Consider the following 48,200-nt stretch of genomic DNA (forward strand, 5'->3'; position numbering starts at 1 on the left):
TGCCGCGCAGCCCTTCGAACGGGGCTATATCTTTAAACGCAATCATAATGCCGTACAACGGTATATAGTGAAAAATAAGGAAGTACAGCAGACCGGGCAGAATTAATAAATAGTACAGCTTGTTCTTTTTCATCAATGTTAGTTTGGCGTTTCTCGCCGTATTGCGCAGTTGCACGGGAACTGCTAGCGGTTCGGCTGTTTTCAAGCGATTTCTCCTTCTTCCCGTAAGGCTTGCCGGTCACAACTTGCTCAAAGGCAGACCGCAATGACCGGCAGCGTGCCTGTTATTTGGATTTCGCCGTATTATACTGATTCGTATACACTTCGATCCATTTATCCATGCCGGCTTTGTTCAGTTCCTTCATGAAATTGTCATAGTCCGACATCGGCCGAGCGCCCATAATAAACTTGGTGATTCCTTCGCTAATCAGCCGCTCCAGATCCGCTTTCATCGGCAATTGAGAGGAGATCTCTTTCGTGTCATACTTGTAACTGACCTCCGCATCCGCTGCGGTCTTGGTCCACGAAGCGTTTGTTATATATTTCTCGATGTAATCAAGATGTTTGCTTAATGTGGGGTCATCCACGCGGAACTGAATCGTATAAGCGAAGTTCAACGCCGTCATCAGATCCCCGTTATAATCGTGATTCATTAGTTCAATAACGCGGTTTTTCTCGTCTTTGTACTTCCAATGCTTTCCTTTGATTCCGTAAAAGGCTGTCAAATAGTTTTCAATATCGCTGTCCAGCCAATTTACGTACTTAATCGCAGCTTCGGGGTTCTGTGAATTTTTGCTGAGCATGAAGCTTTGGTTGGAGACGCCGCCCATCGTTGAAACAAATCCTTTCGGTCCTCTCAGTTCCGCCGCCACATCGTAATTGGCTGCCGGATCGATTTGCTGCGTCGCATATTGATTCGCGTTGACCGCCGAATTCCAGAGCGCAGCCGCTGCCACACGATTTTGTTTGACTAATTCGATTTGCTTGTCTCCTTTGGTGGTGAAAGCCTCTTTGTAGATATATCCTTTCTGGTACCAGTCGGCCATCTTGGCAACGAAATCCTTGTAGCCCGGGTTCAAAACATACGGCTTCAATTTGCCGTCGGCATCTTGCCAATTTCCGTATCCGATATCCATAAAGCCTGCCGCCAAAGCATTGTTCATCGTACCGAGATCGGTCAACAGAGGGATCGTTTTCCCTTCTCCAGCCGGGTCTTTTTCTTTAAATGCCTTCAGGACTTGCTCCAATTCGTCGATCGTTTTGGGCATCGGCAAATTTACCTTTTGCAACCAGTCCGTGCGGATATATACCGGGTAACCGGCCGTTGGAGGCACCTGAGGGAGTCCCCATACTTTTCCGTCAGGCGTAGAGGCCGCTTTCCAGGCGCTGTCCCATTCCGGATGCCATAGCTTTCGAATATTGGCGCCGTATTTATCCAGTAGTCCATTGATCGGCTGTATAGCCCCCTTGTTGCGAAAATCCGACGTCGTGCCGGAGAACAAGTCCAGCGGCTCCCCCGATGCAAGCAGAATGTTCAGCTTCTCCGCTTCGTTCCCCTTCGGCGGGATAATCCCGATGACTTCAATGCCCGATTTCTCCAAAATATATTGTCTTACTTCTTCCACCGATTCCGGCTTGCTCGGTTGGCGAACGCCGGTATAGACGTATACTTTTTCCGGTTTTTTCACATTGGAAGCGGATACATTCGGTGACTGACTGTTTCCCGTCGAATTCGGGTCGGTATTATTGCCTGACGAACAACCGTATAAAGAAATAKAAGTAATGCAAACGGCCGAGAGCAAAGACAAGCTGGAACGAAATCTTTTTTTCATGAACGACAACCCTCCTCATGGTTTCAGAGCGATGATCCGGCGCCGGATCGCTAACTTACGCTTTCATCCTACATGGCCCTTCAGGCAAACAAAATGGCGCAAATACGTGATGCATGCATACTTTTTCGATAATCTAGAAAATTCATCATTCCGAAAATTTCGTATCATTATGCCAAATAAACAAAATACCCCGAAGAGTAACGTCAAGCTTTACAGCTCAATCCGCTACCTTTCGGGGATATGTATTTTCCGGTACTCTCCCGGGGTAAGCCCCGTCGTTTCCCTGAACAGCTTAATAAAATAATTAACCTGGCTGTAGCCCAGCATGTTGCAAATTTCTTTGACCTTCATATCGGTTTGCAGCAGCATGCGTTTGCTTTTCTCCATGCGGACAGCGGTCAAATATTCCACGAAAGTGTGCCCGGTGCAATCCTTGAAAATTTTTCCGAGATAAGAGGGGTTCAAATTCAGTTTGTCGGCCACCATGGCGAGCGAAATCTGGTCACCGCTTTCATTCTCGATCATGTCGATCATTGTTTTCACATGCTTGTTGTTTTTTTCTTGAAAGGCGACGCTGACGTATCCCGATAGCGCCGTAATCATCTTTTCGAACCAGGCTACGATTTCCCCCAGGTCGTTCTTTTCCAGCAAAACGGCATACACATTATGTTTTTCATGCATGAGCTTTTCCAAGTCCGCATGCAGCTCGCTTGCCGTTTCGGCGAGACTTACCAGCAGTTGTATGTAGGCTTTCTGTATATGCCGGAAATGAACCAATCCTTCCTGCGATGTCAGCTGCCCTGTCATTTCCGAGAAAATCCGCAAGGCATCGCCGGTCTCGCCGTTCTTGATGTAGTTGTTCATGGCGACTTCTCTTTCTTTCGGGTAACGATAAGCCGGCGTGCTTTCCAATCGAACGTCTTCTATGTAAATAACCTCACTGTCGCCGGCAATGCTCCGGTACCGCAAAGCATCCTCCGCCTCTTCATAGGCCCGCTTCAACTCGTATACCGTTCTGCAATACGCGCCGATACCGATAACGGACTTTACGTTCAAGTGAAGCTTCAAGTCGCGTCCCGTTTCCGCCGCCCAAGCGAGCATGCTCACGAATTGAGATTCCGGACAGTTGATCATCACGGTTATCCGGTCTTCGGATATCTCTGCGATTATGCTGTTGTACGGGCCGGGAATGCGGGATTGGATTCTATCGCAAACGTTCAGCTTATACAGCTTCTCGTTCTCAATATCGCCGATCACTTCCGTAGAATCATCCAAAGCGACGATCAGCAGCATGATCCCTTCCAAATCGAAATCGATGCCAAGGAAAGCCATTCGATCCTTGATCTCGTCCTCGCTGTAACCATTCGTTCGAACGAGCGAAGCAATGAACTTCTCTTTATAAGCGGGAAGGCTTTCCTTCAAGCGGGTTTGCAGCGTACGCTGCTGCTCGAATGCTTTGACCAACGTGCTCTGAATGACGCCGATTTCACCGTTTGTTTTGCGGCCGCGTTCATTCGCTTCCTGATCGGGATGTTTAATAAACTGCAGAAGCCTAAGGATGGGACGGTACAGCTGCCGACAGGCCAAATAGGCAAGTACGAATGTGGCGGCAATAATCGGCACGGATAACGTGAGCATGACTTGTCTTGCATTAATCACGCTCGCATACAAACGGTCGAGATTCGCCGCACTGACGAAAGTCCAGCCGAGAGCTTCCGACTTTTTATAGGTAATTAACGTTTTCACACCGTCTAGGGAGGAGACGAACGGTCTAGCGGAGCCGGCGCTTGTTCGAGCGATCTCATCGGCAATCTGGCCATAGTTGGTATGAGCATCTTCGTGTAGGAGAAGGCTGTTGTTTTGCGACAGGACAAAGAAAGAGCTTTGTCCTTTGCCGTCCAGTTTTTGAATGAAATGTTTATAGATCAAATTCACGTCGAGGTTGATCGCGACGAAATTGCCGTTCGCCGATTTGTAAACGATCGGGATGATCTGCTTCGTGGCCCCGTCCATTTGCCGTGCATTGCGGATATCCATGATGTACGGGAAGAAGATGCCGGTTCCATACAGCGGCTTATCCCAGCCGGCATCGTAGAACTCGTTTACTGGGTAAGTCGATCCGTCTTCGGCCAATACGACTTCTTTAGCCCTATCCAAATAATAGACGGAAAGGATAAAATCGTTCGACATTTTTAAGTTGCTCATGTTTCCAAGCACACTTGCTTTTTTCTGCAGGTAGGCTTCCAAGACGGGAAGATCTTCTTTCTTGTAGGCTCCATTGATCCGTTCGTAATAGCTGCCTTGAGGAAAGCTTTCAAATTCCTTAAAAGCGCTATCCGATACGAATTGGCGGAAGCCTGTACCGATTTGGTTAAAGACGATTTCCATCGCATTAACCGTCTGACTTAAATAGCGGGTATTCGCTTCCTCCAGCTCTCGTTTCATCGACTTGTTCGTATTGTGATAGAAGAGAGTGCCAAGTGCGAGCATGGGTAACAGTGAGACGAGCAAGGTAACCGCAATGAGCTGCACGTAAAAATATCGGTTTTGCGACGACATCATCAATTTCGCAAACATAGTAACCCTCCCGTTGACGAATACCACTTCATTCCATTAACCCTAGTTTAACAAAAAGTCACTATTTATGTAAGCGCAAACATGATCGTGTAGGAAGCCAGGTGGGACGTGCGCTTCACCTGCAAAGTTGAAGCTGTTTCACTACCCCAGGAAATTAGCCGTTTAGAGGGAGCTCAATGAAGAATAAGCATTACAAACATCCGGTGAACCGAAGCCGAGTCTGGTGTTATCGGATATTCAGGTGTCGTCCTTAAAGACCGCAAGAAAGGCTGCCGAACATGCCTGCAGCCTTGAATACCTATCGTAAAAATCACTTATAACAGCCCGGCCAACAAGACGAGAACTCCGACCCGCTAATTCCCCCTCTGCTCTGAGCGATACCACTTGGTTCATGTAATAAGCCGAATCCGAATAGCGCTGTGTACCTTGACATAACGCGCGTTCGCAGACATGCCACCTAGCGTAATGGCGTCGGACAGACGCCTAGAACACCAGCGGATCTTTCATCTCGGACCATTGCAAATGGGGCTCATCCTGCTCCGTTCTTGTAATCGTTCCAACATATAAGAGTTCAGCCGTGCGATGGCTCCAATAGTGTTCCAACATGCCTCTAATGATCGTAGAGAGTTTCAGATTCATCACCTGATCTTCTGCGATCCAATGGGGCTCCCCTTCTTCCGAAGCTACCAATTCCGACTTTTGCGTCGTGCCGAAGAACACGTACTGGATACGAATCTCATCCTCCTTGTTCCTCAATAACACGTATCTCAGCTTGAGCTCATCCAGATCCTCTTCACGCAAGCCAGACTCCTCGAAAATCTCACGCAAGCAAGCTGCTCTCGGGCTGCTGATCTCTTCCGGCTCCATATGTCCGCCAAGCGCAGTCCAGAATTCAAAGTCAAACAGCTTACTCTGCTCCTTCTTGATCATCGCTATGTTGCCATTGTTGCTAATAAAGGCGGTCGACATCTGTCGGAGCTTCATGTGTCATTCCCTTCTAATTCGGATGCTTCAATCCCTAGCTACCTAGTAGAGACAGCCATGAGGAGAAACCCGTCGCGATTCGAGAAAAATATTTGTGCCGTACGATTAACTGCAGTAAGGAATTCGCAGCTCAGGTGTCTCCAGCTGTTGGTTCAGGTAAAGCGACTCCATCGCATAGTTGATCATTCCGCTCGAATAGAGTAGGCGTTCCACTGGAAACGGTTCGATGCCGGTGATGATGAAATTTTCGATCATGTGGGTCAATGTCTCGAAATGAGCGAATGGGCGCTCCTTATCGCTTGCACACAAGGCCGAAACAATCTCGCCCCCGCTGCCGCGAACGGCATAGCGCCAGTCATCGGCTAGATGACTTTGCTGAATGACGTAACCTCGGGTACCGTCCATATAGTCCACGATAAACAAGACCGTCAGATCATCTGATTCCCTGGGGTGGGCAGACTCGTCGCTGCGGACACCTACAAGTGCACTCAGCATGAGATCTTCCGGCCATACCTGGCTATCCATGGCTTCCCAGACAGCAGGTCCTTGCAAGGCGCGGATCGCCCGAATACCGGTCTCCCCCCCAGACCGCCTCTCGGCAAGCGACTGCAGCACCTCCAAGGCATGATAACCGTAAGCTTCGATCGCAGTCGAAAAGCTGACCACCAGCAGTTCCTCGGCAGACTCTAGCAGTTTCGAATCATATGCAGGAACGTGCGGCGTGTGCGGGATCGACGAGCCTCCCATAAACGGAATGCCTCGACTCTTTATCTGCTCGTACATCCATACGGTATCCTCGATTTGATAGGAGAAATGCTTATCCGAGAAGATAGGGATTCGAAGCGACAATTGATCGAATACCGCAAGTGTTTCTTCCAGTAGACGCCGACGCGGATATTGCTTTCTCCCCCGTTCGTCATCCGGGTAATCACCGTGTTCGCCGATGATGACAACCCCGTCCAACCCTCCATTCGCATATGGAACTTGGAGCGTTTCCTCGATCGTCGAATAGATCGGTACACCGGTTCTTGCCGCTTCCTCCCGGCTCATATCATTCTCAGGCACTTGGTCCGTATATAGCGATACGACTTCGACCTGCGGCCGATAGTCGAGATCCCCCAGCAATCTCCCCAGAATGACGTCGGCATGGGAGTTGAATCGGTACTCCGTGACAATAACGGCCACCCGCTTGGCGTTCCCCTTCGGGATCGGATGTTTGCCGGACATCAGCACTCACCTCCATGCTGCATCGCCTGAATGGTCGAGATCAACCAACCCGACACAGACGTTACAATGACATCCAGATAGCGTTGTCCGGCCTCTGCTGTAGCAAGATGAGGAGCGTCGGTGTACCCGTTGAACCCAGTCAATTCTCCATGCTTCCCGATGAAAGCGCCGGCCGGGCCAGAATTGATCCACTCCCGCATCGTATGCGTCTTAGCGAGCAGGTCGGTCCGCACCAACTCGGGTTTCAGCGCCATTACGGCAGCGGTCTCGAAACCGCCCGCATGGCCCGGCACCATCCCGAGCCCGGCTGCATCTGTTTCGTTCAGAGCTGCTCGCGCTACGCTCCAATAGGCGGCGGAAGCCGTCCAAATGGGGAAGCGTACGGCAAGATCATTAGCGGTTTGGGCCATAATGGGATCGTTGCCGCCGTGAGCGTTCAGGAAAATGATCTTTCGGAAGCCGTCCGTGACTAGACTTTCCCCAAGATCCTTAAGCAGTTGCAAATAGGTTAGGGACGTGTAGGAGAGAGTACCTCCGAACGACAGGTGATGCTGGGAGCAGCCGACCGTTAGTACAGGTGCCATCAGAACCGGCACATGCTCCGAAGCTTTCCGAACCGATTCAGCCGCAATGTGCTCGCAAATCAAGCTGTCCGTAAATACGGGCAGATGGGGACCGTGCTGTTCGGTCGCCGCAAGCGGAATGACGACCGCCGCCCCGGCCTGGGCCAGTTCGTTTAGTTCATCCCGCGTATGGTAATGCATGAAGATTGATTTCATTGCCATATTCCTCCTGTTACTGGATAGAGTGACCCGGTTACATACGAGGCGGCGTCTGACAACAGGAAAGCAGCCACTTCATTGATTTCCACAGTCCTCCCGCTTCTGCCAATCAACGAGATCGCCTTCATAGTATCCTTGTGTTCTTGCGACATAGCAGCCAATACTTGATCCGACTTGAAATCTCCGGGGACGACCACATTTGCCCTGATCCCGTACTGCGCGTATTCGACAGCGATAATCCGTGTCAATTGCTCCAATCCAGCTTTCCCTGCGCCGTACCCTGCATTGTACGCTCTCGGGGTGGTTCCTAGCACAGAGGACGTATTCACGATCGAACCACCCCCGGACCTGATCATAAGCTGTGCCGCATATTTGCAGACGAGGAAGGTGCTTGTGAGCGTACCGCGGATCGATTCCTCCCAGTCTTGCAGCGACAGCTCTGCAATCAAATGGTAGTTGTTCACATAAGCGTTATGATAGGAGCCATCCAATCTTCCGTATACGCGCTCGATTTCCTCAATTGCCTTCCTAACCTGATCTTCATGGGTCACATCGGCTTGAATGTACATCAATCGCCGATCCCCGAATTGCTTAACAAGCGAATCCCTCTTAATAAAATCTTCCGAAGATTTGATATCGCAAGCGACTACGCGTGCCCCTCTCTCGAGAAACATCTGGATCGCCGAACTTCCCGCTGCACCCAAAGCGCCAGTAATTAGGATGACTTTGTCCTGTAATTGCATTTGGCTCATACTTCAACACTCCTCTTCCTATCGAATTCTCTATTTTATCCCTTAACTGCACCAAGCGTTGCCCCCTCCGATATTTGCCGTTGAAACAAGATGTACAGAATAACGGTTGGAATCATCGCTATGGTTACGCCGGCGAACAGAGTGACCCAATCCGCCTTGTACTGCATAATCTGGTTGGCATGATACATCTTCACGCCAATTGTATGTTTCTGCGGATCGTTCAAATAAATAAACGGCCCGAGGAAGCTGTTGTAAAGTCCCAGAAACTTGAAGATCGCAACCGTCACGATTCCAGGAGTCGATAAGGGAACAATAATGCGCCAGAACACTTGAAACAACGATGCGCCATCCATAAACGCGCTTTCTTCCAGCTCCTTCGGCAGCGACTGCATGAAGCCGCCAAGCAGCATGAGAAAAAATACCGTCTCGCCGAAGCTATCCAGGATAATAAGTCCAGTTAGGCTGTTAACCAGGTGCAGCTCCCGCATCAGCACATATTGAGGAACGAGGGCGTTAATGCCGGGCAAAAATAAAGACAGCATGATGGCCGCCCAGATAAACTTGCGGCCGCGGAATTGTATACGGGTAAGGGCATAAGCGTTCAGGGTGGTCAGAAACGTTCCGAGAACGAGACTGACGCCTACAAAATACAGCGTGTTCAGCATCGTCGATCCAAGCTCGTATGAAACCCAAGCGTTATGGTAGTTTTTCCAGCTCCAATGCTTCGGCAGCGCCCAGACGTCCGCATAAAACTCCTGATTCGTCTTCAAGGATTCGAACACGATCCATAGTAGCGGAAAGATAATGGTGAGAGCCCAAAGGGCCAGGCAAATACGCCAGATTATATCGATAATCGAGTGCTTGGTTTTGTCCATCTGCTTCACCTCCGTACCGTCTTCCCCAGAATTTAATATTCGATTTTGTCATTGGATCCAAATTTGTCGATCAGTATCTTGGCAATAATCAGAATGACGAACAGGAACATGCCGATCGAGGAGGCATAACCGTAATTATGCGACTCTTTTCCGAAAGCCATGTTGAACATATACAATCCTATGACTTCCGTTGAACCAGCTGGTCCGCCGTTGGTCAATATTAGCATCATCTCAAAGCCCTTGAATACACCAAGTGTCAGGAATAAGACACTGATCCGGATAATCGGATTGATGAGCGGAATCGTAATTTTGAACAGACGGGTCATATGGCCGGCGCCTTCCAGAATCGCCGATTCATAGAGCGAATTCGGGATCGACTTCATGGCATTCATAAATATAATGATGTAAAAGCCGACACCGCCCCAAATCGCCGGCGGCAGGAGCGCCCACAGCGCCGTCTTCTTATCGCCCAGCCAGTAATATTCGTGATTGTCGATACCGAACAGCTTGAGAATCGCATTCAGCATGCCATAGCTTCCGTCGTAAATAAACGACCATAAGAGTGCGACGACAATAACGGCAAGCACATTTGGCAGGAAGAATAGCACCTTATAGAACTTCGACTCCGCATACCCTTTCGTGTTGAGCAAATAGGCCAGAAACAAAGAAATATACACGGTCAAGATAGGAATGGCGATCATTAACAGCAAGTTATGATAGAGCGCCCGCCACACGTAATGATCTTTGATCATGTAGACATAATTGAAGAAGCCGACGAATTTGGGGTCGGAGACCCCGTTCCATTCCAGAAATGAGTAATAGACGGAAACGATGTTAGGATACAGAGTGAACAGCAGGTAGCCCAAAAAACTGGGCCCGACTGCGAGAAGGATAAAGATTCGTTTCTGAACTTTGTTTTTGCTCATCAGAGCGGTCTTCTTCAGGGTCGTCGCTGCAGCTGCTTCAGGTTGCGTCATTCGCGATGCTCCTTTCGTTCCCTATACATCAAGGGGAAGGAATTCCTTCCTTCCCCTATTCGCTCGGTCTTAATCGATTACAGCCTATTTCTTCTCCGCGTCAATCGCTTCTTTCATCAGCTTATCCGCTTCTTCGAGCACTGGGATCGGGTCTTTCTTGCCTACCGCGACCTCAACGATCATTTCCGTGATCATTTTAGTCGCTTTGGCTGCGGAAGGATGCGCGAACGTTACTTCTTTATCAATGGTGCCGAAGCGGACCTTATTGTTCTTAGCATAGTCCATGACCGCTTTCGGTGCTTCCTGCATTTCTGCCATATTCTTCGGATCTTCGAGGAAGTCTTTGCGGATCGGGTAAATGCCGGCAAATTTGTTATTGAACGCTTGAATCTCATTCGTCATCAGGAACATGTTAAATTCCTTTGCCCACTTCTTGGTCAGTTCCGGTTTGTTTTTCCAGATCATGACACTTCCGGAGCCGACCCCGTTCTGCACCCAAATCGTATCGGTCGGCTTACTRCCGAACGGAATGTCCATAAAGCCCCATTTGAAGCCGTCGGGAGTTGCCGTTTTCATTTCATTTTGAACCCAGTCGCCGGTCGAGGCCAACGCCGCTTTATGCTGAAGCAGTTGCATTTGCGATTGTGTATGGGTCAGTGCTGCGGCACCTTCAGGGAAATATCCCTTCTTACCCATTTCGTACATGCGCGTCCAGACTTCTTTACTCTCCGGAGAGGCGTAGATAGGCAGCTTGGCGCCCCGGTAATTTTTGACAAACTGGTCGAGCGTGCCTTTTCTCTCGGCCAATTCGAACTGTTTGATCGTGAAGCCGTAATTGATGTAGGTCGGATAGACGCCTGGATACGTAATCGGGATAATGCCTTTTGCTTTAATGTCATCTAACAATTTGATGAATTCGTCCCATGTTTTTGGGTTTTGGTTCCATCCATTTTTCTCGAAAAACACTTTATCGTAAAACAAACCGGTTGTGTAGCCACCCATCGGAATTTCATAATATTTGCCGTCCACCTTGGCGGCAAATTCCATCGTGCCGTCGAGGACCAGATCTTTCAGCTTTTTGCCTTTTGCATCTGGCACTTCGCGGTTCCACAAATCGCTCAAATCTTCGAACAATCCTGCTTTTTGAACTTGGATTTTCTCATCTGCCGAAGCTAGTATCGGAGAAATGATATCGAACATGTCGTTGTCGTTTTTAGCTGCGATTTTGGTGCTGATCATTTCGCCGATCTTGGGTGAATAGGTGACCTTGAAATCCACATTCGGATACTTGGTCGTAAACTTCTTGATCGCGTTGTCAATCCAATCACGGCCATAACCGTTTTCCCAAAAGCCAAACGTAATCGTCACCTTCTGGTTTTTTGGCAATCCGTTATCCGGATACGAATCCTGCGCGGTTGAGGGCGATGAACTACCAGGCGTCGGTGTAGATACCTGTCCCCCTTGTCCACTGGTACATCCTACGATAATTGCGAGAAGGAACACGATGCTGAGAGAGCCGGAGAGCCATTTCCTGAAACTTAGTTTCATTCTGAATCCTCCCTTAAATCTTCTCGTACACCCCATATCAAGCAAGTTTGTCCGATGCGGAGAGAATGAAGGCGTTATCATTGTCGTAGACAACGCTCCCAAACAATCCAGTGCAGCCTTATGCGAGGCGTCAAGAAAATCTTATATCTGCTGCCAGGGATAGTCAATATTTTTTTCATAAATGTAAACTATTTTTTTGTTTGTGAAAATTTATTCCCGGGCGGAAAATAAAAATAACTTTTCACCCATATGAAAAGTTACTGAGAAGTGTATTCAATTTTGCCGATATACTTTGTTGCTTATTTCATTGCAGGCTCTTCTGATCCAGACATGCGTGTTCGCCCATACTTCGTCCGTAATCCGGAGCACCGGAATCGAGATACTGACGGAAGCCACCACATTCCCCTCCATATCGTACACGGGACCGGCAATGCAGTGAACGCCTTCAATCGACTCACCCAAATTATAAGCAATTTGTTCCTCTTTGACCTTGACCAATTCCGCCTTTAGAGCACTTAATGTAGAAAGGGTTTTACTCGTGTACGTTTTCAACTTATTTTTTGGATAAAGGGCGCGAAGCTCATCTTCAGAAATACCGGAAAGCAGAATTTTACCAGAAGCTGATGCATGCAGGGGCAGAACCGAACCCAGATTAGTTGAATAGCGAAACGGCTTCGAGATTTGTTTTTCCCCGATATAGATTACTTTATCTTCGCTGCGTACGCCCAGAAACACGGCCTCATTCAGATCGTCGACGATTTTCCCAGCTATATGAAAAAATTCCGCAGTCAAGCTAGTGCTCTTCCGATGTTGAACCCGGATCTCAAACAGCTTGTGGCCGAGGCGAAATTGTTTGCCTGTGCTATCCGACTCCAGGTACCCTCGGTTCAGCATATTTTGCAGAATCTGATAAGTGCTGCTGGAGGGCATGCTCAATGCTTTGGCGATCTCCGTCAAATTATACGAATCCTTCTCTCCGGTAAACAGCTCGAATATGTCAAGCACGCGATCGGCAGATTTGACTTTTGGCGATTGCTGTTCCATGACCACCCTTCCTTTTTTTGAAACCGCATTCATTACCTTGAAGCCATTGTATCTGACTTCTTATGCAGTGTCCATCTTGAAGTTATGCTGCATCTTACGAATAGGACAATGATGACTGTGTATACAATGAATAGTTGGCATTTGGAAAGCAGCAGGAGGTAGGATCTGGATGACTAGAAAACGATACGTATTCGTGACCATTCGGCTATCCGAGGTCAAGAAATTCGTCATGATCGATCTCATTGGAGGAACCGCTCTATACTACGCCTTGAAATTCCCGCTTCACTCCGTGATCCTCGCATCCGCGGGAAGCATGGTCGGACCCATGATCTTCCGCCGGACATACAAGCGCAATCGTTCGCAGATCTCCTCCGTGCGACAGCGTTCCGCCTTCAAGCTTGTCCCTAATTTTCTACTTCGTAATTAGAACTCCGTCCCGCGTACTTTGGCGAATACCATCGCGTCTACTAGTGAGCCTTCTGCATTGCATCTTTCATTTCGCAGAACGCCTTCCAATGTGAACCCTAACCGTTCCKCAACTCTAGCACTCCGAATATTCTTGGCATCGCATCGAATCTCAATCCGGTTCGCCGACAATTTATCGATAGCATAGTCCGTGATCGCCTCAACGGCTTCAGTCATATAACCTTGACCGCTGCAGGATGTACGAAGCCAGTAGCCGATCTCGAACTTTCGTGCCTGCCAATTGATCCGGTGAAGACCGCTGCTTCCTATGAATTGCCCCGTTTCTTTGGAAACTAGCAACAGCCTCAAGTCGGAACGCTCTAGGAAATTCAGCCGCGCCTTCCGAATCCCCGCTTCCGATTCTTCAAGCTCAGGAACCTGTTGTGCCCAGGGCATCCACGGTCTGAGCTCCTCAAAGCTTTCTCGGATGGCTTCGTTGATCATCGCACCGTCTCCCCACAAGGGCGCACGGATCAGCAGCCGCTTACTCTCGAATTGTTCGGGTATGGATAGTAGGATCGGGTTAGTCTGGTCAAGCCTCATACGACAACATCTCCTCGGCGTATAATTCCAGCCAGATTACCACATACAGCCTTACTTGTTCAAGAGTAATATTTCGAGAAACCTATCTATTGAATGTTCCGTGTGTAATTCTGTATAGTGAGATGAGATTAAGAAAAGGAGGGTTAACGTGAACAATACGATTCGATCTATGTCCGCCAACAAGGGCATCGCCACCGTCTACGATGGACAAGTACAAACGGATTATGTCCGCCTTCTGAGGGAGCATAACGAAATCCCTGACTCCTTATACGCCAAGGTGACGGGGGACCGCTTCGTGGAGGTTCTCGTGCCATTCAAAGGAAGGCGCTGCGCCCACTACGGCTTCGGCAAAAATCAAAATGACGATTTCATCTTATTCCGGGACGGGGGCGTCTCCGATCTGGAGCAGGTTGCTCTTTCCTTCGGCGGACATGGCATCGCCGCCGTCAAACGGTTCGATGTGCTCCAGCCGTGGAGCAACAAGGAATATGCCATATCCGTCTCACCCGCGGAATCCGGATACAAGCATTATTGGCTGCCCGAACACAACCAAGTCGGAACCGTATTCGCCGTGAAGCAGCACGTCCTCTTCGATGATGTGGAAATTACGAATTGGACTGCAGACGAAGCTTTTCGTCCCGTACAATCAATCCGGATCGAACAGCGCATGCTCGGCATACATCCCGATGATCCTTCGGCTCCAGTCGCAGAAATCAATTGCTCGCATACCGTCGATCGTAATGGGGTATTCGTCCATTCCGCGATCAAATGGCTGCGCCCCGTATCCATTTCTGCTGGCTATGGGATGATGTTTCCGGCTATCGGCTCGTTCGTCGACAAGCTCGCTACTGGCCTTGGCCACCTCTACGAGGCGACCGCTACGGATCGCAGCCATACGAATTTGATCGATGACGATCGTTCGCAAAGCTATGCGTTCCTGCATACGCCGGAAGGGCCCGACGGCCAGCATGACACCGTTGCAGCGATGACCGTACATAACATTACTTCAACGTTCCGATACGGACAAGACGGGCGACGCCGAAATAACTCCGTCGTGTGGCTCGAGCACCGGAACGAGTTAATTCAGAAGCTGTATCCGCAAGTATACGACAATTACACGGTACAACCGGGAGAAACATACGAAGCGGCTGGGACCTACTTCATAGGAGAACTGCCGGCGGCAATGCGAACACGCCGGGAGCCGTGAAGGGGTTCGAACGGAAGATGAATCTCTCAGGCAACCATAAAGCCCATCATCCTCGCCTAGAGAATGATGGGCTTTCTTTCTGCTGCGTTTCTAGTAAAGGCTGCTTATGAACGCAATATCGTCCAGCAACAGGTTTGCAAATCGGCTCAAGGCGTTACGTCTTCCTGGGCATCTTCTTCTACATCCGAAATGCTGTAGAAGTGCATGATTTTCTCCCCCTTCCTGTCCAAACGGATCAAAAATCATATACTTTTGCAGGATTCGTGCCAATGAGCTCCAAATCAATCGCTTTCTGGCTAAACGTCCGGAAGATCACCGGACGATTCTTGGTGGTTGTGTGCTATGGGCGCGTGGGGCGGGCATCCTCGCTCCATGTCTTACGTCTTTAAAAAAGAAAGAGCTGCGCGTATGCGCAACTCCATTACACCTGTTGAATCTTGATCAAGTTCGTAGCACCCGTCTTGCCCATCGGAACTCCCGCAGTGATGACCGCGTAATCCCCTGCTTGGATCGTCCCTGTTCTCAACCCGTTGTGAACGGCTGAACGGAACAATTCATCTGTGGAATCTGAAGTACTACCCTTGACCGGATACACGCCCCACACCAGACACAATCGGCTAAGAACGTTGTCGTTCGGTGTGATCGCGATGATCGGGGCTTTCGGTCTGTGCTTGGACACCATTCTTGCCGTGAACCCGCTCTCCGTCGGAATCAGGATCGCTTTGGCTTCCAAAGCAGAAGAAGCGTTCACAGCAGCTTGGCTGATCACCTCAGTTATGGTCTGTGCCGTTGTGTTTTTCACATGCGGACTTTGCAAGTACAACGACTCTGCCTTGACCGCGATAGTAGCCATCGTGCGTACCGATTCAACCGGATACTTACCTGCAGCTGTCTCGCCCGATAGCATGATCGCGTCAGTCCCCTGCAGTACGGAATTCGCAACATCGCTCGCTTCCGCCCGAGTTGGTCGCGGGTTGACCTGCATCGATTCCAGCATGTGGGTAGCGACGATGACTGGCTTGCCAGCACGGTTGCATTGTTCGATCATCGTTTTCTGGATAATCGGTACGTCTTCGACAGGTACTTCCACCCCAAGATCACCCCGAGCTACCATGATACCGTCCGACGCTGCGATGATCGATTCCAGGTTGTCGACGCCTTCCATATTCTCGATCTTCGAGATAATCTGAACGTGCCCGCACCCTTGCTCGTCCAGCAGATGCTTGACCGTCAGCACATCCTCCGCGCACCGAACGAATGACAGCGCAATGATGTCGACACGATGCTCGACACCGAAGCCGATATGGCGAATATCCCGCTCTGTCACACCTGGTAATGTAGTGCGAACGCCCGGCAAATTCACGCCTTTCCTCGACTTAATCGTACCTCCGTTTACAATGCGACAGCATACTTCCTTGTCCGTAACGGACTCCACACATAATTCAATCAATCCATCGTCAATCAATATCCGATTGCCTGGCTTCATGACAAGCGGCAGCTCTGCGTAATTGACGGATATACGCTCCGTATTACCTAGCATTTCCTCAACCGTCAAGATAAGTAGGTCGCCTGCTCTTAACAGGTAGCTGGCTTCTAATAATTTGCCAATCCGTATCTCTGGTCCTTTGATATCCATCATGATGGGGACGATTGTTCCTGTCTCATGCGCAGCCTGCCGCACGCGGTTCATGCGCCCCAAGTGATCCTCCAGTTCGCCGTGCGCCATGTTGATTCTGGCAATATTCATGCCGCAGTCTATCATTTCTTTCAGAGTATGTACGGAATCGCAAGCAGGTCCCACCGTGCACACAATTTTCGTTTTACGCATCGTATCGCTCATCGTCCTTCCGAATCTAGTTGACCCTATTGTAAATCGTCCGGATTCGCGAGAAAATGAACTATAGTACGGATCATGCACTATAGTATTGTAATAACCGATAGGAGCGACATAAGTTGAACCTCATCAATATTCGGATGGATCAAGGCATGGAGTGGTATGAACAAGTCGATTCCAACCCTTCACCAGCGGCGCTAATTCTAGTCAATTATGGAAGGTGCGTGTATTGGATTGACAACGAGAAAGTGATCGCAGAAAAGGGAGATCTGCTGCTGATCCCCCCGAATACTTATTACTATGGCAAAAGTATCCCCACCGTCGTGCACGAGAAATACGTGATGACATTTCATATATCCGCTCTGGCAGACCACCTTCCCCTGCTTCAACGGCAGCGATGGGTGAAAGCCAAAACAGGCTTGTACGAGTTCGTGCTGGAGCGCATTCGACGGGGATATGGAGAATGGATAGAGAACGAGATGTACTCGACCATTAGAGGTCAAGCGATCCTGCTGGACGTGCTTGCCTTGTGGAATCGGGAGCTCGATCAGGCACCTGTCTCTCCAGAAATACTCAAGCATGGCGAGCGCATGAAGACCTATATTCAAGACCATTACCGGGAGAAGGTGACGAAGGAGGAGCTAGGCGACTGTATCGGCAAAACGCCCAATTATGCAGCAGCGGTATTCCGCCGGACCACCGGTCAGACGATCAGTGAATACGTCCATGCTATTCGCATGAAATCCGCGATCTATCTGCTGCGGGATTCCTTGCTGACTGTGAGTGAAATCTCCCAACTACTGGGCTATCGCGACGTCTCCTACTTCCAACGGACGTTCAAGCGCATTCATGCGACGACGCCGTCTGATTATATGAAGGAACGGTCTTCCACGAGTTGAAATTACAACATTACATTCTTTAACTTGTGCTACTTTAAATATAAAGGACTCATCGTAGAAGTCCGGTTTTAAACGAAATGCAACGGGCCTGAATGGATGATAATAATTATCATTCTTGGTAATTCTATTGGATAATGACAGGAGAAAAGGGGAGATTGCAGCTCCCCTCTTCCGTGCTCCAACGCAATAGGATGAATTACGGCTTCTTGTATTCCGCAATTTTCTTCACGGCCTCTTCCTCCGCATTGCGGAAAGCCGTATTCAGATCCAGCTTGCCCTGCATCACCTGCGTCCCGTAGTTAGCGTATATGGCGGCCACTTGAACTTCATAAGGACCTTTGTACGGTATCGGCGCGAATTTGTTGTAATACGCAGCCTTCCAGTTTTTGTCCTTCAGTTCGGCTTCCTGACCGAGCAGCTTCCGGATATCGCCGTTTTTCAAAACCGTCATACTGCCTTGCTTGGCGAATCCGCTCTGAATTTCGTCGGACAACATATAATTCAGCACTTCCATCGCGGCATCCTTGTCTTTGGCCATCTTCGTGATTCCATAATAAGAGGAGTACGCCTGTCCCCCGACCCCTGGCTGGTCTTTGAACGACGGCATCGAAACGACATCGAAATTCATCGTTTTCATTGTATCCTTCATCGACAGCATGAGGCCTGGCACGTACAAGAGCATGGCGGCCTTCTGGTCTTTGATGAACTGATCGGCGGCATTTCCTTTCGCCTGCTGTAAATATTCCTTGTACCCGGGCAACTCGGAAGGAGTGACAAACAGCGTCTGGAATAGCGTCTTCCATCTCTCGTTCGTGTTAATGGTCGGTTTTTCCGTCTGTTGGTCTACGGTCGGAATCGAGAGCGGGTTCATGAACATCGAATAGACGGGGAACTGAAGGAATCCGGCATACGCAACTCCGTCCTCGGTTCGTGTGAGTTTGCGGGACATTTCGAAAACTTCGTCCCAGGTAACGCCATCTTTCGGGTACGGGACGGCGAATTTATCGAACAGCGACTTGTTGTAATACAACACCAACGTATTCGTCTCGATGGGCAATCCGTACATTTTGCCGCCTGACGATTTCTGAGCCCCTTCCAGAATGGTCGGGTCCAGCCTGTTTAAGTCTACTTTATGCTTTTTGATAAGCTCGGTCATATCGTACTGGAATTCATGGGGAAACACATTGTTCTCAAAGTTGCCGATCGTCGCGAAATAAATGTCGAAGCGCTGTTTCGTTGCGATCATCTCGGGTAAGTCATTGCTCTTATCGACGCGCCCGATAAATTTGATCGTGTAATCGGGGAACTTCTTTCGCAGCTTGTTGCCGATGTTTTGGTCGAATCCCTCGACCGTCAATCCGTTATTCGTATAAAAAATGACTTCCGCCGGCTCTTTCTTTTCGTTAGCCGCTGCCGGTTTGCTGCTCTCGCCGCCTTGACCTACGCCTCCCTTACCGCCGCCGCTGCAAGCCGACAGCATGACGGTAACCGCCAACAATACACCCATAAGCTTATACCTATTACGCATGAAAATACGACCTCCCTGTTATGATTACAATCAATCCGTTAACACCTTGCCGGGCACTGAATTGAATTCCCCGCTCCCCGGTACGAACGGATACTTGTCCTTGATAGCCTCCGTCAACACAATTCCGAGTCCAGGCCGCTCCGGCGGAAGCACATGGCCGTCAACCATACGGAACGAATCCCTCACAATCTCGCTGTGCAACCCCGCGAAATCGGGCGGAATTTCCAATATCAGCGTGTTGGCGCTGGCAAACCCACAATGGATGTTCTGCATGAGACAGCCGCCTGCTCCCCATGCATGGGTGGCGATACTGCGGCCTCTCGCTTCCAGCAACGCCGCAACCTTCATGAATTCGCCCAGTCCGCCCGTAAACGAAGCGTCCGGCTGGCCAACGTCGAAGCAGTCCCGCTCGGCGAACAGCTTCCATTCACAGCTGCCGGTCAAACATTCCCCGCCCGCAATCGGGATCGTCGTACGACGGCACAATTCAGCATAACCGGCCGCATCCGTATAGTGCAGCGGTTCCTCGAAAAACAGCAGGTCATACGGCTCGAGCGCCTCCATGACGGCTATTGCCGTATCCAGATCCCACGTACTGGTTGGACTGTTCCCCATATGCCCGTCCAGCATGAGGTGAACGTCCTTGCCAACATGCGCCCGTACGAATTCCATCTTATCGGCCTCGAACTCGGCAATTTCCCGTTTGGAGCGCGGCATGTGCCAGCCTTCACCTTCCGTGTCCAGACATCCCGCTCCCAGCTTCACGCCTTTAAACCCGAGCGACAAATAATGATCCAGCTTGGCCGCCAGCTTCTCTTTCGGATAATTGCTAGGACCACCGGTAGCATAGCAAGGGAGCCGATTGCTTTTGCGCCCGCCGAGCAGTTCGTACACCGGCAGCCCGTACGCCTTCCCCTTTAAGTCCCAGAGCGCCGCCTCGATGCCGTTCAGCACAGACACTCCCATGCCGACCCTGCACCAGAAATTGCCGCATTGATACATGCGCTGCCATAGCTCCGCAATGTTGTCGACTTGCCTGCCAAGTAAAATTGGCTTGAAAAAATCGACGATTCCCGGAACGCTTTCCGGGAAAAAGTAACCGATATACGTCTCTCCGATTCCGACGAGTTCCGTATCGGTATAAATTTCAATAAACGCTGCACTGCGTCGTTTGCGCGATTCGCTTAAGAAAGGATCGTTCGTGCAAGGTCCCGTCAGCAGCACCGTTCGAACATCGGTAATAATCATCCTTATTCTCCCTTCAATTCCCGCGGCGACAGTTCATTCAACAAAGACTCGCCGCTGATGTGCCTCCGTACATTTTCCACGAAAATGGTCCAGATTCTATTTAGAAAATGAGTGCTTTGCGAAGACCCGGAAATGTGCGGCGTCATGATCACATTCGGCAATTCCCACAACGGATGATCGGAAGGCATCGGGTAGTAATAATGGGTATCCAAAGCTGCCCCGGCGATCCACCCTTCACGTAGTGAGCGCAGCAAAGCTTCCTCGCGGATGATCGGGCCGCGTGCAGGATTCAGTACGAACGCGGTAGGCGGTAGCAGCCGCAATTCATCTTCCCCGATCATACCCTCCGTATGCCGGGTCATAGGAACGGCCACGATCAAGAAATCGAGATCCCGCAAAAACGCCTTCTCCTCCCCCGCGGTGAACACCAGGTCCGGGAGGACCCCCCGAGGATCGCCCGTGCCGGGAACGTTAAAGGTGCTGTGCCGCTCCTTGACGCTCCCCCGGACAAGCGCATGCACGCGCATTCCCATCGCTTTGGCCAGACGAGCCGTCTCCCGGCCGATTCCTCCGTATCCCCAAATGCCTACGGTTGCTCCCCGGATCTCCTTCTGAAATCGTGCATCGCGATCCCACACTTTCCGCTCCTGATTCCGGTACATCCCGCGCATATCACGGGCGAGTTGTATCATCATCGTCATATTCCATTCCGCGATCGGTACATCGAATACGCCTTGAGCATTACAGGCCCGTACCCCACGCTCCGCCAGACCGAGACCGACGAGCTGATTGTAGCCAACGGAGCTGATCTGGATCAGTTCAAGCGCGGCGCAATCGTCCGTATTCGCCGGCGGGAAGGTGCAGAACACTACTTGTTTGTCCTGCACGAGAACCGCCTGCAGCGGCCCGGGCTTCTCGCGGAAAGGGATCACCTCGACTCTTACGTCCGGCATGCGCTGCAGCCGTTCTAATTGCCCGGGCTCGACCGGCATGTCGATCAGTATATTCAGCATGAAAGCCTCCCCCGGTCTTGGCTCCCGGCTTCACACTCCGATACCGACGCGCCTTCCAGCAAAAATCGTACGCCCTTCTCGTACCAAGCATTTCCCATCGTATGGGCCGGATCGTCGGTAACATAAAACTCAACCATCGCTTCCGCAAAACCTTGCGCCGTATTGCGTTCCGTCAGCTCCGTGTACAACTTGCAGCAGCTGAGTGTACTGACGCGGGTGTCGCGATTGCCTATTGCCAAAAATACAGGCTTGCCGGCCAACCGATCGATGTACTGGTGCAAGCGCAAGGAACGTACTGGCTCTGTATCCCGGATCTCCTCGAACTCCCGAAGGCAGCGCCAGTCCGTAACCGGAGCAAAGCCAGCCGCCCGGGAAATCCGCGGGTCCGCCGCAAGGAGGCGGAACGCCATATATCCGCCTCTTGAAGCGCCGCAAACCGCTATGTTACCGGGACTAACGATACCTTGACGAATGCAGTCGTCGATCACCACTGCAGCGTCACCGACGAATCTTTCAAACGGATCGTCCCCATGCGAAAGAGCATGGCGAAACCCTTCTATTTGTTCGCCGTATGGTTCGGTACGCTGCCCATGGCAAGGCGTATCGAAACTGAGAGCAAAGTGACCGTTCGCTACAAACGCATCGGCTGTTAGCCGATAAGGTTCCGAGAAAAGGGAGGTTTGCCAATCCCCGCCAGTCGAGATCAGCAGCCAGGCAGGACCGATCGCCGGACCTCCCGCTGGTCGGCGAATGTAATAGTTCAACTGGTAGCTTCCGCTTTCCACCGTATGTTCGGTTAACCATTCTCCCTCGATATTCTTCATGTGGCCACTCCGTACACCGCGTACAGCTTCGGATCGGCCGCGCCCGAATTATCCATACTGACCCGGATGCGTACCGTCTGCCCTGCCAGACAGCCGATCAGATCGCCCGGCCACACTACGGGACAATCAAGACCACCCTCTCGGACAAAGCCGCTGTTTTCTCCGGAAAATCCGGAAATAAGCCGGAATCGCTCATCCGATAGCTCGATCCGGATACCCTGAGTACCGTCTGCGTTGACCTTCAGTTCGAACGCTCCTTCGGGCAGCGTCACCGGCACCGACCAGACGGAGCCCTTCTCGCGGCCGGAATCTACCATCAGCGCTCCCCACCGATCACGCGGAAGCACTGCCAGCGCTACTTCTCCATAGTAATCTTCGGACAAAGATCCATGCGGGAGCCAAGAGTTGCGCCACCGTCCGTGATAAATCCGGGTTTCCTCTCCGACGTTCAAGATGCCATTCGCCTGGCACAACACCGTGTTGTAAAATTTTCCTGGTACCGGCGTAACGGGCGATTCCTCGGCGTGCAAGTACACATGCCCTTTAACCGGCTCCCGAAACCGGATGCCGTCGTCACTAAGCACCAAAGCGAAGTCGCCCGATATTTCCGTAAACGGCTCCCGATTGTGCCAAATGCAGTACAGCCCTACCGCTACGTTGCCATAAGTTAGCGGTGCCGTGCCGAGATGAACCTGATCATACTCCTTATGAAGACCGCGCAGCTCCGGATCATGCGGCTCCGGAAGGGCAAAAGATTCCGCTGATTCCTCGAGCCAATGTTCGAAGTCCGGCGAGATGTAGACAAACCCCTGCCGCCCCCGAGGTGCGCCGCCCTCACCTTTACGCCACGGATCGTTCGTCTGACCGTTGACGATGTAATAGCCGTTGAATTTGTAGAAGGACGAATGCTCGACAAATTCCCCAATCAGCCCTCTCGGCCCCGCCGTCCAACGAATGCCATCCGGACTGACGGCGGTCCGCATTGTCGGCCAGCCCTTGGTAGCTTCCGTATGCAAATAATATTGGTACACCATCTTGTACCGCCGGTTCGGATCGGGATCTTCATCATCTTTCAGGACTGTCGGACAATGGATAATCGCGTCAGGCAGGTCTAACGCATTGTTGTGCCGGCTTCCTTTATACAGCAGTTGGCCCAAATCCGGCTTCGTCCAGCGAATCCCGTCCTCGCTCTCGGCATAACAGATCGGTCCCATCATCACTCGCTGCAATCCGGGCTTCTGCTCGAGCTTCTTCCATTCTTCCACCGGCATATCCGGGTTGAGCCCGAGGCTCATGCCGACATACCACATCCGGTATTTCCCTTCATCAAACAGTACGGTGCCGTAGAAATGCGACGCCAACGAGTCAGGATCATCCGGACCGCCCGGGGTCAGAACAGGCTGCTCCCGGACCTCCGGTTTAGTCAGCTCGCAGTGCAGGTTGTGCCGAAACGGAAAGCAGCTGTCGTCGAAAGCAAACATAACCGCGCGATTCGTCCGGTTTCCGTTAGTCGGAAAATAAAACATTTCGTCCTCTCCTAACCTATCTTCGTAATATGAATCCCGCTAAGTCCGAGCGCCCTGTCGATTGTGAGCGGAGACGCGTTCTGATGCAGGAGCGTGATCTTGTATTTGTAGTTTTGCAGTGCCGTTACCGTGAACTGAAAAGGAACGGCTATCGGGTCCGACGCCGAGGCAGAGGCGACGGGTACGTTCAACTGATAAACATTTACGAATCCCCCGCTCGCCCCTTGCACTTTAATGCGTAATTGGACAACGCTGACATCAAAGGTTCCTTTCAGGTGGAAATGGCCTTGAAAGCTGTAGATGCCGCCAATATTGCCGCTGCCGAAAATCCCCGTAGCCGGATCGTACGCGTTAAAGGAGTCCGAAAGCTCCCTGTCGAATACGATATTCGTCTCCGTGCCGCCGCTAACCGTCGGTTCCACCGTACCCGTATGTTCGAGTCGCGCGCTCGCGAACACGTTCTGGCTGAACGGCCGGTCTTCCCATAAATCTTTGCCGGAGTAGTCCTTCACCCGGTTCCGGGCTCCCCCCGTGCCTCCCGCTATGGCAATGTTGGCATTTCCGCCTAAATCGTATTTCACCCATCTCACTTCGTTTTCGTAACTTCTGCCGTCGAAGCGGAATATGGTAAAGGCCGGACTCGACTGATGCTGGGACAGCCTTACGTTGATGTTCTCGGCGATGTTGGCAAACGTATCGTAGCTCGGGTGTCCTCCGAAGACGATAGCCGCATTGGCATAATACATCCCGGTAGCCGGATTCTGCCTGTCGTTGAACCGGCAATGGGCCACCCTGTTGAAATAACAGCCGCGGAAATGGACGCCGTAGTTGGAGTTCGAATCGATCTCGCATTGACTGATCGTGTTGTTGTGCGCCCCTCCCGTATAATACTGGTTCATCTCGATCAAGATTCCGCCTCCGGCACTTGTTCTGCCGTTGCCCGCCACACCGCAGTTGTTGATTCTCGTGGAAGCGTTCGCAACCCGAATTCCGCCTGCCTGGTTGTCCATGAGCTGACTGTTCGCGATATCGACGGCAGAGCCCCATGGTTCAACGGTTATCCCCCAGCCTCCGCACGCCTGGAACAAGGAGTGCTCGATCTGAAGATACAGGTTGGCGTAAGCATCCGGTCCCGTTCCCAAGTGACCGTCGCCGTACGGATATTCCAAATCCCGTCGGTATGGAATGTAAAATCCGTGCTGCTTCATCCCGATGACCGCGACGTTCGATATCGTCAAGTTCACGGTACCCACGGAGCGGATGCCGCCGCAATCTCCCCCACCGCTCCTGATTTTAAACCCTTGCAGTCGTAGCCCGACGTCAAATCGATACGCGGCCGCCTGCTGCTGAGTCATATCGTGGTTGAACACATAGAGGCCGCCTGTAATCTCGGAGACGATCTCCGTCGCTTCCTTACCAGCCCCGATCACGGACAGAGCTTGGCGATGCTCCAGCGGGGAAACGCTGTGGTCCCAGTTCAATTCAAGCTGCCTCGTGACCCGGAAAATCCCCTTCGGAATACGCACGACGCCTCCGGCTGCCGCGTCGATGGCCGCCTGGATTGCATCGCTGTCGTCAACTATTCCGTCTCCGACCGCTCCGAACCAAGTTACGTTAACCTCCCTATCGTGTATACGCTTAAACCTCGCACCTGACGACGAAACAATCACCGTCCCCGAATTGTCGGACGAAGCCGTATCCCCCGCATCGTAATAAAACGGCCCCTCCTTGCCCCGATCTGTCACGAAGTAGATGAAGTCGGCATCGGGAGTCGAGTTCGCACGCAGCTCAGCAATCGTCGTTGCCACACATAGGTCGGTGTTCATCAAGTCTTTCGGCTTCATCTTGCCCTTTGCGGTTTCCCCACCGTAAACCGCTTCCAAAACAGTCCCGCCATGAACCACGCTCGCCGCCCCCAGCGACGAGCCGTACGCCACCGCAGCGGCACCCGCAGCGCCTAGAGCCGCGATCAGTTTTCTCCTGCTTATCAGGTTGTTTTCGGTCACCTGCTCATTCCTCCCCAATATCGATCGATATAAGCGATTCCGCCAGCCGCTCCTCTCATCGGCTTGCTGAGCCTCAGTATAGGGGACGCCCGCTTCCGATGGATATACAACGATTGCATCCCGCGTAACACAATAGCCGAATTGGGGGAGAATGGCTTATTATTGTTATTGAAGTCAAAAATGTTGTATTTCCGAAAACAGCGGTTTCCTCTTATACTTAAAAAAAAGGAAAGCAGGTATAGCGATGAATTTGAAACCGTTTTCATCTGCAGCGACGGCGATTGCTCTCATCGGGCTGATCTTATCCAGCTGCAGCGAGTCCGACGAAACGGAGGCAAAGCGGACTGATTTACAGCCGGATCGGACAGTCGTACAAACTGTCAAGCCGTCCGATTTCGGAACGGTGCGGATGATCGTAACCCCCTCCTATCTTCAACCGGGGGTTAAGCAAGTGGCAGACTATATTAAGGAAAAGTCGGGGGTGCACATTGAGCTGGTCAGCTCGGACGGTAACGGCCCCTCGAAGTTCAGTCTCATGATGGCCGCCAATGAACCGGTAGATGGTACCATCCTCAGCAAAGTCCACTTTCAAAATGCGATCAACAAAGGTATGCTGCTGCCTTTGGACGACCTTATCGATACATACGGCTCTCATCTCAAACAAAGAATCAACCCGGAGCTGTGGAAATGGGCCAAAGGAAAAGACGGCAAAACCTACGCTGTCCCGAACGAAAGTATGGCCGTTCCTTATATAACCACCGTACGGTCCGATTGGCTGAAGCAAGTAAACGTCCCGACGCCGAGATCGGTCGCCGAATTCGAAACGGCGATGAAAGCGATCAAGCAGGCCAATCCAAGCCGCTCGACTGACGGCAAAGAGCTCTATCCTCTATATATCGATTTGTTCGGAGCGGACCAAACTTTGCTCGGCGCCTTTCTACGGAACGGCATCTCCTGGTGGAAACAAGCGGACGGGACGTATATGCCTCCTGAGATGGACCCGGAATACAAAATATATTTACAAACACTGCAAAATTGGTACAAAGAAAAGCTGATCTATCCGGAATCGTACGTCGTCTCCGCCAGCGGAAAAGCGGATAAACTGTGGGAGTTGATCGGCCAGGACAAGATCGGGGCGATGATCGGCTGGTTCGGCCGGGAATACCAGGCTTATGACAAGTTGATAACGCTCGCCCCCGAATTCCGTTACGAGCCGATTGCGCTGGCGCAAGTCTACGATAACGGTCTGCCCCGCATACTCCAGCCGACCAACTACACTGTAGCGAGTGTCACCTCTATGAATGGCAAAGGATTCATCAGGCTGCTGGACTGGATAGCGGAGAGCGCCGACAATATGACCGTCTCTTATTTGGGCCTGCCGGGAGTCACGTTCGATTACGCGGATCGGGACAAGAGGGTCATCCAGATGAAGGATAATCCAAATCCGAATCAAAAATTCGTTCCCGGCACGTTCGAATTTCTCGATATTCTGGACTTCGCGGTCGTCCAAGATACGCCGAAAGCGAAATATTTGGCGGAAAGCTCTATGAAAGTAACCCGGTTGAAGCACTACACGCCATTGGACTATCACATTACGCTCAATGAAATGACATTGGATTCGGTGCAGCGGTACAAAGCGTTATTGGACACCGCCAAGCAGGAAGCGTTTATCCAAATTGTGACCGGGGAAAAATCCGTATCTTACTGGGACGAATTTCTGGTCGAATGGAGAAAGATGGGGATGGACGAAGTCATCAAGGACAAAAATGCCGCATATAAAGAAGCGGGGCTGTATCCGTTACTCTGATTGCGATTCCCGCCTTCCAGACTCAGGAGGTCGATATGAAAGCAAAAAAATTGCGGCGGCAGTTGTTTCTCGTCTTGTTGCTAGTAATGACCGTTCCCGGCTTAATGGTAAGCTATTATTACTACCAAAATAACGTCGACCGGTCAATGAAACAAAAAACCGATAAAAATTTGATGATTTTGAAGCAGTACGGAGCCAACTTTAATTTGATCAACGAGCAGCTATGGGGCAAATTGAAGGAAAACGGGTTGGACCGTATTTTCGGCACCGCTGCCGAAAATGCGAAACCGTTAGGCCAAGTCGATAAAATTAATATCATTAATAAGCTGAATCAAATCAAGCTGTCCAATCCTTACATATCGACGATTCATTATTTTCAATCATGGCCGGAAGGCGACTCGGTTTATCTCGATCCCGACTTCAAGTACATCGACGGGTCTTACAATCCGGACTTGAAAGCGATATTCGAAGCATCCACCTCGACGCTCGATTCAGTGCCGATTCGCTATACGAGCTTTCCCGGAGAGGCAAAAAAAGCGGTATACTCCATCGTGCTGAGACTTCCTTTCGATGCGATCCGCAAGACGAGCATGATTATGATCAATATGGACGTCGGGCTGTTATTGGACAAAATGATGGGTTCGGAGCTGAAGCACACGTATATCGTCAACGATGCCGGAGTCGTGTTCGTTCCCGCCCAGCTGCGCGGCTATCACTTTGCTATCGAAGACATGGCGGGCACCGAACAGGGCTTGCGGCAGATCCGTTTCCAAAATGAAGACGCGATCCTTCAATATTCGCAATTAAAGGCGCTTTCCGGCTATATGGTAAAGGTGGATGAACAGAGCGACCTGATGGCTCCGGAACTGGCGATGAAGCGGCTCCTCCTGGCGGGCAACGCGGTCCTGTTCCTACTATGTCTCATCGTGGCCGCATTGCTAGCCAAGGTAGTATACAGACCCTTCGAGCAGATGATCGTTTCCATTAAAGAAATGCTCGCACGCGGCGATACCGAAGCCCGGAACTACGGAGTGGCCGAGATGAACCAGATTCATCAGGACATTAAGCAACTGCTGAATAAAAACAAACAGCTGCAATCCACTTACCAAAATATGCTGCCTCAGATGAAAGACCGGTTTTCCCACCATCTGTTAACCAAAGGATTTACATCGGAAACCGACGCCAGGCAGCATGCTGCCCTGCTGGAAATCGATCTGCAAGCGGAAAGCTTCGGTCTTCTCGCCCTGGAGGTAGATTCCTATTATTGCACCTCTGTGCAGGAAATGCATAACAAGAAGATTTTGTTCGTCAACCAATGCCGAACGGTACTGCTGAACGAGATGCCGGGTGTTATCGTTGAAATTAATGCCGACTGCTGGGGGGTTTTGTTTTTTGTCAAACAGGCTATGCCGGAGGTTGATTTCAACCAGTTCGCCTTCTCCCTATGCAAGAAGCTGCAAGATCAGGCAGAGGAGAAGCTGAATATATCCGTGTCCTGCGGTATCGGAATGTTCCGCGGACCGCTTGTCGAGCTGCACCGCTGCTATAAGAAGGTGCAGGATTTATTGAAATACCGAATCAGCCTGGGCAACGGTCTAATTATCAACTTGCTGGAGCAGGAGAAATACGCTGACGCCAAAGAGGAAGACGTCCTCATCGTCGACGACGAGAAGCTCCTTCATCTGATCCAGACGGGAAATGCTCTTCAGGCGACAGTATGCGTGACTCAAGCATTGGATAGGCTGTGTGCGCAGCAGCATATCGCAAGCGTACAGGAACAATTGTGCGATTTGCTGCATGCCATTCTGAAAGCGGTGAAGACGCAAAAAATCGACACCGCAGAGCTGTTCGGCGAGAACCGGAACTTGTACGAGGAATTGCTGCACTTGAGAAGCTTCGAATCGATTAAAGAATGGTTACTGCAACTAACTGAAGTAGCTTGCGAGTTCGTCAAGCAGCGGTTCAGCAGCGAAGAAAGTCAGCTAACCCGGAATATTGCCGGCTACATCGAACAGAACTATATGAAAGTTGACTTGTCTTTGTCAACGTTGTCCCGTGAATTCAACTTGAGTCCCACCCATATCGGAAGGGTATTCAAGAAAGAGAAGGGTCTCTCCCTCATGGAATACATAAATGGCCTGCGTATCGAGAGGGCGAAGGAGCTTCTGCAGCGGACGGATTCGAAAATTTACGAAGTGGCGGTTGCCGTCGGGTTTCAAACGAATCATTATTTTATTAAGCTGTTTAAAGAGAAAATAGGAATTACGCCGGGTGAATACAAAAAGTGCGCGCAGCCGGAGTAAGCTCTACACGGCTCGCTTCCGAAGCCTCGAGAGCGAGTCGTCTAATCCAGCAACTCCGCGCGCCCTTCCGGAAACGGAACCGCAGAAATGCCCTTGCTCTATAAGAAAAACCGTCCGGTTCCCGGACGGTCCTTGGTCGTTGAGTTTAGTTAGCGCGTGTGGAGGGCAGGTAGAGGAGTTACGACCGCTGACACTTCTCCACTCCCCCTACCTGCCCTCTCTTGTTCTTCTTTCCTTCAAGGAGCGCCTTCCATGCGGCCTCTTCGAATTCCGAAATGCTGCAATAGTGCAGTCAAAAGTGCAGTTTTATTTGCCCCACCCTCTCCAAGGCTAATGAAGGAAGCGGGTATTGAAGCTGCTTAGCATCGGGTAACCGTATACGATTGGGTTTGCCGATATCAGAACGCACTCAATCGAATTGGAATACTACCAGAGGTTTACCATTATGAGTCGGGATCGCGAACCTATGAAGCGACAAGAAAACATGCAGCTAGTAACATTAAAACGTCTATTGATCGTGACGTTGGCGTGATTGCAAGGGCAATTGATAGCGGAGAGTTCGGAATTATTATTTCACGAAGACCGGCTGACCAATTGCCGTAGCATCGCCGTTCTTTCCTCCAGCTCGCCGGGCTTAAGCTTGGCATGGACATCAGCTACAATCGAGCTGATCGGGGTTGCTTTCAGCTTTTCGAACATGCGCTCCTCTGCCTCCCACATCGTTTGATGCACCTCACACATGCCCGGAACCACCTCATACCCCATAGCAAAGGACCTGACATTGGAGCATTGGAACATATGGCTTCGACCGTTTAACGCCATTAGCACATCATAAAAGCTGATCTCGTCAGGTGTTTTCAGCAGCCGGATGCCCCCCTTACTTCCAACGCTTGTTTTTACGATACCGGCTTTGGCAAGCTGGTTAAATACCTTGGACAAATATGTAGGAGGAAGTCCCATAAAGCCGGCAAGCTGCTTGATGGTCACAGAGAGGTCGGAAGGGAAAAGTGCCAGATTTACGACACTATGCAAGGCGTACTCGATACTCAAAGAATTATTCATCCCATACACGATCCTTTTTTATCCTTATTTTATCAAATGACGACAATAAGGACAAGTTTTAGTGTATTTGATGTTGACAAATACGAAATTCAATTACTATAATTAAGACAATTATTATCTTAATTATAGGAAAGGATGTTTGGTTATGCCTCTATTGTCATCCGCTCGACGAGTGCCACGAGGTTCAAATCGTATCGTCACCGTATTGCGTCTGTTTCTTGGCTTGATTTTTACTCTTGCGGGCATTAACGGTTTTTTTCTCTACTTCGGTTTGGAACCCTTTTTGCCTAAGAGCCCAGCAGCGATCGAGCTTCTGGGAACAGGATATTTGCTAATCATGGAGAAAAGCGTCGAGTTGATCTTAGGGCTCCTCCTTTTGTCGGGACGATTCATCCCCCTGACTCTAATGGTCCTGTTCCCGATCACGGTAAATATTTTGGCGTTCCATCTCTTTATGGATCCCAATCTAGTATTCCCTGTCATCGGGATGTTCCTGGTCCATGTTTACCTGCTATGGACGATGAAGGAGAGCTATAAGATTCTGCTGACCCCCTGATTTTAACACACCTGAAATGGCATCGACAGTCTAGGGCAAGTTTCTCGTCCTAGACTGTCGATATGTTCTGTCATCTAATCCTCACCCAGAATTGGGAACCTCTTAGCCGATCTAGCGCGAGCACGTTCGATCTCGATCTCCCGATTACGCGGGTCCGCATTCGTGACCAGCGAGTCCAACAAATTTTTGGCCACCACAGCCACCTCCTGGATGGCGCGATTGAACGCCTCCTCGTTCGCTTTGGAAGGTTGGGTGAAGCCCGAGAGCTTTCTTACAAATTGCAGTGAAGCTGCCACAATCTCATCTTCGGTAGCGGGAGGGTCGAAATTGAATAGGGTCTTGATGTTTCGGCACATAGTGAGCTCCTTTTGGAATACCCATTTTTGTAACCATCTTACTACACTCCCTTCCTCCACGCCAACCAACAGAAGCAATCCAGTGGAGCACCGTCACGGTCTCCCGCGTCCACGCCCTACACGATAACATTCCTTATCCCTTCAACGCGCCGATCATCATACCTTTGACAAAATACTTTTGCAAAAACGGATAAATCGCCAGAACAGGCACCGTGGCAACTATAATGACCGCATATTTGATCGTTTCCGCTACTAACCCCTTATCGAACGAATCGGCACCGACTAACATCGCGTTCGTGTCATTCTGCACGAGTATATCCCGCAAGACGAGCTGCAGCGGATACAGATCCCGATCCCTTATAAACAACATGGCATTGAACCAAGCATTCCAGTGTCCGACACCATAATACAAGATCATGACCGCCACGACAGGCATGGACAGAGGCAGGATGATCTTGAAAAGGATCGTCAGATGTGATGCGCCGTCCAGCCTCGCCGACTCTTCGATTTCATCAGGAATGCTCATGAAGGATGTACGCATCAGGATGAGATTGAACGTATTGACAGCCGTCGGAATCATTAGCGCCCACAGCGTATTGTCGAGATGAAGCCCTTTTACAGTCAAATAATAAGGGACCAACCCGCCACTGAAGAACATCGTGAACACGATAAACATCATAACCGCATTTCGCCAGAGCACGTCTTTACGTGACAAGAAATAGGCGCCAAGCGAGGTCATTAGCAAATTAATAGAAACGCCTACGACAACAATGATGACGGTATTCACGTACCCGCCTGTAATCATTCGGTTCGCCAGCACCAGCTTGTAGGCATCCAACGAGAATCCAAGCGGCCTCAGCAGAATCCCCTGATGTGCCATGAAATCAGCCGGATTGCTCACTGATGCGAACAGGACATACAGGATCGGATACGCGGTAGCCAGCGATAATAGCGAGAGTAGCGATACATTCAATGCGAGAAATGCTTTTCTGCTCATGCTTTCCTTCAAAATGTATGCCTCCTACCACAAGCCGGAATTGTTGATTTTCTTGCTGATCCGGTTCGCTCCCAGTAATAACACGAAATTGATTGTAGAATTGAACAAACCTACCGCCGAGCTGAAGCTCCAGCCGAACTCCTGCAAGCCTTTGCGATATACAAAGGTGGAGATGACGTCCGAAGATTCATAGATGGCCGGATTGTACAGCAATATGATCTTCTCGTAGCCGACACTCAGAATGCCTCCGACCTTCAAGATCAACAAGATGATAATCGTCGATGCGATGCCGGGAAGGGTGACATGGAGCGTCTGCTTCCACCGTCCGGCTCCGTCGATCGTCGCCGCTTCGTACAATTGCGGGTCAATCGACCCCATCGCCGCCAAATAAATAATCGAACCCCAGCCGACTTCCTGCCAAATTTCTGACGTGACATATAAGGGGACGAAGTAACCCGCCTTGTTCAGCATCGTTTCTTTCTCCCCGCCAAACAAACCAATGATCGTATTGACCATTCCGCTATCCCGCGTGAAATCGATGATCAAGCCGCACACGACAACCAGCGATATGAAATGCGGCATATAGGTCACCGTCTGTACGAATCTGGAGAAATATCGACTTTTCACCTCGTTAATCAACAGGGCAAGAATAATCGGTGCCGGGAACCCGAACACAAGGGACGTCAGACTAATCACGAGCGTATTCTTCAAGATGCGCCAAAAATAATAGCTATCAAAAAACGCCTGAAAGTGCTTGAACCCAACCCACGGGCTCCCCCATATTCCCTTGGTGGGAATGTAGTCCTTGAACGCGATAACAGCGCCATATATCGGAACGTAATGGAAGATCAAATAGTAAATGAGCACGGGTGCAACGATCATATACAACGAAACATTTTTCAGCCAGTCCTTGCGGATCTTCCTCCCAAGCGTCTCCTGGGCGGCTGGCCGTTCCCACACATTCATGGTGTCTCTCCTCCCAACCATCACATCTTGCTTCTCTTATCTCTTGTTATAACGCTCCAGTGCGGCTTGCTGCATTTCAATAGCTTTGTCGATCCCGAGCTTCTTCATCTGCTGCACATATTTGTCGAAGTTGCCCATTGGTTCCGAACCCATAATAAACTTCAGCAGCATTTCATTCTCATATGTGGTCACTTCATTCATTATTCTGGCCATCTCGTCTCGTTGTCCTGTCGTAACAAAGATTGGAGGTACGAAATGTTTGGCCGCATCGGTATTGGCCCACGCTTTGATGGCTTCGGCTTGTACAGGGATCATCGTCTGCGAGATTTCCGGATTCTGCACGAACGGCCCCATGTCATGCGATAACGTGTACTGGGCCATTGCTTGACTAATCGGAAGTTTATTCGGATTGTTCAGGATGACATCGGTGAATTTGGGCTTGCCGCTATCCAGCTTGTAGCTCGTTCCCTCAATCCCGAAATTCGCCAGCATGCTACCCTCATCGCTATACAAGTAATCAAGGAATTGCGCCGCCGCTTCTTTGTTTTTGCTCTTAGCGGATATAGCTGCACCAAAGCCGACAAACGGAAGGGAGTACTGCCCGAACTGTGGCTTATCTCCTTTTTTCAATACCGGATACGGCGTTCCAATCACTTGGAATTTCGGATCTTTGTCTTTCATCGCTGTCGTCCACTTGGCAACACCGCTTGCCCCACTGGCTACCGTAGCCCCCGATTTGCCGTCCAATATATTGGCGTCCAYGGTCTTGCTGTCCAGCGTTGCGAAGTTGTTATCCAGCAGCTTGTCCTTGAACCATTGATTCATTGTGATAATAAAATCTTTGTAGGCTGGCTCGATTTGACCGTATTTGATTTGATTGTTGTCCATGTAGAAGCCTTTCGTAATGCCATATGCGCCTATGAAGGTCCCCCACGACAATACGCTATTCTGGAAATTCCAATAAGGACTAAGCGGTGCGGTTGCGCCTTTCTTTTCCTTGAACGCCTTCAGGACGGTATACCACTCGTCCATCGTCGTCGGCACCTGCAGCCCTAGCTCCTCCAACCAGTCCTTGCGTATTACCGGCCCAGCCGAAACAAGCAAGCTTTGATCGCCACGGATAAATGGGAATGAGTAATAGCTGCCTTCGTCCGTCTTCACCATCTTGTCGATATCCGCGTGCTGCTTCAAATACTTGGACAGGTTAGGCGCCTGCTTGACTTGCAGATCGTTCAGCTTCGTTATCACTTGATCCGCGATCGCTTTCTCCGGACCACCTGGATACTTCGTCCAATCATATTGAATAATGTCCGGCAGATCACCGGAGGCGATCATCAGATTCAGTTGTTCACTTTCCTTCCCGGAGGCCGGGTGAATGAATTCGACTTCAATGCCTGTGCGTTTTTTCAATTCTTTGGCGAATTCCGTCTCCGCGACATTCTTGACAATCGCGGACGTATTCGGAGGCATCGGAAACCAATATTTCAGCTTGATGTTGCCTTTAATCGGATAAATCGCTTCTTGCTTGGCGCTCGAAGGACTCGTTGTATTCACAGGCCCGCTTGTCCCTCCCTGCTCGGCTCCTTTCGTGCAGCCTACCGTTCCCCCTACAAGCACTGTTGCAGCAATCATGGATGACATCCACTTGGTGTACTTTTTCATGTTTGACCTCCTCGTTTATTTTCCCTTATGCATAGCGGTGTTGCCCGTCGACAATTCAAAGTATAGAATCGGCGTCCTCATCCTGATAGAGACAGAACATGAAGTCGGGGGACATTATTGCACAATCGGAATGGGACATTATTGAATAGCAAGGGACAATACCTTGACGGAGCTTATCCAGACCAAAAAGAGCCAAGCTTCCTTGGCTCTCCTAAGCGGTTGTCACACCATGTCCGAATACTTCCCCGGCGTGATTCCTTCATACTTGGCGAATACACGGCGAAACGTCCTAACGTTCGAATACCCGACCAATAGTGCGACGTTCTCCATATTCTCATCCTGTTCCCGCATAATCTTCTTCGCCTGTTCAATCCTGAATTTCCCAATGTAGTCGAGCAAGGAACTGCCTGTCCCTTCCTTGAACAGCTTCGACACATAAGCAGGGTGCAGATCAATCTGATCGGCAATGGAAGCGATGCTCATGTTCAAATCGCTATATTGAGAATGAACCATATCGATGATCGTCTGTACCGTATCTTTCGTTCGACGGCCTGCCTGTTCCTGCACGATATAGTCGCAGAAGCTGCGTAAAATATCTTTCAACTGCTGCTTCATTTCGCTGACGGTCTGACTTCGCAGCAATCGTTCGATCGGATTGAGTTCCTCCAAGAAGGAGTTGTCGTATATACTGCTGATTTCATTAATCGTCTTTAGCATCGTGCTGACCAAATCGACAAACAAACATTTGGCGATCTTAAGCGGAAGCTTGCGTTGCTCCAGATTATCCTTGAACACTTCATCGATAATGTTCTCCGCACTTGCATAATCCCCTGTTTTGATGCAATTCATCAGCGCCTGTTCTTTCTCAAGCGGGTAGTAATACTCCCCCTTCGCACGGGGAATTTCCATATCGCTGTAGTGCATAACACCGCTCACACCGTATATATTCTGGTATTCCATCGCTTCCATCGCTTCATAATAGGCCGTCGAAATGCCGATCGTGGAGTTATGGACGCTACTGATGGAGACGGTGACTGGTACATGGTAGTGTTGCTGCATGAAGCGTTCTACCCCGCTGGCAATCGCAGCAAGCTCCTGCTTCCAATCCTGCTCCTCGTGTGCCTTCACCTGTAGATTGATCAGGCATACGAGGAACTCATCCATCTCCGTCATGAACCCCCGGTGAACTTGTCCTGTCAATTCTTCCGTTACATTCATAACCGCGAACCGGATCAGTTGGAACGAGACGTCGTTGTAATCCTCCACATTAAATACCATCACAGCGAACGAATCGGATATAAATCGAAGGTCGTATGATTCCAGCGATTGCTCCAGCGGAATGGCACGTTCCCTGCCTTTTAGCAGTTTCTCGATAAAGTGGCCGCGCATGAAGCTTTTTTGCCTCCACAGCCTGCTGTTCATATCCGTATTCTCCAACAACGTCGAATGGATCGCCTGATGCATGAAATCGTATTCGTTAAGCGCCTTGCCTTCTGTTCCGGCCCTATTCTTCTTATCCTTGAACAATTCCATCATCATACGGACTGGCGAATAATTTCTACGAATAAAAGCATATGTGAGTGCTCCGCCGACGATCAGGCAAACGATCAGGCTTATGACCATCGCCCGCTTGATCACTTCCGACTTGTCCCAGAACACGTCCTCTGGCATCAGAATCATGTACTTCCAATCCGTTGTACTCGAACTAATGTACGAAACAACCAGATCCTGTCCCTCGAATCGAGCTTTGACCATGCCGCTCTTCTCACTTAGATCGTGGTAAGCAACCGGCAATGGGGGACTCATCGAGTTGGTGGAGGCCAATACCTGGTCATGACTGTCGATGATTACCGCTACCCCGTTGTGAAGATAATCCTCTCCGTCGTTCACCCAGAATTTCGATTGATCCAGAAAAATCACAACATTGCCCAAGCTTGTACCGTTTTTCCCTATCGGAATCGAGCGTATGTAAGCTAGATCATTCATCGTGCTGCTTGCGTCTTTCCTTCCATCCCCCATGGATATGATCTCGCCACTGTAATACCGGCTTAACCGATTCATCCATTCCGCATACGAGCCCTTGTTCGGGGCGTATAAATTGTTGTAGACTGCTGTGCTGGTGTTGCTGAAGTCCGGTGTAATCACGGTATCAATCGCTTTGAAATAGACGAAGTAATCGTTGGATCGGTTCGATGATTTGAATACCTTCAAGCTCTCAAACGCCTTATAGATCGTATAATATTGATCGGGTGCAAGCGACTCCTGAATCGACAAAAGCTCCTGGACCTGAGGATTGAAAGCGATCTCAACACTGAGCCGCTTCATATCTTCGAGCAACGTATCCATATCTTTCTGCACCTTGGATAAGATCAGGTTGTTCGATCGGTTAATTTCATCGATAATTGTTTGATTCGTCCGACTATATGTTAACATGCTAATCATAACGGGTACGAGCAAAATCGCCACATAAGACAATAGCCAAGGAATGATAATACTGTGCCGTTTGAACCGGATTCCGTGAAACAATGCCACACACCCCACTTGATAACCTGAAGCAACAATGGAATCTATTATAGCATATCCAGTCTTTCCCGCTGAACAAATTACAGCAGTAAGCCACTCGACTCACGGACGAGCATGTTCCAGAAACCAACTATATAGATTGGAGTCGCGATAAGTTTCCATAGAGATATCGTGACCGCCTTCGGGGAATATGGTCAGTTGGGCATCGCCCCCCAGTTGCTTGAGACGGTTGACGATATTTGCTGCTTGATCTACAGGCACGACCTCGTCCTTCGCCCCATGAAATGCCCAGACAGGCGTGTGTAAGAGAACGTCTACACGCTCTTGAGATCCCCCTGCACAGACCGGTGCTATCGCTGCAAAATAATCTGGATATTCCATAGCCAAATCCCAAGCGGCAAAACCACCCATACTAAGACCAGTGAGGTATATTCGCTTCACATCAACCGGGTAACGGGTCTGTAACTCTTCAATAAGGGCCATGATCCCGTCAAATACAAACGGCCATATGTAATAGGATGGACATTGCGGCGACAATACGATGAAGGGGAAATCACTATTATCTTCAATTAGGTGAGGAATCCCCCTTACCTTCAGCCGCTCCAAGTTGTCTCCCCTTAAGTCCCTCCCGTGCAAAAATACGATCAAGGGCCATTTTCGTGTCGTTGAATCGTTGCTAGCCTTAGGTACATGCAAAAGGTACTGCAGATTCACCCGCTTCGTTAGTTGAATTTCCTTCTCGAATCGATGTGCTTGTTGAGCCATTGTTACCATCAACCTCTCCGTATATCGTTTCATCCACCGTACCACCAGAAGGGAACATTCGAAAATGTCAATAAAGCTTCTTTTCGAGTATTTACCTTCTGTTACCTGCATATTTGGAGGGGGATACACCCAGGCTCATTCATTTCCCAGTTTTTTCTTGACGGCACGCCACTTGGACGGTATGCTTACATCGAAAAAGAAGGCCTATTAAGGTAAATCTCATAACCTGACTGGATCATCAGTCAGGTTTTTTGGGCTGTTTGGTTTTTGGTTTTTTGGTGTTAGCGAGATAGGGAGCGTAGGCACAGGCGGCGTGGAGCGGTGGCGGGCGGTGGCGGGCGGTGGCGGGCGGTGGCGGGCGGTGGCGGTGGGCGGTGGGAGTGCGTTGGTACGTCGAACGAGCGCGGGGAGCTAGTTTATAGAGTATTAGGCTGAACGAGCGAAATAGTCCCAAAAATAGTATGGTAAAGACTCGCCCAGGTACTATTAACAGGATTTCCTCCAGTTAATTTGAGCTATTTCTGGAAATATAGCGATTTAACAGGAATTCCTCCCGCTAATTTCAACGAACTCCCTCCAATCAGGGCAAAAGCGACAATTTACATGGAGGAATTCCAGTTAAATCTATACATCTACTCTTTCCGGCCAGATTACCGGGAGCTTTTCCAGTTAATCTACTGAACTCGCAATCATCCAAAACTCACCCCCACTATGGAGATGCAATTAAGCTTGCATACAGATCGCTATTGTTAGGAAATCGGCGATTCCTGTCTGTCTGTCTGTCTGTCTGTCTTACGGTTTAACAATCCAATTATCCAACCTTGCTACTTCATAGGTATGGCTGTTCTCGTCTTCTAGCCAAGTTAAGGCTTGCATGACTAATGGAGAACTATTTTCTGAGGATAAGCGGTTAAATGTTGATCCACTCGGCTCCAACGGAATCATTGTCGTGCATATCCGTACAGTAGGTCAGTTCCCCACTTTGATACTCGATTTCGTAAAATATGGCGATGTGATGAATATGTGTTGTCCCACGTTCCACTAACGTATAGGGAACAATATAATCGAAGACACCAAGATTTCGGATAATATTAATCCCTAGTCCAGTTTCTTCTTCAAGTTCCCTACGAAGAGCATCGGCCAGCGGCTCATTGGGTTCAACTATTCCACCAGGAAGATCATACCGATTCGTGTACGGACCGCCATTCTTATGGATTACTAAAAGGTTCCCTTCATGAATACAAATTCCATACACACCTAGATGCCTATGCCATCTTTCCTCCAGAATACCTTCCACTAACAAGCTCCTCCACTCCTCTACCAAGCGATATTATCCCATCCCGCCTGCCGCTCTTTCCGGAAGCGTTGAACCCAACTTTCCGCGATCTCATCGGCAATAGGTTCGAAAAAGGGATCAGCCACCGTTACCCCCTCCGTCGGAATGTCCAGATAGCGCAGCACTTGCATGACTGTCTCTTCATACGTCTGAATAAAATCCTCATACACAATCGTCATGGGCACAATACGTTCCTCTGCGAAGAAAGCTTCCATACTGGCTTCACGCATGGTACACTCCAAGAGCAGATGATTAATCGCATCGAAGGCGTACTTGTCAGCAATATCCGCTAGATGCGGCTTCGCACCATGAACCCGGTGCCATTCACCGGATACGATTGCTCTCCACCACGACACAGCTAATCTCACCTTATTCCGCCTGGTCATGAATATGTGTTTGCAGCCTGGAAAAGCCTCTTCCCATATACGCGGCCGAGACAATCCTTCAGGCAGATTCAGCTCTCTACGGAACGCTTGTAGCCAATGGTCCTGCCTATACGGTGAAGTCTTAAGGCCGAATACGCCGTTCGATGTCTGACCATCCATCCACACTTGACGTAAATCCTGGATCGTGAACGTTCCGGGATCCCGATGTGTCAGCCACTCTCCGGGATTACCGGACACACCCGTCGATTCAAGTGCTTTGTTCAACAATGTACTTCCGGTTCGCTGTGAGAACCATATCGTGTAACTGAGTGTGGGTTTCATTCGGCATATCCTCCTCATGGATCGTTATCTCAATGGTTTAACCAGAGCTAGAACAAGGTCATCATCTACAAGTACGTGCTGCCCATAGTTCGGATACTCCTGTTTCTGCGACATGCCTAGTCCATCCGGGACATAGCCGCGTTTCACATACAGGACTTGGGCAGCCCCGTAATCGGAGAATAGACCCACTCTAATCCCCGCCACATCGGAACGTTCTCCAATCATCGCCTCGGCTTGTTCCATGAGCCTGGTCCCTATTCCGCGACGACGGTATGTAATCAGGACATTGAAGTCCTGGATTTCCGGTATATGATGTTCTTGGAAATAACGGTACTCCGGCTGCCACACCACATTCACATATCCGGCAAACTCACCATCAACCTCAGCTAGCAGGGTTACCTGACTCCCCTTTTTTTGCTTGTCCAGATACGCTTGATACTGCTTGACCAGTTTATTCCATCCTTGTATTCGGAATGCTTCGGATATTCGTTCAGGATCATCTTCATTTATGAAACGGATCGTGATCTCACTCATAGCAGCAGCTCGCTTCCCTTTGAATTAGTGCCATTGTATGAGGCTGTCGATTCATTGTTGATTTAGGCGAAAACGGCCGTTCCAAGTGAAAAAGGACCCCGACGCTTTACCCCACAAAGTGAAGACTAGCTCTGGAGATAACTCCGAGTACTTTGCGGGGACCCCGGTTACCTCAAACATCTTGTTTGAACCTCCTGTGATTGTATAAGGGATTTCGTGGTATGGAGGTTCAAGCCAAATCCTGTGCTCACAATAAATCGACTGCCTCTTGTATGCCAACTAGCGCCCAGTGAAGCCACCTTCTGAGATCATGCGTTGTCCGGTGATCCACCCGGCCTCGTCGCTGACAAGAAAAGAGATCAATCGTGCTGCATCCTCCGGCTGACCTATTCGCCCCATGGGGAACATCGGCAGCAGATGAGATTGAAGCGCTTCGTCCATCCAGCCACTATCGGTAGGACCAGGATCAACCGCGTTCACGGTAATACCAAGCGGGGCCAAGCCGACAGCTAGCGGCTCCGTCAATGCAATCAGCGCACCCTTTGTTGCCATGTAGGCCAGATTATTGGCCTCATTTCCTCTTGAGACGAGAAATATGATTCGGCCAGGTATCCTCCCTACGAGCTTATCTTCGAAAATCTGAGCAAATTTCACACTCAGCACACTAGTACCTCGTACATTGATAGCGTGATGGCGGTCGATCAGTTCAGCATCGAATGTACGATAGTTCGAAGGGGCCCAGTAGGTTGCATTGTTAATGAGAATACTCGGAGTACCTAGCGTCTTGCTTGCGTATTCAAGTATGGCATCTGCCGCCATCGGATCAGCCAGATCGGCTTCCAATTGTGCCGCCCGCACACCTGATTCTACTAGTTCGTGGCATAGCTTATTCGCCCACCCGATGTCCTCGCCATAACGTTGGGTGCGGTCGTATTGCCCCCAGTGGGTGAACAGGATATCAGCACCTTCAGCCGCTAACACCCGGCAGATAGCCGTTCCTATCCCGCGTTCACGACTGGCTCCCGTTACGATCGCCACACGTCCTTGCAACTTGGTTCCCATACAATCCATCCCTCCCTCTAACATGGTGGTTAAAATCCAATACAATCACATTTTACCATTTTTGAACCGCGGAAAACGGCTATAACTAAACTATCCTACGCCTATCGACTAGCAACAAAAGGGCTGTCCCTGGGGTTTTTTCAACCCTTCGGGACAACCCCCTGCTACAGCCAAAATTGCGCATAATATTCGGCGTGCTCTGCGGATCTTATTAGTTCGTCATCAGCCGTAACAAGTGCGCAAGCATTTTAGTCGCTTCTTCGCGGGTTGCCAAATCATTCGGAGCGAAAAATACGCCTGTTTGGCCTGCTCTTGTTTTACCTGAAATAATGCCAGCCTGCTGCACCACTTTGGATGCTCCGACTGCATAGCTCGGTATGTCGGAGTGGTCGACAAATTCGATTACAGCCTTGGAGTTAGGAAGTGTAAAGCGAACCGCTGCTGCATAACGTTCGATCATTGCAGCCATCTGAGCCCGCGTTATCATGGCGTATGGTGAGAACATGCCTTGTCCTGTTCCGCCAACGATCCCTTTCTCCGCCGCCCATTCGACCTCATTTGCGAAGTATGCTTCGGGAAGAACATCCGTAAAACGGGTCGTACCGGCATATTTCGTGAGATCCGCGCCTGAAATCCGGGCCAGAATAATTGCAAAGTCGGCTCGCGTGATTTGGGCAGTCGGAGCAAATTGCCGGTTATCGACGCCATTAAGGATGTTCCTCGCGGCGAGATACGTAATGTCGTCCTTCGCAAAGCTGGATGTCGTATCCTCAAAGACTATTTTCCGATATCCGATGCCATAAGATGAGAAATGCTCTACGCTGAAGCGTACTGTCTTCGTAACGGGATCATAGACGCCGCCCGGCACTATGACGATTTCACCTGCATCGGAAATGTAATACACCACGATTGCGTTCTGATCTTCGTCGGCTGCCGGAGTATATGGAACCGTTACATTAACCGCCCCGCCGTTAAAAGTGGATACCGTCTTGCTTCCTGCCGTAACCGTAAAGTCGAATACCGGCCGGGTTCCGATGACTGCCATAATCTCGGCTTGCCGTGTTGCCGACATATTTCCCGTGATGGAAGCTGCATCAGTTCTTACGATTGAAACCGTGACGTCTCCGTTCGCTCCCGCCGAAACGGCCGAGATCGCCAATTTGTCGAAAGACAACGTCCCTACGCCGGTATCGATAATGACAGCCGTGACTCCGCTATCCGCAATTTGTGTCAGAGATTTGGCAGGAATACGAATCTCGCTTTGTTTGGCTCCTTCGTCCCCTGAAGCCTTAATTTCAATTATTTCTAATTTGCCTTTGGATTCCGTAATAGCTTGCAAAGACTTCGTAATTTGCTCCTCGGAAACAGAAGCGGAAGCTTTGCCTGAAGCATTTGTCACTGATTGGACTTCGTTCGTTACTTTCTGAGCCCCTACAATGGGTGCTGGTGTCGGTGTTGGTGTCGGTGTTGGCGTTGGCGTTGGTGTTGGTGTTGGTGTTGGTGTTGGTGTTGGTGTTGGTGTTGGTGTTGGTGTCGTTTCATTTTCTTCGTTTCTTGGCAACACCGTCACCGTGACTTTATAGCTCTTCGTAATCGTACCGTCCTCAGCTACAACCGTATACGTCACCGGATTCATGAAGTTGTTGGCGGTTGTTCCGCTCGTCTGGGTCACATCGCCCACCTTCACGGTCGAACCGGTCGAGCTTGCGAATGTCGCCACTAAATTCGTGACGTTGGTGCCACTCGGAACACTAAGCGCAATGCTGCTGCCTGTGCTGCTATTGCTGTCCGTGATCGTGCCGTTCACGATCGGGTTCAATCCCGCGAAAATGAACGACGTGATGCTCGCTTCCGCAATTGGCAGCACCGCCACGGTAATTGTGTAAACTTTCGTAGTCCCATTATGCGCAGTTACATTCACAGACACGGTATTGTTGCCCACAATCAGGTTTGAACCACCCACAACAACGACCGTCGCATGTGGGTCATACGTCGCGTAAGTGACCGAAACGACACTTTTGCTGCTAGGTACAGTTACGGTGTAGTTCAACAGATCGGATCTAAATCCTACCAATTGTATTCCGTCCAACTTCAGCTCGGTCAAATCAGCGCTCGATAATGGTTTTTCTGGTTCTTCTACAACTGTGTACTGAAGCGTTTCAGGATCTCCAAAGTAGTTATTATGTTTCAGAATCGCTTTAACTTCCGTATCCTTGGAAATATTGAAAGGTGTTGTATACTCAACTCCCGATTTCGGATCGCTTCCATCAGTTGTGTAAAGGATTTTATAGCTTGCATCAGCAACCGCACGTCCTGTACCTGTCTTCGTCAACGTCACGGTAGTCGCAGGGCTTGGAGATCCGGTAATAGCGGTCCCCCGGAAATCATGAAGCACTTCACCGCCACCTGTACTACCATTCAGTACGGTTCTCCCGATCAGGATATAATCTCCACGATATAGTGCTGTTGCCGGATTCGTAATTGTACTGTCCATGATATAGATGGAGGACCCTCCACTATACGAATAGATAGTACGGGCGCTAATCCCCGATATGCTCGAATCTTGAATATGAATATCGGCATTGCTATTGTCTATGACGATTACACCAGACGATCCAGTAAATGGATAATCAGAAGTAATCGTGGCACCCAACACATTCAGGCTAGGATGCTTGGTCAATAAAATGAAGCTTTTGATAGCCTGGGATAACTTATCGGCGTTCGCATCCTGCTTCAATGTAATATTTTGACCGATTGTCAGCATTCCTCCGACTAGCTCCAGGTACACATTTCCTTTCATAGTCAGGGTAACGGGTTTATTGGCCATTATAGTAATATTTCCTTGGTTAAAAGAGATCTTACCGAGGTTATCATCTCCCACGAAACTCTCTGTAATCGTAATGGTACCTGTCCCGCTTCCAATTTCCGCAATTCTGAATCGCAGCTCGGCAATGCTGCCCGCTGTAAAGCTATTATCTGCGCTAGGCGCTACCAACAATGCAATGGCTGTCTGAAGTGCTTGCCTTGCATGATCCACAGTATCCTGAACAGCTTGAGGATCACCTGCAATTAGTTGCGCTTGCGCAAGAGCTGCAGCGAAGTTCGCCCAACTATAAGCCGTGTATTGGCTTTCGACCTTGGCATTCGTTCCCGTCACACTATCAATTACTGCAAGGAGTTCGGTTTTCTTGGTGAAAGGATAGGGAGACGCTTGTCCGGAAATAAGCAGCAAGTTTGGAAATCCCTTTGCAGGGTCACTCGCTAAAGTTTGCCATTTCCAAATATTGACGAAATCCCACGAGATCGATTGAAACGTATTTTGTTGATAGAAATCCGCTTCCGTTTTCTCTTCGATTATTCCTCTTTGTTCGACAAATGCCGTTCCACTTACTCCATTGATATCTTTCCATACGATGTTGTCTGAGATGGATGCAGCAGCATCGGCAGCTCCATAAATTTTGCCAAAGGAAGTGCCCGATATTCTCATATTGATGGCAGCATTATGTTTAACCACCGCGATAGCAGAGCTGATATTGCCGACAATTCCTCCCGCGATGGCATTGGAAGCTTTTGTCGCCTTTACTTCTCCAGTTGCAAAGGTATTTTCAATAATCGCCTTTTTCATTGTGCTCGTTTGAAATTCAATGGCTCCCGCAATTCCGCCTACGCCGCTCAAGCCTTCAACCGTTGCAGTCGAATAGCTGTTCTTGATCTCAGCGTCGGACACATCGGCATTATTGCTCATTCTACCGACTATGCCGCCTACATTATTGACTGTACTGCTAATTCGACCCGTTACATAGGTGTTCTCGATCAAGCCGCCCGAGTTCATACCGGCAATACCGCCCGTATTGTCGATAACACTGCTGATATTGACGTTAACGAGTCCCAGATTATTAACCGTGCCACGAGCGGTACTGCTCGAACCCAAGTATCCGAATAGACCAACATATGAAGTTGTACTACCAGATTCCCATGCCGGATCATAGACTATTTTCAGGTTTCTAATCACCATATGATTGCCATCGAACGTACCGGTAAAAGAAGTACTTGAACCTGCTTCATCTCCAATAGGCCTATAACCTTTGATATTGCTCATATCAATGTCGTTCATCAGCTTATAGGAGCCGTCATAAGGCAATTTGTTGAAGCCCGTCCCCATATTGTTGCTCATGTACACCAGTTGTTTGGCTGTACTGATTTCATAAACCCCGTTTACCAATGGTGGAAAATTCTCATCTTCTACAGGTGACGGTGCTGGTGGAGCTACCCAGTTGTCAAGATGTTTCGGCAACGGTTGGGTGATCACAAACGTTTCAATTTGATCGAATTTCCCGGTTGCCTTATTTCTGGATTTGGATGTAACCGTGATTTTATCCTCGGTCACATCAACCGTATGGAAGCCGCTTTCGATATCGTCCTCGTAGAAGGCTGTGTAGGAATCGGCATTTTGCGGGTTATATTTATACCCTTCGCTAGACCATGCCGATGCGCCGGTAATATAAGTTGTACCTTGGCCCGCATCTACAACCGTATCATCGTACATCGGATGCGTTCTCAGATACATATGATCATGACCCGATATGGAGAGGTCGATTCCCGCATCATCAAATGCTTTCGCTATATCTTTATAGTGAGAAATATGAGCCCTGCGGCCAAGATAAAGCCCATGGTGGTACGTAGCGACCTTCCACTTGGCATCCGAATTTTTGACGACTGTTCTCATCCAATCAAGCTGAGGTTGAATCGATGCCCATGGCATCTGATCGAAAATATTGAGTACGATGAACAAGGTATTCCCATATTCGTAGGAATAAGACGTACCATCCAGGATTTTGGCCGAAGTCCCGACTGCAATGGGTTGATTATTTGCGGCACCAGTAACTGCAGGTCCATTTTTCGGCGTATTGAATCTTGCATTGAAATTCGAAAAATACGGATCCGGAGATTCCCAATTCAGATAGCCATCATTTGGATTCCCTTCATATTCGTGATTTCCGATTGTGGATACAAGCGGAGTACGAGTTAATTTATCTTGAATGGACTCGAAGAATCCAGACCATTCCTCCGACTTATAGGAATGATTCACAAGGTCACCGCTGATCAACGCGAAGGCGGGATCGGGCAAATCTTTATAAGCTTCCGTTACGGCTGGCTCTAGAGTTTCCATATAGCCAGAATAATTATTTCGTTGTGGATCTGTTAAAAACAAGAATGAGAAATTTTTAACTTCTGCAGGTCTCGTTTTAAAGCTATAAATTGTACTCAAATTGCCTGCACCATCACCTACTCTGTATACATATTCGGTATCAGGAGCCAAACTTTTTATTTCTACCTTATGTCCATTCACTGGAGCGCTCGACGCTACGTCAATATCAGCCTTTACATAAGTTCCGATCTCACGTTTTTGAAACGTATTATTGGCAGAGTAATATGCTTTGGTCGCATATTCAATCACGGTATCCTTGATATCCGGAGTAGTAATCCAGTTAAATCTCAGATCAATAGAATCGTTAGAACGGTCATCATACATAAATGTAATTTGTGTCGGCGAGATTCCGGCCGGCTCTGACCCCGCTTGCTTCACTTGCTCAGCAGCATATACTGCTGGGGGGGATACGAATAGCGATTCCAATCCCAGTGAGCTTGCCAACATAGTGATGCTCAGTGCGATGCCGGCAAAAAACCTTACTGATTTCCTCTTCATGATTGCTACAAACACCTCCGTATTTTTAGATCAACTTTGAATGTACCAGTGATATGTAAAATACAAAGGCAGATTTCGATAAGAAATTATTAAGTTCATTCCCAAACAGCAAAAAGAAGGATCGTTTCCGATCCTTCGACACGTAAATACCGTATAGGCTCTACCG

Annotated in this window: 36 protein-coding genes and 1 pseudogene; 6 read left to right on the forward strand and 31 right to left on the reverse strand. The window is 49.7% G+C overall.

The genetic code is table 11. From position 1 onward, the window contains the following. The 11 genes and pseudogenes from AC1DWB_RS19780 to AC1DWB_RS19830 all read right to left on the reverse strand — a co-directional run. Positions 1-205: pseudogene (locus tag AC1DWB_RS19780) on the reverse strand (sugar ABC transporter permease); the annotation flags it as partial. Between the two features lie 79 nt (positions 206-284). After that, complete coding sequence (locus AC1DWB_RS19785) at positions 285-1,832, reverse strand: extracellular solute-binding protein (RefSeq protein ID WP_477542815.1); 1,548 nt, start codon at positions 1,830-1,832, stop codon at positions 285-287. A 225-nt stretch (positions 1,833-2,057) separates the two neighbouring features. After that, positions 2,058-4,409 (reverse strand): helix-turn-helix domain-containing protein, encoded by a 2,352-nt coding sequence (locus AC1DWB_RS19790; RefSeq protein WP_477542816.1) that lies wholly within the window; start codon positions 4,407-4,409, stop codon positions 2,058-2,060. Between the two features lie 483 nt (positions 4,410-4,892). Continuing rightward, positions 4,893-5,393, reverse strand: a complete 501-nt coding sequence (locus tag AC1DWB_RS19795; protein ID WP_477542817.1) for an NUDIX domain-containing protein — start codon at positions 5,391-5,393, stop codon at positions 4,893-4,895. A gap of 105 nt (positions 5,394-5,498) precedes the next feature. Then, positions 5,499-6,620 carry a hypothetical protein gene (locus tag AC1DWB_RS19800; protein WP_477542818.1) on the reverse strand — a complete coding sequence of 374 codons (1,122 nt, stop codon included), beginning with the start codon at positions 6,618-6,620 and terminating at the stop codon, positions 5,499-5,501. Then, positions 6,620-7,399 (reverse strand): creatininase family protein, encoded by a 780-nt coding sequence (locus tag AC1DWB_RS19805; protein ID WP_477542819.1) that lies wholly within the window; start codon positions 7,397-7,399, stop codon positions 6,620-6,622. Before AC1DWB_RS19805 ends, AC1DWB_RS19800 begins: the two co-directional genes overlap by 1 nt. Next, complete coding sequence (locus tag AC1DWB_RS19810) at positions 7,396-8,154, reverse strand: SDR family NAD(P)-dependent oxidoreductase (RefSeq protein WP_477542820.1); 759 nt, start codon at positions 8,152-8,154, stop codon at positions 7,396-7,398. Before AC1DWB_RS19810 ends, AC1DWB_RS19805 begins: the two co-directional genes overlap by 4 nt. Before the next feature lie 35 nt (positions 8,155-8,189). Then, positions 8,190-9,029, reverse strand: a complete 840-nt coding sequence (locus AC1DWB_RS19815) for a carbohydrate ABC transporter permease (RefSeq protein WP_477542821.1) — start codon at positions 9,027-9,029, stop codon at positions 8,190-8,192. A 32-nt stretch (positions 9,030-9,061) separates the two neighbouring features. Next, the gene (locus AC1DWB_RS19820) at positions 9,062-10,006 is read right to left on the reverse strand and encodes a carbohydrate ABC transporter permease (protein ID WP_477542822.1); all 945 of its coding nucleotides are present in this window, start codon (positions 10,004-10,006) and stop codon (positions 9,062-9,064) included. Positions 10,007-10,090: 84 nt separating this feature from the next. Further along, on the reverse strand, positions 10,091-11,554 hold the full coding sequence (locus AC1DWB_RS19825) for an ABC transporter substrate-binding protein (protein WP_477542823.1): 1,464 nt from the start codon (positions 11,552-11,554) through the stop codon (positions 10,091-10,093). 273 nt (positions 11,555-11,827) lie between these two features. Beyond that, positions 11,828-12,598 carry an IclR family transcriptional regulator gene (locus AC1DWB_RS19830; protein ID WP_477542824.1) on the reverse strand — a complete coding sequence of 257 codons (771 nt, stop codon included), beginning with the start codon at positions 12,596-12,598 and terminating at the stop codon, positions 11,828-11,830. 169 nt (positions 12,599-12,767) lie between these two features. Between AC1DWB_RS19830 and AC1DWB_RS19835 the strand changes: the two genes are divergently transcribed. Further along, positions 12,768-13,025, forward strand: coding sequence for a hypothetical protein (locus AC1DWB_RS19835; RefSeq protein WP_477542825.1), 258 nt, complete (start codon positions 12,768-12,770; stop codon positions 13,023-13,025). Here the strand turns inward: AC1DWB_RS19835 and AC1DWB_RS19840 are convergent. Then, on the reverse strand, positions 13,022-13,606 hold the full coding sequence (locus AC1DWB_RS19840; protein WP_477542826.1) for a GNAT family N-acetyltransferase: 585 nt from the start codon (positions 13,604-13,606) through the stop codon (positions 13,022-13,024). The genes AC1DWB_RS19835 and AC1DWB_RS19840 overlap by 4 nt on opposite strands. Before the next feature lie 148 nt (positions 13,607-13,754). Between AC1DWB_RS19840 and AC1DWB_RS19845 the strand changes: the two genes are divergently transcribed. After that, positions 13,755-14,813 (forward strand): hypothetical protein, encoded by a 1,059-nt coding sequence (locus tag AC1DWB_RS19845; protein ID WP_477542827.1) that lies wholly within the window; start codon positions 13,755-13,757, stop codon positions 14,811-14,813. Between the two features lie 421 nt (positions 14,814-15,234). Here the strand turns inward: AC1DWB_RS19845 and pyk are convergent, their stop codons facing one another. Beyond that, positions 15,235-16,641: a pyruvate kinase gene (gene pyk, locus AC1DWB_RS19850; protein ID WP_477542828.1), complete on the reverse strand. Its 1,407-nt coding sequence runs from the start codon at positions 16,639-16,641 to the stop codon at positions 15,235-15,237. Positions 16,642-16,766: 125 nt separating this feature from the next. Between pyk and AC1DWB_RS19855 the strand changes: the two genes are divergently transcribed. Further along, complete coding sequence (locus AC1DWB_RS19855; RefSeq protein WP_477542829.1) at positions 16,767-17,546, forward strand: helix-turn-helix transcriptional regulator; 780 nt, start codon at positions 16,767-16,769, stop codon at positions 17,544-17,546. A gap of 196 nt (positions 17,547-17,742) precedes the next feature. Here AC1DWB_RS19855 and AC1DWB_RS19860 read toward each other — a convergent pair whose 3' ends face one another. The 6 genes from AC1DWB_RS19860 to AC1DWB_RS19885 are packed head-to-tail and all read right to left on the reverse strand — an operon-like array spanning position 17,743 to position 25,691. Next, positions 17,743-19,074: an ABC transporter substrate-binding protein gene (locus AC1DWB_RS19860; protein WP_477542830.1), complete on the reverse strand. Its 1,332-nt coding sequence runs from the start codon at positions 19,072-19,074 to the stop codon at positions 17,743-17,745. 30 nt (positions 19,075-19,104) lie between these two features. Next, entirely contained in the window at positions 19,105-20,322 is a 1,218-nt protein-coding gene (locus AC1DWB_RS19865) for a mandelate racemase/muconate lactonizing enzyme family protein (RefSeq protein WP_477542831.1), read from the reverse strand. Between the two features lie 2 nt (positions 20,323-20,324). Further along, complete coding sequence (locus AC1DWB_RS19870; protein ID WP_477542832.1) at positions 20,325-21,335, reverse strand: D-2-hydroxyacid dehydrogenase; 1,011 nt, start codon at positions 21,333-21,335, stop codon at positions 20,325-20,327. Continuing rightward, a complete protein-coding gene (locus tag AC1DWB_RS19875; RefSeq protein ID WP_477542833.1) occupies positions 21,329-22,159 on the reverse strand; it encodes an alpha/beta hydrolase family protein in 831 nt (276 codons plus the stop codon). Before AC1DWB_RS19875 ends, AC1DWB_RS19870 begins: the two co-directional genes overlap by 7 nt. Then, positions 22,156-23,685, reverse strand: a complete 1,530-nt coding sequence (locus AC1DWB_RS19880; protein ID WP_477542834.1) for a glycoside hydrolase family protein — start codon at positions 23,683-23,685, stop codon at positions 22,156-22,158. The genes AC1DWB_RS19875 and AC1DWB_RS19880 overlap by 4 nt, the downstream gene beginning before the upstream one ends. An 11-nt stretch (positions 23,686-23,696) precedes the next feature. Beyond that, positions 23,697-25,691 (reverse strand): right-handed parallel beta-helix repeat-containing protein, encoded by a 1,995-nt coding sequence (locus tag AC1DWB_RS19885; RefSeq protein ID WP_477542835.1) that lies wholly within the window; start codon positions 25,689-25,691, stop codon positions 23,697-23,699. A 244-nt stretch (positions 25,692-25,935) separates the two neighbouring features. On the opposite strand from AC1DWB_RS19885, the gene AC1DWB_RS19890 reads away from it, so the two are divergent. Together AC1DWB_RS19890 and AC1DWB_RS19895 are read left to right on the forward strand one after the other, a co-directional pair. Then, complete coding sequence (locus tag AC1DWB_RS19890) at positions 25,936-27,498, forward strand: type 2 periplasmic-binding domain-containing protein (RefSeq protein WP_477542836.1); 1,563 nt, start codon at positions 25,936-25,938, stop codon at positions 27,496-27,498. Positions 27,499-27,533: 35 nt separating this feature from the next. After that, positions 27,534-29,801, forward strand: coding sequence for a helix-turn-helix transcriptional regulator (locus AC1DWB_RS19895; RefSeq protein WP_477542837.1), 2,268 nt, complete (start codon positions 27,534-27,536; stop codon positions 29,799-29,801). 573 nt (positions 29,802-30,374) lie between these two features. Here AC1DWB_RS19895 and AC1DWB_RS19900 read toward each other — a convergent pair. After that, a complete protein-coding gene (locus tag AC1DWB_RS19900; RefSeq protein WP_477542838.1) occupies positions 30,375-30,863 on the reverse strand; it encodes an RrF2 family transcriptional regulator in 489 nt (162 codons plus the stop codon). A gap of 145 nt (positions 30,864-31,008) precedes the next feature. On the opposite strand from AC1DWB_RS19900, the gene AC1DWB_RS19905 reads away from it, so the two are divergent. Continuing rightward, positions 31,009-31,419: a hypothetical protein gene (locus tag AC1DWB_RS19905; RefSeq protein WP_477542839.1), complete on the forward strand. Its 411-nt coding sequence runs from the start codon at positions 31,009-31,011 to the stop codon at positions 31,417-31,419. 74 nt (positions 31,420-31,493) lie between these two features. On the opposite strand, the gene AC1DWB_RS19910 is transcribed toward AC1DWB_RS19905, so the two are convergent. The 11 genes from AC1DWB_RS19910 to AC1DWB_RS19960 all read right to left on the reverse strand — a co-directional run bounded on the left by AC1DWB_RS19910 (position 31,494) and on the right by AC1DWB_RS19960 (position 48,034). Then, positions 31,494-31,775, reverse strand: coding sequence for a DUF2277 domain-containing protein (locus tag AC1DWB_RS19910; protein ID WP_477542840.1), 282 nt, complete (start codon positions 31,773-31,775; stop codon positions 31,494-31,496). A 133-nt stretch (positions 31,776-31,908) separates the two neighbouring features. After that, on the reverse strand, positions 31,909-32,772 hold the full coding sequence (locus AC1DWB_RS19915; RefSeq protein ID WP_477542850.1) for a carbohydrate ABC transporter permease: 864 nt from the start codon (positions 32,770-32,772) through the stop codon (positions 31,909-31,911). A gap of 24 nt (positions 32,773-32,796) precedes the next feature. After that, complete coding sequence (locus tag AC1DWB_RS19920) at positions 32,797-33,738, reverse strand: ABC transporter permease (protein WP_477542841.1); 942 nt, start codon at positions 33,736-33,738, stop codon at positions 32,797-32,799. Positions 33,739-33,774: 36 nt separating this feature from the next. Continuing rightward, complete coding sequence (locus tag AC1DWB_RS19925; protein ID WP_477542842.1) at positions 33,775-35,400, reverse strand: extracellular solute-binding protein; 1,626 nt, start codon at positions 35,398-35,400, stop codon at positions 33,775-33,777. A 222-nt stretch (positions 35,401-35,622) separates the two neighbouring features. Continuing rightward, positions 35,623-37,926, reverse strand: a complete 2,304-nt coding sequence (locus AC1DWB_RS19930) for a helix-turn-helix domain-containing protein (protein WP_477542843.1) — start codon at positions 37,924-37,926, stop codon at positions 35,623-35,625. Between the two features lie 99 nt (positions 37,927-38,025). Beyond that, the gene (locus tag AC1DWB_RS19935) at positions 38,026-38,721 is read right to left on the reverse strand and encodes a carboxylesterase family protein (protein WP_477542844.1); all 696 of its coding nucleotides are present in this window, start codon (positions 38,719-38,721) and stop codon (positions 38,026-38,028) included. 877 nt (positions 38,722-39,598) lie between these two features. Next, entirely contained in the window at positions 39,599-39,985 is a 387-nt protein-coding gene (locus AC1DWB_RS19940) for an NUDIX hydrolase (RefSeq protein WP_477542845.1), read from the reverse strand. Between the two features lie 20 nt (positions 39,986-40,005). Further along, positions 40,006-40,731: a Stf0 family sulfotransferase gene (locus AC1DWB_RS19945; protein WP_477542846.1), complete on the reverse strand. Its 726-nt coding sequence runs from the start codon at positions 40,729-40,731 to the stop codon at positions 40,006-40,008. Positions 40,732-40,755: 24 nt separating this feature from the next. After that, positions 40,756-41,265, reverse strand: a complete 510-nt coding sequence (locus tag AC1DWB_RS19950; protein WP_477542847.1) for a GNAT family N-acetyltransferase — start codon at positions 41,263-41,265, stop codon at positions 40,756-40,758. A gap of 279 nt (positions 41,266-41,544) precedes the next feature. Continuing rightward, entirely contained in the window at positions 41,545-42,327 is a 783-nt protein-coding gene (locus tag AC1DWB_RS19955; protein ID WP_477542848.1) for an SDR family oxidoreductase, read from the reverse strand. 211 nt (positions 42,328-42,538) lie between these two features. Then, on the reverse strand, positions 42,539-48,034 hold the full coding sequence (locus AC1DWB_RS19960) for an S-layer homology domain-containing protein (RefSeq protein WP_477542849.1): 5,496 nt from the start codon (positions 48,032-48,034) through the stop codon (positions 42,539-42,541). Positions 48,035-48,200: the final 166 nt, after the last annotated feature.

This window comes from Paenibacillus sp. P4_E11, assembly GCF_056401635.1.

Coding starts and splice junctions, on each gene's coding strand:
- AC1DWB_RS19920 (WP_477542841.1), bottom strand. CDS start 33,738: ATGAATGTGTGGGAACGGCCAGCCGCCCAGGAGACGCTTGGGAGGAAG.
- AC1DWB_RS19935 (WP_477542844.1), bottom strand. CDS start 38,721: ATGAAACGATATACGGAGAGGTTGATGGTAACAATGGCTCAACAAGCA.
- AC1DWB_RS19820 (WP_477542822.1), bottom strand. CDS start 10,006: ATGACGCAACCTGAAGCAGCTGCAGCGACGACCCTGAAGAAGACCGCT.
- AC1DWB_RS19880 (WP_477542834.1), bottom strand. CDS start 23,685: ATGTTTTATTTTCCGACTAACGGAAACCGGACGAATCGCGCGGTTATG.
- AC1DWB_RS19895 (WP_477542837.1), top strand. CDS start 27,534: ATGAAAGCAAAAAAATTGCGGCGGCAGTTGTTTCTCGTCTTGTTGCTA.
- AC1DWB_RS19910 (WP_477542840.1), bottom strand. CDS start 31,775: ATGTGCCGAAACATCAAGACCCTATTCAATTTCGACCCTCCCGCTACC.
- AC1DWB_RS19860 (WP_477542830.1), bottom strand. CDS start 19,074: ATGCGTAATAGGTATAAGCTTATGGGTGTATTGTTGGCGGTTACCGTC.
- AC1DWB_RS19955 (WP_477542848.1), bottom strand. CDS start 42,327: ATGGGAACCAAGTTGCAAGGACGTGTGGCGATCGTAACGGGAGCCAGT.
- AC1DWB_RS19805 (WP_477542819.1), bottom strand. CDS start 7,399: ATGAAATCAATCTTCATGCATTACCATACGCGGGATGAACTAAACGAA.
- AC1DWB_RS19875 (WP_477542833.1), bottom strand. CDS start 22,159: ATGAAGAATATCGAGGGAGAATGGTTAACCGAACATACGGTGGAAAGC.
- AC1DWB_RS19870 (WP_477542832.1), bottom strand. CDS start 21,335: ATGCTGAATATACTGATCGACATGCCGGTCGAGCCCGGGCAATTAGAA.
- AC1DWB_RS19835 (WP_477542825.1), top strand. CDS start 12,768: ATGACTAGAAAACGATACGTATTCGTGACCATTCGGCTATCCGAGGTC.
- AC1DWB_RS19830 (WP_477542824.1), bottom strand. CDS start 12,598: ATGGAACAGCAATCGCCAAAAGTCAAATCTGCCGATCGCGTGCTTGAC.
- AC1DWB_RS19915 (WP_477542850.1), bottom strand. CDS start 32,772: ATGAGCAGAAAAGCATTTCTCGCATTGAATGTATCGCTACTCTCGCTA.
- AC1DWB_RS19810 (WP_477542820.1), bottom strand. CDS start 8,154: ATGAGCCAAATGCAATTACAGGACAAAGTCATCCTAATTACTGGCGCT.
- AC1DWB_RS19945 (WP_477542846.1), bottom strand. CDS start 40,731: ATGAAACCCACACTCAGTTACACGATATGGTTCTCACAGCGAACCGGA.
- AC1DWB_RS19815 (WP_477542821.1), bottom strand. CDS start 9,029: ATGGACAAAACCAAGCACTCGATTATCGATATAATCTGGCGTATTTGC.
- AC1DWB_RS19800 (WP_477542818.1), bottom strand. CDS start 6,620: ATGTCCGGCAAACATCCGATCCCGAAGGGGAACGCCAAGCGGGTGGCC.
- AC1DWB_RS19865 (WP_477542831.1), bottom strand. CDS start 20,322: ATGATTATTACCGATGTTCGAACGGTGCTGCTGACGGGACCTTGCACG.
- AC1DWB_RS19890 (WP_477542836.1), top strand. CDS start 25,936: ATGAATTTGAAACCGTTTTCATCTGCAGCGACGGCGATTGCTCTCATC.
- AC1DWB_RS19905 (WP_477542839.1), top strand. CDS start 31,009: ATGCCTCTATTGTCATCCGCTCGACGAGTGCCACGAGGTTCAAATCGT.
- AC1DWB_RS19960 (WP_477542849.1), bottom strand. CDS start 48,034: ATGAAGAGGAAATCAGTAAGGTTTTTTGCCGGCATCGCACTGAGCATC.
- pyk (WP_477542828.1), bottom strand. CDS start 16,641: ATGCGTAAAACGAAAATTGTGTGCACGGTGGGACCTGCTTGCGATTCC.
- AC1DWB_RS19900 (WP_477542838.1), bottom strand. CDS start 30,863: ATGAATAATTCTTTGAGTATCGAGTACGCCTTGCATAGTGTCGTAAAT.
- AC1DWB_RS19790 (WP_477542816.1), bottom strand. CDS start 4,409: ATGTTTGCGAAATTGATGATGTCGTCGCAAAACCGATATTTTTACGTG.
- AC1DWB_RS19950 (WP_477542847.1), bottom strand. CDS start 41,265: ATGAGTGAGATCACGATCCGTTTCATAAATGAAGATGATCCTGAACGA.
- AC1DWB_RS19795 (WP_477542817.1), bottom strand. CDS start 5,393: ATGAAGCTCCGACAGATGTCGACCGCCTTTATTAGCAACAATGGCAAC.